Source organism: Methylorubrum thiocyanatum (genome assembly GCA_014138645.1).
Taxonomy (GTDB): Bacteria; Pseudomonadota; Alphaproteobacteria; order Rhizobiales; family Beijerinckiaceae; genus Methylobacterium; species Methylobacterium thiocyanatum.
On record JACJIB010000012.1, the window covers coordinates 56,230 to 111,519 of the forward strand.

The following is a 55,290-nucleotide window of genomic DNA, read 5'->3' on the forward strand; positions in this document are numbered from 1 at the left end:
GGGGCAGGACTGCCACAGGGGAGGGGATGCAGGCCCCCCGGGCGGATGGCGGGGGTCACGGATCGCGGTGGGCGTGCTATGTAAAAGGTGACGGACAGGCCCTGGCCTGTCGCGGCTTTCGGGCTGGCCGCTGTTGACAGACCCGGCCACCCCTCTCCACATCCGCCGGATCATGAGCGCTGACACCATCAACCTCACCGCTGACCCGAACCGGGTCCCGCAGCCGGCCGTGACGGGCGACAAACCGCCCCTCGAGATCCTGCTCTGCGCCCCCCGTGGCTTCTGCGCGGGCGTGGTGCGCGCCATCGACGTGGTGGAGCGGGCGCTGGCGATCTACGGGGCGCCGGTCTACGTCCGCCACGAGATCGTCCACAACAAGTACGTGGTCGAGACGCTGAAGCGGAAGGGCGCCGTGTTCGTACGCGAACTCGACGAGGTGCCCGATAGCGGTGCGCCCGTCATCTTCTCCGCCCACGGCGTCGCCAAGACGGTGCCGCAGAACGCGGATGCCCGCGGGCTGACCACCATCGACGCCACCTGCCCGCTGGTGACGAAGGTCCACCGCGAGGCCGAGATCCACCACAAGCGCGGGCGCCATGTGCTGCTCGTCGGCCATTCCGGCCATCCCGAGGTCGTCGGCACCATGGGCCAGCTGCCCAAGGGCTCGATCACCCTGGTCGAGGACATCGAGCAGATCGATGCGCTCAACCCGCCGGCCGATCAGGCGCTCGCCTGGGTGACGCAGACGACCCTGTCGATCGACGACACCAAGCACATCGTCGAAGCCCTCAAGGCCAAGTTCCCGGCGATCCACGGCCCCCACAAGGACGACATCTGCTACGCGACCACCAACCGCCAGGAAGCGGTCAAGGAAGTCGCGCCGCGCGTCGACGCGCTGATCGTGGTCGGCTCCTCGAACTCGTCGAACTCGCAGCGCCTGCGCGAGGTCGCCGAGCGCGCCGGTTGCCCGATCACCCGCCTCGTCCTGCGGGCGGAAGAGATCGATTGGGACGCGTTCAAGGACGTGCGCCGCCTCGGCCTCACCGCCGGCGCCTCGGCGCCGGAGGTTCTGGTGGAGGAGATTATCGACGCCTTCGCCGCGCGCTTCGACGTGACGGTGGATCAGGTCTCGGTGACCGTCGAGGACATGTCCTTCCCGCTGCCGCGCGAACTGCGCAGCGAAGCCGCCGAGTAGGTCGGCGGCCCCGCCGGCCTCCGACGCGAGGCTGGCCGAACGACCCCAGGGGCGCCCACGGCGCCCCTTTCTCTTGCGCGAACCCGGCAGCGGCACCCGTGGCGGTCTACACCGACGTATCCGACGAGGCGCTGCGCGCCTTCCTGCAGGAATACGAACTCGGCGAATTGCTCTCCTACAAGGGCATCGCGGAGGGCGTCGAGAACTCGAACTTCTACCTGCACACCAGCACGGGCCACTACATCCTCACCCTCTATGAGAAGCGGGTGAGCGAGGCGGACCTGCCGTTCTTCATCAAACTGATGGGCCATCTGGCGCGGGCCGGCCTCGCCTGCCCGCAGCCGGTGCGCAACCGTGCCGGCACGGCCCTGGGGCGTCTCTGCGGCCGTCCGGCGGCCATCGTCACCTTCCTCGAAGGCGTGTCCCTGAGCCGCCCGAATGCGGAACATTGCCGGGCGCTCGGCGCTGCGCTCGCCGGGCTTCACGCGGCGGGCCGCGACTTCCCCATGGTGCGCGAGAACAACCTGTCGGTGGGGGCGTGGCGCCCGCTCTTCGCGCAGGCCGAGGCGCAGGCCGACACGGTGGCCCCCGGGCTCGCCGCCCGCACCCGCGCCGATCTCGATATCCTGGAGGGGGCCTGGCCGAAGGACCTGCCGGGCGGCGTCATCCACGCCGACCTCTTCACCGACAACGTGTTCTTCATCGGCGACGCGGTGTCGGGCCTGATCGACTTCTACTTCGCCTGCACCGACGCCTTCGCCTACGATCTGGCGATCAGCCTCAATGCGTGGTGCTTCGATGCGGACGGCACCTTCCACCGCGACAAGGCCGGCGCGATGCTCGCGGGCTACGATGCGGTTCGGACGCTGGAACCTGCCGAGATCGCGGCGATCCCCGTGCTGGCGCGCGGCGCGGCCATGCGCTTCATGCTGACCCGCCTCGTCGACTGGCTCAACGTGCCGCCGGGCGCCCTGGTGCAGCCGAAGGACCCGCTGGAATACGACCGCCGGCTCGCCTTCCACCGCACCGCCGCGGATGCGCGGGATTACGGCTGGGAAGGATAGGAATCGAACCCTCCCCCGGCGGGGGGAGGGCTCGGGTCGGATGGATCAGAGCACCTTCAGCAGGGCTTCGGCACCCGAGACCTCGGCCTTGGACGGGGTGTCCTCGACGTTGAGGATGCGTACCACGCCGTCCTCGACCACCATCGCGTAGCGCTGCGAGCGCGGGCCGAGGCCGAAGCCCGAACCGTCCATCTCGAGCCCGATTGCCTTGGCGAACTCGGCATTGCCGTCGGCCAGGAACTCGATGCCCTCGGCGCCGCTCTGCTGCTGCCACGCGTTGAGCACGAAGATGTCGTTGACCGAGGTCACGGCGATGGCGTCGATGCCGCGGGCCAGGATCTCCTCGCGCTTGGCGACGAAGCCCGGCAGGTGGTTGCGGTGGCAGGCCGGCGTGAAGGCGCCGGGCACACCGACGAGAACGACGCGCCGTCCCTTGAACACGTCGTCGGTGGTCTTGGCCTGCGGACCGTCCGGCCCATTCACCCGGAAGGTGGCCTGGGGCAGGTGATCGCCAACCTGAATCGTCATCCGCACACTCCTCGGCAAAAGCCACGAACCGTTAGACGCGCTTGGCGCACCTGTCGAGGCACGGCCGGCCCGCCGGCGCGTTTGCCTTATGGATCAATGGCAGCCACCGCATTACGATAGTCCGATGCTGAGCCCCGACCCCGCGCGCAAAGACCCGGCCTATCTCGACGGCCAATTCCTCGTGGCCATGCCGGGGATCGGCGACGAGCGATTCGCGCGCGCGGTGATCTATCTCTGCGCCCACTCGGCGGATGGGGCGATGGGCATCATCGTCAACAAGCCGGTTGCGGATCTCAGCATGCCGGATCTGCTGATCCAGCTCGACATCGCCAGCGAATCCGACGCGATCCGCCTGCGCGAGCAGGTCGGCCACATGCCGGTGCTGATGGGCGGGCCGGTCGATGCCAAGCGCGGCTTCGTACTGCACACCGCCGACTTCCACATCGACCAATCGACGCTGCAGATCGACGAGGGCGTGTGCCTCACGGCGACGGTGGAGATCCTGCGCGCCATCGCCGATGGGCGCGGACCCTCGAATGCGGTGCTGGCGCTCGGCTATGCCGGCTGGCAGGCAGGCCAGCTCGAGAACGAGATCCTGGCCAACGGCTGGCTCAACTGCCCGGCCGATCCCGACCTGATCTTCGATCCGGGACTCGGCACCAAGTACGATCAGGTGCTCCGGGCGATCGGCATCGATCCCGCCATGCTCTCGGCGGACGCGGGACGGGCCTGACGCGCAGGCCCGTTGCCTGTTTCATGCGAGAACGGCCTCACACCCGTCCATGCACGAGATCGTGGATGAAGCCGAGCTTCGCCACCACCGGCGGAGCGAGCACGAAGGGATAGAGGTCGCCCTCGCCCATAGCCCGGCTGACACTGTTCATGGCGAAGACGAAGGGCAGCCACGCATCGATGATCTGCTCGATGCTGTCAGCCTGGTAGGGGTCGAAGTCGACATGCGTGGCCAGATCGCCCTCGACATCGGCCTTGGGCTTCACCTGCAGGCCGAAGGCGCTCGCCATCTCCAGGGTATCGACGATGTGGAGATAATGCGCCCAGGTCTCGGCAAAATCCTCCCAGGGGTGGGTGGTGGCGTAGGCTGAGACGAAGGTCTCCTGCCAGTTCGGCGGCGGACCCTGGTCGTAGTGGCGCTGGAGCGCGGCGCCGTAATCCTGCGAATCGTCGCCGAACACGGCCCGGCACGGCTCGAGCTTGCCGGCGTCGCGCACGAGGATGTCCCAGTAATGGTGACCGACCTCGTGACGGAAATGGCCGAGCAGCGTCCGGTAGGGCTCGCCCATGGCGGTGCGGCGCTTCTCACGCTCGGCCGGGTCGGCCTCGACGAGGGCGATCGTGATGACGCCGTTCTCGTGGCCGGTCATCACCTTGGGACCGCTCGCATCCGGCGGATCGGCCAGGAAGTTGAAGATCAGGCCGTGCTCGGCATCCTCGGCACGGGTCTTCAGCGGCAGGTTCCAGCGCAGCAGGGTGTAGAACAGCCGGTGCTTGGCGTGTTCCATCTCCCGCCAGCGCTCCAGATTCACCTCGTCGCTGACGTCCGGCACGATGCCGTTGTGGCGGCAGGCGAGGCAGAAGGCGTCGGTGGTGCCCGGTGGCACCATCCAGTTGCAGGTGTCGTGCGCCGCGTTGGTGCAGAGGAAGCTCGGTCGCTCCGGCGCGGCCAGCGGCATCCAGGCGTTGTTCTCGCCGGTAGGCTCGAGAGCCGAGATGCGGCCGAGCTGCGGCAGGTAGGCGAGCCGATGGCCGCAGCGCCCGCAGGAGCGATTCTCGAAATAGAGGACGTTGTCGCAGGATTGGCAGCGGAAGAGTTTCATCGGCTCACGGGACGTTGACGCCCCGTGCGGGGTCCGGCGGTGGGGCCGGATCAGGGCGCGGGACGCGCCGGGCTCGGGGCCCGGAGGCGGCGGGGATCGCGGCCAACCAAGCCGCGAACCCGCTCACCGTTCCGTGAGAGGAGAGATTTTTCTTCGTCGGTTTCCGCAGGCTGATCAGGCAGCCGCCAGCGCCTCGGCGATCGCCGCAAGGGCCGCCTCGGCGCCATGGCTGTCCGGGCCGCCGGCCTGGGCCATGTCGCGGCGTCCGCCGCCGCCCTTGCCGCCGAGATGGCCGGCACCGGCGCGCACCAGTCCGACCGCGTCGTAGCGCCCGGTCAGATCCTCGGTGACGCCGACGACGAGTCCGGCCTTTCCGTCGGCGGAGACGCCGACGATGGCGACGATGCCGGAGCCGAGCCGGCTCTTGCCCTCGTCGGCGAGACCCTTCAGGTCGCGCATCTCGACGCCCTCGACCACGCGCGCCATCAGCCGCACGCCGTTGACCTCACGGGCCTCGTCGCCGCCGCCGGACGCTCCGCCCATGGCGATTTTCTTCCGCGCGTCGGCCAGTTCCTTTTCCAGCCGGCGCCGCTCCTCGATCAGGGTGGAGAGCCGCTCCGGCACGTCCGCGACTGGCGCCTTGAGCAGGCCGGCGAGCTGGCTGAGCGTCCGGCTTTCCGTGGCGCGGTGGCGGCGCGCCGCCGTTCCGGTCATCGCCTCGATCCGGCGCACGCCGGCACCCACCGCGCTCTCGCCGATCACGGTGATCTGGCCGATCTCGCCGAGTTGCGACACGTGGGTGCCGCCGCACAGCTCGATCGAGAAGTTCGGCAGGCGACCCTCAACCTCTTGGCCTTCGTCGTCCACGGGGCGGCCCATGGAGACGACGCGCACTTCGTCGCCATACTTCTCGCCGAACAGGGCGCGGGCGCCCGACTCGATCGCCTCGTCCACCGCCATCAGCTTCGTGACCACCGGCGCGTTCTGCAGCAGCACCGCGTTGGCGATTTCCTCGACGCGGGTCAGCTCCGCCTCGTCGATGGGCTTGGGATGGCTGATGTCGAAGCGCAGGCGCTCGGGGGCGACGAGCGAGCCCTTCTGCGCCACGTGGTCGCCGAGCACCTGACGCAGCGCCTCGTGCAGCAGGTGGGTCGCCGAGTGGTTGGCGCGGATCGCGGAGCGGCGGGCGTGATCGACCTTCAGCTCCACCGCGGCGCCGAGGGACAACGTACCCTCCTCGACCGTGACGTGATGCACGAACAGGTCGCCGAGCTTCTTCTCGGTGTTGGTCACGCGCGCCTTGAGACCGGGGCCAGAAATCGTGCCGGTATCACCGACCTGACCGCCGGATTCACCGTAGAACGGAGTCTGGTTGACGACGACGATGCCGCTCTCGCCGGTCTTCAGCGTCTCGACCTCGCCGCCCTCGCGCAGGAGCGCGCCGACCACGGCTTCCGCGGTCTCGGTTTCGTAGCCCAGGAACTCGGTGGCGCCGGTGCGCTCCTTGATGCCGAACCAGACCGTCTCGGTCGCGGCCTCGCCCGAGCCCTGCCAAGCGGCGCGGGCGGCCTGCTTCTGGCGCTGCATCGCGGCGTCGAACGCCTGTGTGTCGACGCCGATGCCGCGGGCCTTCAGGGCGTCCTGGGTCAGGTCGAGGGGGAAGCCGTAGGTGTCGTAGAGGGTGAAGGCGGTCTCGCCCGACAGGTTCTGGCCGGCGCTCAGATCGCGGCTCTCGGCGTCGAGGATGGCAAGCCCCCGCTCCAGGGTCTTGCGGAAGCGGCCTTCCTCGAGCCGCAGGGTCTCGGAGATCAGCGCCTCGCTGCGGACGAGTTCGGGGAAGGCCTGCCCCATCTCGCGCACGAGGGTGGGGACGAGGCGGTACATCACCGGATCGCGGGCGCCGAGCAGTTCGAGGTGGCGCATGGCGCGGCGCATGATCCGGCGCAGCACGTAGCCGCGGCCCTCGTTCGAGGGCAGCACGCCGTCGGCGATCAGGAACGAGGTCGAGCGCAGGTGGTCGGCGATGACCCGGTAGGAGGCGCGGGTCGCGGGCTCGGGCGCCCGGGACACGGCGTGGGCCACCGCGTCGATCAGGGCACGGAACAGGTCGGTGTCGTAGTTCGAGTGGACGCCCTGGAGGATCGCGGCCATCCGCTCCAGGCCCATGCCGGTATCGATCGAGGGGCGGGGCAGGGGATTGCGCACCCCCGGCTCGACCTGCTCGTACTGCATGAAGACGAGGTTCCAGAATTCGAGGAAGCGGTCGCCGTCCTCGTCCGGGGAGCCGGGCGGGCCGCCGGCGAGCGCCGGGCCCTGGTCGATGAAGATCTCCGAGCACGGGCCGCAGGGGCCGGTATCGCCCATCTGCCAAAAGTTGTCGGAGGTGCCGATGCGGATGATCTTGTCGTCACCGAATCCGGCGATCTTCTTCCAAAGGCCCGCCGCCTCGTCGTCGTCGGCATAAACGGTGACGAGCAGCCGCTCCGGCGTGAGCCCGAACTCCTTGGTGATCAGCGTCCAGGCCAGCTCGATCGCATCGGCCTTGAAGTAGTCACCGAAGGAGAAGTTGCCGAGCATCTCGAAGAAGGTGTGATGCCGGGCGGTATAGCCGACATTATCGAGATCGTTGTGCTTGCCGCCGGCGCGAACGCACTTCTGTGACGAGGTCGCCTTGACGTAGGGACGCTTCTCGACACCAGTGAAGACGTTCTTGAACTGCACCATGCCGGCGTTCGTGAACATCAGCGTCGGGTCGTTCTTCGGCACCAGCGAGGACGAGGGCACCACCGCGTGCCCGGCATCCCGGAAGTAGTCCAGGAAGGTCGATCGGATCTCGTTGACGCCGCTCATCGGATAGGCTCGAAAATCATGTCGCGTCGGGAGCCGGCTGATGGGCAGCGCGGCAGCATTGTTGCGCCCTCATACGGGCCTGCGCTGTGCGAGTCACGTCGGCTCGTTGTGCGCAGGTCCGGCTCGGGCCGCGAAACCCCCGCCGGCACGCAATTCGGCGAGGTAACCGCGCAGCAGCGCCGCCCGCCGCGGGCGGAAACTGGTCCCCACCGGGCCCGCCTCGCGGATGCGATCCAGCCGGAACATGCGGAACGCCTCGCGCAGGCAGCACCACGCCAGCAGCGTCATCTTGCTGTCGAGATAGACCACGGAGAGCGGCAGGATCGTCCGCTCGGTGACGGCACCGTCCTTGTCGGCGTAGCGCAGCCGCAGCGCCTCCTCGCGCCAGCAGGCGGTCCGGATCGTCTCCATGTCGGGGATCGCGGGAAAGCGCGGCTCGGCGCGGCGGACCTGCGAAACCGCGTGGAGCAGATGCTGCTCGGCCCGGTCGGGAAGGGTGGCCGCGACCTTGGCCACCACCGAGGCGGCGGCCTGCTCCAGGGCCGGATCGCCCATGTGACGAACCTCGGCGAGGCCGAGCACCAGCGCCTCGATCTCGATCCGGTCGAAGGTTTGCGGCGGCAGGGCGACGTCTTCGATCAGCCGGTAGCCGTAGCCCCGCTCGCCCTCGATGCGGGCGCCCGCCGCGCGCAGGCTGTCGATGTCGCGGTAGAGCGAGCGCAGCGACACCCCGGTCTCCTCCGCGAGCCGCGCGGCGGTGACAGGGGAGGGCAGGATGCGCATCGCGTGCAGCAACCGGAAAAGCCGATCGGTCCGGGCCATCGTTCAACTGACGGAAGTTGGCAGTTGGCCTTGGCTACACCGTCTCCCGTCAACCCGCCAGCAGGAGGCCACCGATGATCACCCTGTTCCACTCGCCCCGCAGCCGTTCGACCCGGATCGTCGCGCTCCTCAAGGAGCTCGATGCCCTGGACGCGGTGCGCATCGAGGTCGTTACCATTCCGCGCATGGACGGATCGGGCGGCCGCGATCCGCGCAACCCCCATCCCGACGGCAAGGTGCCGCTGCTCGATCATGACGGCGTCCTGGTGTGGGAATCGAGTGCGATCATTCAGCACCTCGCCGAGCTGTTCCCGGCGTCCGGCTTGGGCATCCCGGTCGGAGACCCGCAGCGCGGTCCCTACCTGAGCTGGCTGGCATGGTATGCCGGCGTCGTCGAGCCGGTGCTGACGCTCAAGGCCCTCGGGCTCGAACACCCGGCTCTCGGCCGTACCTTCCGCACTGAAGCGGAGGTCGTGGCGCGGCTCGCCAACGCCGTGAGCGACCGCCCGTTCTTGCTCGGCGACCGGTTCACCGCCGCCGATCTCCTGCTGCACTCGCCCTATGCGTGGTTCGGAAAGCCCGGTCTGCCCGAGATCGATGCCTGGGTGGATCGCTGCATGGACCGGCCCGGCGCCCGCTTCGCAGCCGATTTCGATGCGCGGCACGCGGCGATCTAACCTCCGGCGTTCAATCCGAAGAACCAAAGAAAAGGCCCGCCGCGATCGCTCGCGGCGGGCCTTTTCCGTTCCGACGGATCAGGCGGAGCGCTTACGCCTCGCCCTCATCCAGATCCTCGGCCGTCGGCTTCGCGTTCTCGAGGATCCGGTCGGCGACCAGCCCTGAATTCTGACGGATCGACGCCTCGATCTTGTTGGCGATGTCGGGGTTGTCGCGCAGGAAGCCCTTGGAATTCTCGCGGCCCTGGCCAAGGCGCTGGCTGTCGTAGGAGAACCACGCGCCCGACTTCTCGACGATGCCGGCCTTCACGCCGAGGTCGATCAACTCGCCGACCTTCGACACGCCCTCGCCGAACATGATGTCGAACTCGACCTGCTTGAAGGGCGGCGCGACCTTGTTCTTCACCACCTTGACGCGCACCGAGTTGCCGATGGCCTCGTCGCGGTCCTTGAGCGTCGAGACGCGGCGGATGTCGAGGCGCACCGAAGCGTAGAACTTCAGCGCGTTGCCGCCGGTGGTGGTCTCCGGGCTGCCGTACATCACGCCGATCTTCATGCGGATCTGGTTGATGAAGATCACCATGCAGTTCGAGCGCGAGATCGAACCGGTGAGCTTGCGCAGGGCCTGGCTCATCAGGCGCGCCTGGAGGCCCGGCTGGCTTTCGCCCATCTCGCCCTCGATCTCGGCGCGCGGCGTCAGAGCGGCGACCGAATCGACCACGAGCACGTCGATGGCGCCGGAGCGCACCAGCGTGTCGGTGATTTCGAGTGCCTGTTCACCGGTGTCGGGCTGCGAGATCAGCAGGTCGTCGAGGTTGACGCCGAGCTTGCGCGCATAGACCGGGTCGAGGGCGTGCTCCGCGTCGACGAAGGCGCAGACGCCGCCCTTCTTCTGGGCCTCGGCGATCGTGTGGAGCGCCAGCGTCGTCTTGCCCGACGATTCGGGACCGTAGATCTCGATCACCCGGCCGCGCGGCAGGCCGCCGACGCCGAGCGCGATGTCGAGGCCGAGCGAGCCCGTCGAAACGGTCTCGACCTCCTGCACCTTGTCGGTCTTGCCGAGGCGCATGATCGAGCCCTTGCCGAAGGCGCGCTCGATCTGCGTCAGCGCAGCCTCGATCGCCTTGGACTTGTCCTTGTCGGCTGCTGCCATTGTCGAGGAATCCACCATCTTCAGCGCAGGCTGGGCCATCGCGAGGCTTCCTTATGCATGGGAGGGGCACGGCGCTCAATCCGCCGGAGCTGATGCATTTCGTACCTGTTTTGTTCTCATCCCGCAAGAGCTGCGCTGCCGATTTTCCACGCAAGCCGCGTCGTAGTGCCGCGCCTCCTGGCCGAGATCGACGAGACGCACACTTCAGCGACTCGATAATTTAAAATATAAAAGAGAAAAGTGAGAGTTGCCGCGACCGGATCTGAGGGTTTCGGAACGGTATGTGCCGTCCCCATCCATCGCATCATCGACTATAGTCCAATTCATATCGAATGTCCTAGTGCTGTATAGGTCAATCGTATTCCATCAAATATGACATGGTTCAAGTGGAAGGCCTTCGCAATTCAACAGGGCAGTCATGTCGGGCAACGTAAAAAAAGAAACCGGTTCCCGATTTCTGTGCATCCAAATCGAAGCTCGCCTTCGCGGATCGCGTGACGGTGCTCGGAGAGGAACACGGGGGCCCGATCGGCCGGCCCGGCATCGCGCACCCGATCAGGGAGGGCAGGAGGCGGACAATCCGACCGTGCCTACGCCTCCGCTCGGTGAAGGGTAGGGCGGTCCCTATGCCGAACGATGTGGATGAACTCCGGGAGGCCGAGCGCCTTCTGCGCGAAGCGGAAGCGAAACTGCGTCCGGCCGCGACGTTTCGGCAACGAACGCTCCTGCAGATGATCCTGTTCGAGGTGGACCGCAGTCTGCAATCGAGAAACGAAAATGGGCCGATCCAGTCTGCGGTCGAATCCGAGCGCGACGGCGCCGACGACTGACGTCCGGCCGGTCTTGGCGAAAATCAGGGTATGCCGCGGGCAGCACGCCACGTGCGAAGCGCCCGCTGCCGCTCTTCGAAAGCCCGTCGCAAAGCCGTACCGGCCTCACCCTTGAGCGTAATCGGCATCAAGGCCTCCTCATCGGAGGGCCGGCCTGACGCCTGCTTGAGCGCTTGGCGCCATTCCGCGTCGGCGAGGGCAAGTTCCACATCCGTCACGATGGTGCGGTCATCGTCCATGGCAAGGCCCTGGCACCTCGCATCAACGCCGACGGACGATCCGCTCCGCCGCGCTCGGGTGCGTCTTCAAACCTAATCTACATTAAGTCTCGGCCGTGTCCCAGTCATCATCCACGTCATCGTGGCCCGTCAGCTCGGGGACGACGAGCGCGGGGCCCGACAGAGGCGCGACCCGTCGCAGTTTGCGCGCCTCTGCGGGTCACGCTCAGCTCGCCATGGTGCGCTTCACCGTCTCGACGAGCTGCTTCAGGCTGAACGGTTTGGGCAGGAAGTTGAAGGTCTCGCCCTCGGGCAGGTTCTTGCGGAACGCGTCCTCGGCATAGCCCGAGACGAAAATCACCTTGAGGTCGGGGAGATGCTTGCGCAGTTCCCGCAGCAGGGTCGGCCCGTCCATCTCCGGCATCACCACGTCGGAGACCACCACGTCGATGCCGTCGGCATGCTCCTCGATCAGGCGCAGGGCCTCGATGCCGGAGGCCGCCTCCAGCACCGTGTAGCCGCGGGCCGACAGCGCGCGGGAATTGACCGCACGAACCGGATCCTCGTCCTCGACGAGCAGGACGGTGCCCTGACCGGTATGGTCGGTCGCGGGCTTCGGCGGCGGTTCCGGCGCCCGCGGCGCGGGATCCGTGCCGGCCTCGGAAGGCTTCCGTTCGGGTGCCTCGCCGGGGCTGAGCGTCGGCTCCGGGCTCTCTGTATCCGCAGACTTCGCCGAGGCGGGAGCCTCCACCCCGGAGGCGGCCCGCGGCGGGGGCAGCGGCTCGGGCAACGGCTCGGTACCGGGCTCGTGTCGCGGCAGGTAGATGCGGAAGGTGGTGCCTTCCCCCACCGTCGACTGCACATCGATGGCGCCGCCCGACTGGTTGACGATGCCGAACACCGTCGAGAGCCCGAGACCGGTGCCCTTGCCGATCTCCTTCGTCGTGAAGAACGGCTCGAAGATCTTCTGGCGCACCTCCGGCGGGATGCCCTCGCCGGTGTCGGTGACCTCGATCATCACGTGATCGCCGGCCGGAATTCCGACCGGACGCTCGCCGGCGACCGGGCAGTTGGCGGTGCGGATCGTCAGGCTGCCGCCGCCCGGCATGGCGTCGCGGGCGTTGACCGCGAGGTTCACGATCACCTGCTCGAACTGGTTCACGTCGGCCTTGATCGGCCAGATCTCGCGGCCATGGCGGAAATCGAGCTGCACGCGCTCGCCGAGCAGGCGCTTGAGGAGGAGCGTCAGGTCGGAGAGCGCCTCCCCGACATCCATCACCTCCGGCCGCAGGGTCTGGCGGCGGGAGAAGGCCAACAGCTGGCGCACCAGGCTCGCGGCCCGGTTCGCGTTCTGCTTGATCTGCATGATGTCTTGGAAGGCGTGGTCGGTCGGCCGGTGGCTGGCGAGCAGCAGGTCCGAGTAGCCGATGATCGCCTGGAGCACGTTGTTGAAGTCGTGGGCGATGCCGCCGGCAAGCTGGCCCACCGTGTCCATCTTCTGGGTCTGTGCGACCTGCTGTTCGAGCTGGCGCTGGGCCGTCGTGTCGAGGGCGTAGAGGATCACCCGCTCGCGGTCGCCGCCGCCGTCGCGCTCCACCTCCGGACCTTGCGTCCCGTCGGCATCCGCCGGGCTCATCCAGACGCGGGCCGAGCGGTCACCGGGGCCGGACAGGCCGACCTCGATCGGGTCGAGCCCGCCGAAGCCGTTCGCGGCCCGCGCCAGCGCGCCCTCGATGGCGCCGCGGTCGCGCTCCAGCACCGCGTCGCGCATCAGCGGATCGGGGGCGTCGCGTCCGGCCTCCGCGGCGGGCTGGCGCGGCATTCCGGCGAACAGGCGCACGAAGGAGGCGTTGGCGCGGATCACCCGGCCGTCGCGGTCGAGGGTGGCGATGGCGATCGGACTGTTGTTGAGGAAGCGGGCGAGCCGCACCTCCGCCGCGCGCTGCGGCTCGTCGGCATCCGAGCCGGCGGAGCGGTTGAGCACGAAGGTGCGCGAGGGACCCGGCGCCCCGTCCTGCCCGTAGGCGACGCGGTGATAGAGCCGGGTCGGCAGGGGCTGGCCGTTGCGGCGGCGCAGGTCGATGTCGAAGCGGTCGGTGCGTACCTCGCCGGCCAGACCCGGCGAAGCGGTGAGCACGTCGGCGCCGGGGGCGATCTCCAGAAGCTTCAGGCCGCCGGAGCCCACGGTGGCGAGGTCGTAGCCGAGCCAGGAGGCCAGCGTCGCGTTCATGTAGACGATCGAGCCGGCGGCATCGATCGACAGGAAGCCCGCGGGCGCGTGGTCGAGATAGTCGATCGCGTGCTGGAGTTCCTGGAAGACGTTCTCCTGGCGCTCGCGCTCGTGGGTGATGTCGCTCACCGTCCAGAGCGCGGCGGAGCCGCGGTGGCGCGGGATCGGCCGCACCGCGATGCGGTACCATGCGAAGTCGCGATCCGCCGCGCCGCCCGGCGGCGGCGACATCCGGATCTCCTCGGTATAGGCGCGGTCGTCGCGGGCCGCCTGGGCGAGGCGGTAGACGGCCTCGGACACCTCGGGCGCGCCGACGAAGATGCGCTCGATCGAGCGCAGGTTCGAGAAGCTGTCGCCGCCGGCCAGCCGCATATAGGCCTCGTTGGCGTAGATCATCCGGCCGTTGTCCTCGACGACGAGCTTGCCCTCCGGGGCGGCGTCGACGATGGCGCGGGTGATGTCGTCGCGGGAGGCCGGGCCGGCGAGCTGGAGCGCGCCGATGGCGAGCGCGAACAGGAAGAACACGCCGGCCATGGCGAGCAGCGCCAGCAGCGCCAGGATCAGCGGCTGCGCCTGCTCGTTGGCGACGAAGGACAGCCCCACCGCCGCGCCGACGAGGAGCCCCGCCAGCATCAGCAGCAGCCCGACACGGCCGGGCCGTTCCGAACGATCGATCGAACCGGACGCCGGCACCGCTGGTCCGCTGACCTCAGCCATCAGGCCCTACCCATCCCTCGCACATGGACGGCACACGGCCGCATCGGGCCCTGTGGGTCGTCGAATGCCGCGCCTTTTTCCGGAGCATTGCCGGACAATGGTGCATAAACCGTGGCGCCTGAACGACTTCGCCGTCCCATGCGGAAGCGGATCGAGCCTCAGGCGGCCCGGCGGCGCAGGCGAAGCACGAAACCGATGACCTCCGCAACTGCGCGATAGTGCTCGGCGGGAATCTCGGCATCGACCTCGACGGTGGCGTGCAGGGCGCGGGCGAGGGGCGGATTCTCCAGCACCGGCACGTCATGGTCGGCGGCCACCGCGCGGATGCGCAGCGCCAGCGAGTCGACACCCTTGGCGACGCAGACGGGGGCCGCCATGCCGGTCTCGTAGCGCAGAGCCACGGCGTAGTGGGTCGGGTTCGTCACCACCACGGTCGCGGTGGGCACGGCCGCCATCATCCGCTTCTTCACCCGCGCTTGGCGCAATTGCCGGATCCGGGCCTTCACCTCGGGGCTGCCCTCGCTCTCCTTGTGCTCCTGCTTCATCTCCTCCTTGGTCATGCGCAGGCGCGTGTGCCAGCGGTGCCGCTGGTAGAGCGCGTCGCCGAGCGCGATGGCCGCGTAGGCTGCGAGCATGCCGCCCATCATCTTGAGGGCGAGCGTGAGGGTGCCCTGGAGCGCGGCGCCGGGATCGAGCTGGGCGAAGGATTCGGCCCGGTCGTGCTCGTTCCACAGGATCGCGCCCGCGATCGTGCCGACCACGATGATCTTGGCGAGGCCCTTGCCGAAATTCACCCAGGCATCCGTGCCGAGCAGGCGCTTGGCGCCGGCCATCGGCGAGATGCGCGCGAATTTCGGCATCAGGCTCTCGGCGGTGAAGATCGGCCGGTGCTGGATCAGGCCGGCGGCGATGGCGGCCAGCATCGCGATGCCGAGCGGCACGGCGAGCGCCTTGGCGCAGACCCACCCCGCGCGCAGCGCCACGCCGAGATAGGTGCCCGCATCCGAGGGGATCGAACCGGCATGTTCGAGAAAGCCGCGCATGTCGCGGGTCAGCCCCTCGGCCATGGGCTTGGCCGAGAGCATCAGGGCCAGCGTGAAGGCCGCCAGGATGAAGAAGGTGTTGATCTCGGGCGAGTTCGGGACGTCGCCGCGTTCGATCGCCTGCTCGATGCGCCGTGCCGTCGGGTCTTCGGTCTTGTCCTCGTCGTCGCTCTCGTCGGCCACCGGTTCAGGCTCCCCCGTTCCGGATCAGCGCGAGGAGAATCAGCGTCCGAGGAACGCGCCGAGATAGCGGCCGAGATCGTCGAGGAACAGCCCCATGATGAGGCCGAGCGCCCCGACGAAGAGCATCATGCCGATCAGCACCGAGGCGGGCACCGCGAGGAAGAAAACCTGCAATTGCGGCATCAGCCGCGACAGCACGCCGAGACCGAGATTGAACAGGATGCCGAAGACGATGAACGGCCCGGAGATCCGCACCGCCAGGGCGAAGCCGCGGCTGAACGCGTCCAGCGCGAGCTTGGCGGCATCCGCCATCGCCGGCACGCCGCTCGGCGGCAGCAGGACGTAGCTGCGCCCGATCGCTTCGAGGGCGACGTGATGGAGGTCGGTCGCCAGGATGAGGGTGACGCCGAGCAGCGCCAGGAAATTGCCGATCGCCGCCTGCTGCCCGCCCATCGTCGGGTCCACGGTCATGGCGTAGGAGAGGCCGAGCTGCTGCGAGATCACCGTGCCCGCGGTCTGAAGCGCGGCGAGGATCATGCGCACGCATAGGCCGAGCATCAGCCCGATCAGGATCTCTCCGAACAGCAGCCCGATGACCGACGGCGCCGCGAGCGCGCCGCTGCCCGTCGGCAGCATCGGGCGCACGGTCGGCAGCAGGACCAGGGTCACGAGCAGGGCCAGCGCGAGCCGCAGGCGGGCGGCGATGAGCTGCTCGCCCAGACCTGGCATCAGCATCATCAGCGTGCCGACTCGGGCGAAGGTGAGGAGGAAGGCCGCCGCGAGGCCGGGCAGCAGCAGGTCGAGCGGCGTGTTCATGCCGGCTCACCCTACACGCTCCGCCGAGCCCGCGCTGCCGCCCCATCATCCCCCCGCGGCGATCCGGGCGGCGATCCGGGCCATGTAGGCGGCCATGGCATCGCCGATGAAGGGCAGCATCAGAAGCATGACGCCGAACACCGCCACGATCTTCGGCACATAGATCAGCGTCTGCTCCTGGATCTGCGTCAGCGCCTGGAACAGCGACACGATCAGGCCGACGACGAGGGCGACGATCATGAGCGGGCCGGCCACCTTCAGGAAGACGAAGATGCCGTCGCGGGCGATGTCGAGGATGGCGAGGCCGGTCATGGGGCTCTGAGCGTTCTCTTCGGGGCGTCGGCAGCATCGCCCTCTCCGTGTGCGGGGAGAGGAGCAAGCCAGTTTCAGATCGGCATGCGCATGATCTCTTCGTAGGCGGAGATCACGCGGTCGCGCACGGCGACCAGGGTCTGGAGGGCGGTCTCGCTCTCGGCGACGGCGGTGACCACGTCCACGACGTTGGCCTTGCCGGTCGCCGCCGACAGGGCGGCGCGGTCGGCCTGGGCGCCGGACTGGGCCACGCTGTCGAGGCTCTGCTGCAGGAAGCCGGTGAATCCCCCCGGCGCGGTCAGACCCTGCGCGCCCTGCACGGGCTTCGCGGCGCCGGGACGGGCGAGGCTCTGGGCGGCGCCGTAGGCACCGGCGGCGAAGGCGGAGGTCGTCATCGGGGCTACGCCTTCAGGATCTCGAGGGTGCGGGAGATCATCCGCCGGGTGGCGGTCACCATGTTGAGGTTGGCCTCGTAGGAGCGCTGGGCCTCGCGCATGTCCATGTTCTCGATCAGCCCGTTGACGTTGGGCAGGCGCACCTCGCCGCGGGCATCGGCCGCCGGGTTGCCGGGGTCGTACTTGGTGCGGAACGGCGTGGGGTCGCGCCGGACCCGGCCCGCCTCGACGACGCTGGCGTTCAGCTCGCGGTCGAACCGGTTGGTGAAGGTCGGGATCTTGCGCCGGTAGGGATCGCCGCCGGGCGTCTGCGCGGCGGAATCGGCATTGGCGATGTTCTCGGCGATGATGCGCATCCGGCCGGACTGCGCCTTGAGGCCGGAGGCGGCGATGCCGAGGCTCTTCAGGAAATCCATGAGACTCTCCGCTCAGCCGCTCTAGCGCTTGCCGACGGCGATTTTCAGGGCGTCGAGGCTCTTCTGGTAGAGCGAGGCGACGAGCTGGTAGTCGGACTGGTTGTCGCCCGCCTTCATCATCTCCTCCTCCAGATTCACGCCGTTGCCGGAAGGGCGGACCTCGAAACCCTTGAAGCGGCGCGGGTCGGCATTCGGCCCGGCGCTCGCCGTCAGCCCGATATGCGCGGCATCCGTGCGGGCGATGCCGTCGCCGCCGACGGCGGCACCGACCGGCGCGGCAAGTCCCACCGAGGCGGCGGAGGGCTCGGCGAGGTCGCGCGGGCGGAAGCCCGCCATGTCGGCGTTGGCGACGTTCTCGGCGAGGAGGGCCTGACGCGCCTGGTGCCAGTGCATCCGGGTGCGCAGCATGCCGAGCAGGGGCAGGTCGGTGAGCGACATGATGCCTCGGGGCCGGCGCGGCGGGCGACGGGCTTCTGAACGGGCCGCGGATCCGGACCCGGCAGAATCTGCCGTCCTTATGGTTAAGGAGCCGTTAACCGGGCAAATCCTGCCGAGTGTCGGCGGCGATGCCGCGCCGCGCGATGGAAGAAGACAGTCACGCCCGGCCGCACCGAGTTGTTAACGAAGTCTCAAGCCGCGTTGCCCGCGATCAAGGCGCCAGCGATAATCGCGCTCTGTATTGCGTGAGGCCGAGATCGCGTCTCCCGCCGGCTCCGGTCGCCGCCGGCTGTCGCGCGGCGGCGGCGGCCCCTTGAGAAAGACGCGGGTCTTGCAAGCGTTCTTCAGTTCCGAGGGCTCCTACGCCCTGCAGTTCCTGGTGATTTTCCTCGTCATCCTGGTGCTGTTCCTGCTCGCGGCGATGCTGTTCATGCGGCTGTCGGGGCGCGGCCTCACCCTGTCGACCGGCGCGGGCCAACGCGGGCGCCAGCCGCGTCTCGGCATCGTCGACATCTACGAACTCGACCGGCAGCGCCAACTCATCCTGCTGCGCCGGGACAATGTGGAGCACCTGCTCCTCGTCGGCGGTCCCAACGATGTCGTGATCGAGCGCCACATCCAGCGCGGCGCTGGCAGCCGCTACGCGCCGGAGGGAAGCCGGCCGGGCGGCGAGATCGGCGCGGCCGAGACCGGCGCGCTCGAGCCGCCGCGCACCGACCCGTTCCTCGATTCGCCGATGCCCCCGACCTTCGCCATGCCGGAGGTGGTGCCGGCCGCGGTGCCCGGAGCCCACCCTGTGCCGGACCGGGCACCGCCCCTCGATCCGGGCCTGTTCGAGCCCGAGGTGACGCCGGCCGATGCGCCGCCCAGGCCGGCCTCGCCGGTCAGCCGCCTGATCCGACGCACGGCGCCGCCCGTGGTCCATCCACGCTCGGATGTCGCGTCCGAGCGCAGCCCCCGCCTCGAACCCGCCGCCGCCCCCGAACCGGCGCCGGAGCCCGTTTCCGAGCCGCCACCCGTCATGGCGAGCCGCGGACCGCGCTCGGTCGATCCGGCGGTGCTCTCCGACATGGCCCGGCAGCTTCAGGTGGCCCTGAAGCGGCCCTCGTCCGCGGTCACGCTGCCGCCGGGGGGCGTCCCGGACACGCCGGTCCCGAAGCCGGCCGAGGCAGAGGCCCCGCCGCCCGATCCCGTCGCCGCGGCGATGGCCGCGGCCCCCCCGGTGCCTCCGGTCCCGGTCGCGCCGACACCGCAGGCGACGGCACCGCTCCCGCAGGAGACGCCCCCTGCCGCGGCAGCGAGCCCGCCCCGCCCCGAACCGACGCCCCCGGTCACACCCCCGGTCAAACCTCCGGCCAAACCCATCACGCCTCCGACATTCGTCGCGCCGCCTAGACCTGAACCGAAGGCCGAGCCCGTCAAGGCCGAGGTTTCCCAATCCGAATCACCGAGATCCGAACCGTCCGGATCCGAGCCGGGGCGGAAGAGCGAGCCGGCGAAGGCTGAGCCGGCCGAGCCCGCCGCTCAAGGGCAGAACCCGTTCTCCGTGGAGGAGATCGAAGCTGAATTCGCTCGTCTCCTCGGGCGTCCGCTCGAGAGCAAGAACTGAGAGTCGGGATTCTTCCGTGACAGGGCGGCCGGCGCGGGAGCGATTAACGGCCCGCGGAATGTGAGGCAGGCCGTAGGCATGGAGGCGCTCGTCGTCGGAGCGGGAGTGGTTGGGCTCGCGGTCGCGCGGGCTCTTGCCCTGCGCGGCGCCTCCGTCGTCGTGGCGGAGGCCGCCGAGGCGATCGGCACCGGCGTCTCCGCGCGCAGCTCGGAGGTGATCCATGGCGGGATGTACTACCCGCCGGGCTCGCTGCGCGCCCGCCACTGCGTCGAGGGCCGCCGCCGCCTGGTCCGCTTCTGCGAAAGCCACGGCGTGCCCTACCGGCTTTGCGGCAAGCTGATCGTGGCGACCCGCGAGGAAGAGCGCCCCGCGCTCGAGACGATCCTGTCCCGCGGGGTGGCGAACGGGGTCGAGGAGTTGGTCCTGCTCGAAGGCGCCGACGCCATCGCCCTGGAGCCGGCCCTGTCCTGCGTCGCCGCGCTCCACTCGCCGGCAACCGGCATCGTCGACAGCCACGCCCTGATGCTCTCCCTTCTCGGCGACATCGAGGATGCGGGCGGCGTGCTGGCCTTGCGTACCCCGATCGACGCGGCCGAGCGCCGGGACGGAGGCTGGCAGGTCCGCTTCGGCGGGGAGGCGCCGGACGTCCTACGGGTCGATTGTCTCGTCAACGCCGCTGGCCTCGGCGCGCAGAGCCTCGCCCGCCGGATCGATGGGACGGCCCCGGATGGCGTGCCCCGGCAGGTTCTGGCCAAGGGCAGCTATTTCGGCTGCAGCGGCCGGCCAGCCTTCACGCGCCTGATCTACCCGGCGCCGGTCGAGGGCGGGCTCGGCATCCACCTGACGCTGGATCTCGCCGGGCGGATGCGATTCGGGCCCGATGTCGAGTGGGTGGACAGACCCGACTATGGGGTCGACCCGGAGCGCGCCGGCCTCTTCGCGGCGGCGATCCGGCGCTATTGGCCCGGCCTTCCGGACGGTCGCCTTGTGCCGGATTATGCCGGCATCCGTCCGAAACTCAGTGGCCCCGGCGAGCCGGCGGCGGATTTCCGCATCGATGGTCCGGCCGAGCACGGGCTGCCCGGACTGGTCCATCTCTTCGGGATCGAGAGTCCGGGGCTGACCTCCGCACTCTCTCTGGCGGAGGACGTGGCCGACCGGCTGATGGCCGAGATTTAGGCCGCCCGCATCAGGCCGGCCGGCGCATCATCCGCGACTTCGTCGGTGTGGACGTCGAACCGGATCAGCCGCGCCGCACCGAAACTCGTCGAGATCGCGCAGTCGGTCGCGTCGCGGCCTCTCGCCATCACGATCCGACCGATACGCGGCGTGTTGTGGCGCGCATCGAAGGTGTACCAGCGCCCACCGAGATAGACCTCGAACCACGCGGAGAAATCCATCGGATCCGGCACGGGCGGCACGCCGATATCCCCGAGATAGCCGGTGCAGTAGCGTGCCGGGATGTTCATGCAGCGGCAGAAGGCGATGGCGAGATGCGCGAAGTCGCGGCAGACGCCGACCTGCTGATGGTAGCCGTCGAAGGCCGAGCGCGTCGAATCCGCGAGCTGGTAATCGAAGCGGATGCGCCGGTGCACGTAATCGACGATGGCCTGGACCCGCGCCCAGCCTTCAGGGGTCTGGCCGAACAGCTCCCACGCAATCGCCGTCAGCTTGTCCGTGTCGCAGTAGCGGCTCGCCATCAGGTAGACCATCACGTCATCGGGCAAGGCCTCGACCGGGATCTGGCGGGCCTCCGGCGCGACTTCGTCCGGCCGTCCCGAATCGGCGACCAGGAGATCCGCCGAGATCGTGAGACGGCCGGGCGGGGCGACGATCCGGGTGCAGACGTTGCCGAAGGCGTCGATGGTTTGCCGCTGGGGGATCGGCGGATCGAAGGTGATGGTCTCAGGGCTGCGCAGGTCGCCCTGGCGCGAGGGATGGACGCTGAGGAGCAGCGCCATCGGCGTCGCGGCATCAGTCTCGAACGTGATATCGTATCCGGTCTTGATCAGCATGGAGCGGCTCGTGACTATGCTCTTCAATCCCGGAAAGTAGAGGCGCCACCGGGATGAGCCTTCAATTGGCGAGAGTACGAGTCGTTCCAACCTCAAGCTGCACAAATGTTTCGCAGGGTGCCGGCCTGCGCGCCAACCGACGGCCGGGACGCTGGCGCGCATTGCCGCTGCGCCGCACTCAGCGGTATGGAGGCCTCCATGTGGACCGCTCTCTGGAACCGCCTTGCCCATCCGGGCCACTTCCTGCGCTGGTCGGGCGCGACCCTTCCCTGGCTCGCCGCGGTGTCGGCGCTGCTGGTGGCCGTCGGGCTGTACCTGACCTTCTTCGTCGTGCCGCCCGACTACCAGCAGGGCGATACGGTGCGGATCATGTACGTGCATGTCCCCGCCGCGATCCTCGGCATGGGCTTCTACGGCGCGATGACGCTGTCCGCGATCGGCACCCTGGTCTGGCGCCATCCCCTCGCCGACGTCTCGCAGCGCGCCGCTGCGCCGATCGGCGCCGCCTTCACCCTGATCTGCCTCGTCACCGGTTCGCTCTGGGGCAAGCCGATGTGGGGCACCTACTGGGTCTGGGACGCGCGCCTGACCTCGATGCTGGTGCTGTTCCTGATCTATTGCGGCATCATCGCCCTGTGGCGCACCATCGAGGATCCGAGCCGAGCGGCGCGGGCGGTCTCGATCCTGACCCTGGTCGGCGCGGTGAACCTGCCGATCATCAAGTTCTCGGTGAACTGGTGGTCCACCCTCCACCAGCCGGCCTCGATCCTGCGCATGGGCGGCTCCTCCATCGATTCCTCAATGCTCTACCCGCTGCTCGAGATGGTCGTGGCGATGACGCTGCTGGGCATCACCCTGCACCTCCAGGCGATGCGCACGGAGATCTACCGCCGGCGGGTGCGGACCCTGCTGATCCGGCAGGCCGAGCGACTCGATGCCGGCGCGGAGGGCGCCGTGCCGGTCGCCCGCGTGGCCGCCTCCCTTCCCGTGGGTCAAGCGATCTGAGCAGAACCATGGATTTCGGACCCTACACCGCCTTCATTGCCGGCTCCTACGGCTTCGCGGCCCTGGTGCTCGGCGGCCTGATCGTCAATGGCTGGTGGGACGGGCGGGCGCAGCGCCGCGCCCTCGCCGAGCTTCAGGATGAGCGGGGAGGGCGCCCGTGAGCGCGCAAGCCCCCGGTTCGCTTCCGCCCGGCACCGGCGATCGGCCCCGGCGCTCGCTCCTCGTGCTGCTGCCGGTCGTCGTCTTCGCCGTGCTGGCAGTGACCTTCTTCGTCAGGCTGCGCTCGGGCGCCGATCCGCAGGCGCTGCCCTCGGCGCTGATCGGAAAGCCGGCGCCTGCCTTCGCGCTGGGTCCGGTGCCGGGCCTGGAGGCCGACGGCAAGCCGGTGCCCGGCCTGTCGAGCGCCGACCTCAAGGGGCAGGTCACCGTCCTGAACGTCTTCGCCTCGTGGTGCGCTCCCTGTCAGGTCGAGCACCCGATGCTGATGCGGCTGGCGCAGGAGCCCGGCATCCGCCTCGTCGGCATCGACTATAAGGATCCGGGCGATGCCGGGCGGCGCTGGCTCGAGCGGCACGGTCTGCCCTTCGCGGCGGTCGGCGCCGACCCGAGCGGCCGGGCCGGCATCGATCTCGGCGTCTACGGGGTGCCCGAGACCTTCATCATCGGCCCGGACGGCGTGATCCGCGACAAGCTCGTCGGCATCCTGACGCCGGAGAACTATGCCAGCGTGCTGGGCCGCATCCGCGCCGCCGGCCGGACCACTCCCGTGACGAACTGACCGACGCGTCGGCCCGCGCTTGGAAACCCGGGATCGGGGGCGTATGCAGCCTTGCCGGCTTGAAAGCGTTCCAAGGTGGACCAGCCGGCCCTTCGGCTGAGACCACGATCAAAGAGTGCCATGCGGATCGGGCTGTTCGTCCCCTGCTACGTCGATGCCTTCGAACCGGAGGTCGGCATCGCGACGCTGGAGCTGCTGGAGCGCTTCGGCCTGACGGTCGAGTATCCCTACGACCAGACCTGCTGCGGCCAGCCGATGACCAATACCGGCTGCCATCAGGAGGCTGCCGCGACCGAGGCGCTGTTCGTCAAGAATTTTTCCGGGTTCGACTACGTCGTCGCCCCGTCCGGCTCCTGCGTGCATCAGGTACGCGAGCATCTCACCGCCATCCCGCAGACCGATGAGGTCAAGGCGGTGCGGGCCAAGACCTTCGAGCTGGTCGAGTTCCTGCACGACGTCCTCAAGATCGAGGATCTGCCCTGGGCGGCGTTCCCCCACAAGGTCGCCTACCACTCGAACTGCAACGCCCTGCGCGGCATCGGCCACGCCCGGCCGACGGAGCTGAACCGGCCGTTCTTCTCGAAGCCCCTCAACCTGCTGAAGAAGGTGAAGGGGCTGGAGGTCGTCGATCTCACTCGGCCCGACGAGTGCTGCGGCTTCGGCGGCACCTTCTCGGTGTTCGAGCCCGCGGTCTCGGCCAAGATGGGCTACGACAAGGTGACGGATCAGGCCCGCGCCGGTGCCGAATACGTCGTCTCGGCCGATTCCTCCTGCCTGATGCATCAGAAGGGCTGCGCCGAGCGCCTCGGCGTCCCGCTGAAATACATCCACATCGCCCAGGTGCTGAACGGAGCTGCCGCATGAGCGCCGACGACCTGACCCCGCGCCAGACCGAGGATGTGCTCCATCCGGAGGTGCGCGCCCCCTCCGACGAAAGCGAGCGCGGCCCCGGCGGCGACCGGCTCCAGCACGCGGAGGCCGCCTCGAAGCCGATCCGCGCCGACGCCCCCCGCGAGCCGCAGCCCCGCGGCGCCAAGGTGCGCGGAAATCGGCCGATCGATCAGGCGGAGGCCGCCGAGCGCTTCCTCGCGGCGCCGCTGCATCAGAAGGCTCATGACGAGCGCCTTTGGGACGTGCGCCGCAAGCGCGATGTCGCCGCCCACGGCATCCCCGAATGGGAGGAGCTTCGCGAACTCGCCTCGCAGATCAAGACGCACACGCTGACCCATCTCGACCACTACCTCGAACAGTTCGAGGCGGCGGCGCGGGCCAACGGCGTCCATGTCCACTGGGCCGAGGATGGGGCGGACCACAACCGCATCGTCCTCGACATCCTGCGGAAGCACGGCGCCAAGTCGCTGGTGAAGTCGAAGTCGATGCTCACCGAGGAATGCGGCTTCCGCCACTTCATGGCCGCCCACGACATCGACGTGATCGAGACCGATCTCGGCGAGCGCATCCAGCAGCTCGACGAGGAGGAGCCGAGCCACGTGGTGATGCCGGCGGTCCACAAGACCCGCCTCGACGTCGCCGACGTGTTCGCGCGGACGCTCGGCACCGATCCCGACAACGACGACGCCCACTACCTCGCCGAGAGCCAGCGCGAGACGACCCGTCCGCTGATCCTCAAGGCCGATGCGGGGCTGACCGGCTGCAACTTCGCCATCGCCGAGACCGGCACGGTCGTCACCTGCACCAACGAGGGCAATGCCGACCTCTCCGGCAACGTGCCGCCGCTGCAGATCCACTCCATCGGCATCGAGAAGATCATCCCCAAGGTCGAGCATCTCGGCGTGTTCATCCGCCTGCTGTCGCGCTCGGCTCTCGGTTCGCCGATCACCCAGTACACCTCGCATTTCCGCGGGCCGCGGCCCGGCACCGAGATGCACATGGTGCTGGTCGATAACGGCCGCTCCGAGCGGCTGGCGATGGAGGAGTTCTGGACCTCGCTCAAATGCATCCGCTGCGGCGCCTGCATGAACACCTGCCCGGTCTACCGGCGCTCGGGCGGCCTCTCCTACGGCGCCACCTATTCCGGTCCGATCGGGCTCATCATCGACCCGACCTTCAACAAGCGGAAATACTCGACCCTGCCGTTCTCCTCGACCATGAACGGCTCCTGCACCAATGTCTGCCCGGTGAAGATCAACATTCACGAGCAGATCTTCGCATGGCGCAAGGTGCTGGCCGAGGAGCACCAGATCCCACTGCTGAAGCAGGGCATGATGAAGGCGGCCGGCGCCGTGCTGAGCCGGCCCGCCGCCTACCGCGCGGCGATCCAGACCGCCGATTCGGCCCTGCGCGTGCTGCCGCGCTTTGCCGTCTACAACCCGGCCAACACCTGGGGGAAGAAGCGTGAGATGCCCCAGGCGCCGCGCCAGAGCTTCCACGCGTGGTATCGCCAGAACCGGATGAAGAAGGGGACGGAGGCGTGAGCGCCCGCGACGCCATCCTCGCCCGGCTCAAGGCCAACCGCCCGGCCGGCGAGTTCCCGCTGCCCGACGTGCCGACCTTCGCGCCGCTCGTCGGCGAGGACTGGGTCACCGAGTTCGCAGAGCGCCTGGGCAAGATGGGCGGGCGCGTCGAGCGCGCCGGCAGCCCGGCGGATCCCTTCGCGCCGGTGCGGTCGCGCCTCAGCGGCGCAGCGGTGATCGCGTCCGCCGTGCCGGAATTCGCAGGCAACCGCGACCTGGCCGCGATCACCGGACCGACCGAGGTCAACGACGTCGATGTGGCGATCGTCCGTGCGCGCTTCGGCGTAGCCGAGACCGGCTCGGTTCTGTTCACGCAGGACGACCTGATCGTGAACGCGGTGGCCTATCTCGCACAGCACCTAATCGTCCTGCTCGACCCCGCCGACATCGTCGTGAACATCCAGGCCGCCTATCAACGGCCGGAGTTCGGTCAGGCGTCCTATGCGGTGCTCCATACCGGCCCGTCCGCCACGGCCGACATCGAAGGTGTGCTGATCCACGGCGCACAGGGCGTGCGATCGCTGACCGTGCTCATGCTGCCGCGCAAAAAACGAGCAGCCTGAAAGCGGAGCCGGACGGCGATTGGCGCGTTTGCGGCGAAATGCCCCGCTCGACCGGGGCGATATCCCCGCAAAATCCGGAGTTTCCCCCGTGCGCTTCAAGCTCGGTTGCAGCCTTGCCTATGAGGTCAAGGAGCCCACCACCTTCATCTTCAACGTCGAGGTCGCGCAGCTGCGGAGTCTCGACATCGCCAGCGAGTCCCTGACGCTGGCCCCGGACCTCGCGCGCCGCGTCTACGTCACGCCCGACCTCAAGAACCGCTATCTCGGGGTCAACGTGCAGCCGGGCCCGTTCTCGCTCGAGTACAAGGCCGAGGTGGAACTGACCGTCGTGCGGGCCGATCCCGAGACGATCTCGGAAACGCCCGTTTCGGAACTGCCGCTCGATATCCTGCCCTTCCTGCTGCCGAGCCGCTTCGTCTCCTCCGACCGGCTCGCTGCTTTCGCCGAGGCCGAATTCGGACATCTGCCGAAGGGACATCGGCGGGTGAATGCGATCTGCAACTGGATCCACGACAACATCGCCTACCAGCGCGGCGCCAGCGACGGCGAGACGACGGCGGATGAGAGCCTGCTGAAGCGGGCGGGCGTGTGCCGCGACTTCGCCCATCTCGGCGCGGCCTTCTGCCGGGCGCTCGGCATCCCGGCCCGCTTCGTGAGCTGCTATGCCTACGGCTTGGTGCCGAGCGACTTCCATGCCGTGTTCGAGGCCTATCTCGACGGGCGCTGGTGGCTGTTCGACGCGACGCGCCAAGCCCATCTCGACGGACTCGTGCGCATCGGCATCGGCCGCGATGCGGCGGAGATCGCTTTCGCCACTCCCTATGGCGAGATGCAGTCGACCGGCATGGAGATCCGCATCGACCGCGCCGACGGTGGTCCGGAGCCGGCCGAGCGCACCGTCGATGCGATCTCGACCGAGGAGCCGGCGCCCCATGCGGGCGCCGTGTGAGCGCAACCCGAACCGGCATTCGCCTCCTGGCATCCGGCCCAAGGGTCACTGCTTCGGCGCTTAATGAAATTTTTTTCATGGCGGGCGGATTAAACGGCATTATCGCTCGTCAATCCTATGTTCCAGGTGAGCCTGGACGAATCTCCAAAACTTCGCCCGCCCGGCTTCCGCCGCGGCGGGCTTTTTTCGTTCGATCGCGCCGTGAGAGTGGGAACGACGTCGCGCCATATGTGTCGATGTATGCGGTATCAAAATACCGCATCGGCAAACGCCTTCAGAAGATTGCAGTTTTCTCGATACTGGGTGTCCAGCGCGCCTTGACGCTGCCGCGAATCCCCCGTAGTGACCCTCCCGCACGCCGCTGCGTCCTCACCGACGCGGCGGCGCCTTGTTTCCAACGTCACCGGCACGGGAATCGGCCATGAAGACCACTTCGCTGAAGCCCGCCGACGTCGACAAGAAGTGGGTCGTGATCGACGCCGAGGGCCTCGTCGTGGGCCGTCTCGCTTCGATCGTGGCGATGCGCCTGCGCGGCAAGCACAAGGCCGCCTACACGCCCCACGTCGATTGCGGCGACCACGTCATCGTCATCAACGCGGACAAGGTGAAGTTCACCGGCCGCAAGTACGACCAGAAGGTCTACTACCACCACACGGGCTATCCGGGCGGCATCAAGGAGCGCTCGGCCAAGTTCATCCTCGAGGGTCGGTTCCCCGAGCGTGTGGTCGAGAAGGCTGTCGAGCGCATGCTGCCCCGCGGCCCGCTCTTCCGCCAGATCCTCGGCCACCTGCGCGTCTACAAGGGCTCCGAGCACCCCCACGAGGCCCAGCAGCCGCAGGCGCTCGACGTCGGCTCCCTCAACCGTAAGAACGTGAGCGCTTGATCATGGCGACCCTTCAGTCCCTCGCCGATCTCAATCGGGCGAACACCCAGACGAGCAACCCCGAGAACGAGGCGCCCGTCCACGTCCAGAAGCTGGACGCCCAGGGCCGTGCCTACGCCACCGGCAAGCGCAAGGACGCGGTCGCCCGTGTCTGGATCAAGCCCGGCAACGGCACCGTGGTCGTCAACGGCCGCGCGGTCGAGACCTACTTCGCCCGTCCGGTGCTGCGCATGATCCTGCGCCAGCCGCTGGAGATCGTCGGCCGCGTCGACCAGTACGACATCACCGTCACGGTGAAGGGCGGCGGTCTCTCCGGTCAGGCCGGCGCCGTGCGCCACGGCCTGTCCAAGGCCCTGACCTACTACGAGCCGGAGCTGCGCTCGCCGCTCAAGCGCGAAGGCTTCCTGACCCGCGACCCGCGCGTCGTGGAGCGCAAGAAGTACGGCCGCAAGAAGGCTCGCCGCAGCTTCCAGTTCTCGAAGCGCTAAGGCGTTTCACGCATCACCGCTTATCAAGGGGCGGGGCCGCGAGGCTCCGCCCTTTCTCGTTGTCCGGATATCGCGAGGCTGCCGCATGAAGAGGGGAGGGAGCCCGGACCGGCCGCGCGACGGCCTGCCGCTGGACCGCCGCGCCGTCATCGCCGAAGCGCTGGCCCGGCTCGCCCCGCGCCTGCCGGATTTCGAGGCGGAGGCGGTGCTGGACCGGGCCCTGCGCAGCCCCGGCCTGCGCGGTGCGGTGCCGGAAACCGCCGCATGGCTCGCGCTGACCGCCTTCGCCCGGCACGCCTTCACCGAGTACGACAACCTGCTCGACGAAGGCTACGACCGCGACAGTGCCCGCCACTTCGTACTCGACGACATGAACGCCATGCTGGCCGAATGGGGCTGCCGCCGACGCGTCTCCGAAGAGGCCGAGATCGAGGCCGGCGAGGACGATCTCCCGGAAGCGTGAGGGGGAAGTGTGCGGCCTCCGCTTGCCGGTTCGCCGTCGCTGGGGCACGGAGCCCCATCCTAACGGCAGAGGAAGTCACCCATGAAGCTCAGCGCGCGCAACGTCCTCAAGGGCAAGGTCGTCTCGGTCGAGAAGGGCGCGACCGCGGCGCATGTGAAGATCGAGATCGCCACCGGTCAGGTCGTCACCTCGGCGATCACCAACGAGTCGGTCGATGCCCTCGGGCTGAAGATCGGCGGCGAGGCTTATGCCGTGATCAAGAGCTCCGACGTCATCATCGCCGTCGACTGATTGCGGTCGCGAGCGGGGCTCAGCCCTCGATCGCCAATTCGATTCCGTGCCGGGCGGTCGCGCCCGGCGCGAGCCGGCGCTGCGAGTCCCGCTCCGCCAACTCGCCCTCGAAGCCGGCCCAGTCGGCGTGCCCGCTCCAGGCTTCCAGCGACAGGAACGGTGCCGTCGGCTTCGTCCAGACCGCGAGATGGGGAAAATCCTCCATCCGCATGGCGATGGTCCGGCCGCTCGGCGCGACGAACCGCATCATGCGGCTCTTCGCGTTAAGGAAGACCAGGGCCTCGGTGAACAGGTCCGGATCGAGGTCGAGGCGCGCGCCGTCGAGGGGCAGGGGCCGCTCGCTGCGCACCAGCAACCCGCCAGCGCCGACCTCGGGCACGAAGGGCCGCTCCGCTGCCTCGAACAGAACCGCGTAGCCGCCTCCGGCGCGCCGCTCGCCCCCGGCGAAGGGCCAGGGAAAGGCCGGGTGGAAACCGAGGGCGTAGGGCAGAGGAACCTCGCCCGGATTCTCGACCTCGATCGCGAAAGCGAGCCCGTTCGGTGTGATGCGGGCCTCGATCGTCAGCCGGAACGCGAAGGGGAAATGCGCCCGCGTCGCCTCGCTGTCGCTCAGGCGCAGGGACACCGCGTCCTCGCGCCGCGAGACAAGTGTGAACGGCAGGTCGCGGGCAAAGCCGTGCTGCGCCATCGGATAGCGCCGGCCCTCCACCTGCACATGGCCGCCGGAGGAGGCGCCGACGACGGGAAAGAGCCAGGGCGCGCTGCGATTCCAGTGCTCCGGATCGCCGTTCCAGAGATAGTCGCGGCCGTCCACCTGCCAGGAAACCGGCTCGGCCCCGCGCAATGCGATCCGCGCCGTGCTGCCGTCGCCCGCCCGGATCTCGACCGTCTCGTCCATCGCCACCCCCGTGCGCCCACTGCTCCGCTTGGAAGCGATAGCCGGGCTGGGGCGAGACCGCTACCGGGCCGGTGCCGCGAGGGAGGCGTCGGGCAAAAGAGAATTCGCCGGATCCGCGATCACCTGCGCGGGCGGACCCGAGGCGACGATCCGGCCCTCCTCGACGACGTGGACCATGTCGGCGTGGCGCAGCGAGGTGAGGCGGTGGGCGATCATGATGATCGTGCGCGTGCCGCCGAGCGCGCCGAGCGCGGCCATCACCGCCGCCTCGGTCTCGCCGTCGAGGGCGCTGGTCGCCTCGTCGAACACGATCACGTCAGGGTTGTGGTAGAGCGCGCGGGCGATACCGATCCGCTGGCGCTGGCCGCCGCTGAGCCGCGCCCCGCGCTCGCCCACGCCGGTCTCGTAGCCTTGGGACAGGGCCGCAATGAAGTCGTGCGCTCCGGCGAGCCGCGCGGCACGCTCCACCGCCGCCCGGTCGAGCCGCTCCGGGGTGATGCCCAGGGCGATGTTCTGAGCAATGCTGCCGTCGATCAGGAACACGTCTTGCGGCACGTAGCCGATCCGGTTCTGCCACGCGGGCAGGCTGTCGGGATCGAGCGGACGGCCATCGATCAGGATGCGGCCTCGCGTCGGTGTCAGGATGCCGAGGATCAGCCCGACCAGGGTCGATTTGCCCGAGCCAGTGCGGCCGACGAGGCCGACCGTGGTGTGGGCGGGGATCGTCAGATCGATCCCGCGCAGGGTCGGGCGGCCGGGCTCGTAGTCGAAGGCGACCGCCTCCAGGCGAATGTCTTGCGCAAAGGGCAGGCGCTCGGCTGTGCGGGACTGCTTCTGGCGCTCCCCCGCCAGCGCATCGACGATCAGGCGTACGCCCGGCAGGTGGAAGCGCAACTGCGAGACGGAGGTGAAGATGTTCTGGAAGGCCGGCAGCATGCGGTAGCCGGCAAAGGCGAACAGGCCGAGCAGCGGCAGCATGCCGGCGGTGTCGATCCCTTGCGTCAGCGCGAACAGCACCACGGCGATCACGCCGCCGAAGGCGAGCGATTCGATGACGAAGCGCGGCAATTGCCCGGTGACGAGGCTGGAGGCGAGCGCCTGGGCATAGGAGCGGGCCGGCGCATCGAAGCCGGCGGTGAAGGTCTCCGCCCGGCCGTAGAGCTTGAGTTCGGTCAGCGCGCCGAAGGTCTCCTGGACCACCCGGTAGCGGCCCTCGTTGCCCGCGACGGCCCGCGTGCCCAGCCGGGCGAGCCGGGCGCGCATCACCAGATAGATCCCGACATAGAGCCCACCGAAGCCGCCGCCGAGGATCAGTGCGAGCCGCGGCTGGTAGGCGATCAGGAAGATCACGACGGCCAGGGCCGAGGCGCCGCGCGAGGCGATCACCATGGCCGGTGTGAGCACGCCGACCACGAGGCGGTCGGTCTCGCTCAGAACGTTCTTGGCGAGTTCCGCGCTGTTGGCATGGGCGAAGAACAGACGCTCGCGATCGACGTAGCGGGCGAGCAGGCGCCGGGCGAAGCCGTAGCCCACGAGATGGGCGAACAGGAGCTGCGCATAGGCGAAGACGGCGTTGACCGTGCTGGTGAGCAGGATCGCGGCGAGCGCGGCAAAGCCTGTGGCCAGCAGAAAGGCCCGGTCGTCGGCGAGGCCCAGGCCGTCGCGCAGGCTGCCGAGGAACGGGATCCGGGCCGCCGCGCCGGGATCGCCGACGAGCGTCAGGAAGGGCAGCACCGAGGCAACGCCGACCACTTCGAGCAGGGCCGCGACCCCGAGCCCGAGACCGAGCAGCGTCAGCCTCCGCCGGTCGCGCCGTCGCATCACCCGCAGGAGATCGAGGAGGGTCCTCACACGGTCACCGGGCGAGAGAGGGGCTCAGGTCCGAGGGAAACGACGGGAAACCCGCCGCGTCGCTGGAACACGCATCGCGCCGCGGACCTGACGGCACCGGAGCGCTGCTTAAGTGGTTGATAGGAAACGGACCCTTGGGCCCGCCTGTATCTGGGTCCGGTCTCTAACACGGGGGGGCGAGGGGGCGTCAAGCGTAGCCGTGGCGCGAGGCCGCCGAGAGAGCGAACCGAATCCGGGTCGGCCGGGTTGAAGAGGCCGGACTTGCGACGGAGGCGTCTGCCGGGGGAGCCACGCCGGGCGGGGGCTGTCCGCGGACATCGCAGGCTGCAAGAATTCGCGATGGCAGATTCGGACCGCTGGAACCGGAAGCTTGGCGTTACGTTCTGCAAGTATGGAACACTATAGATCCGTCTTCGCGACTACCGCCATCATGGTTGTCGGCCTCGTTGCAGCCTCTCCGATCCTGAGGGCCGAGAATTCGGCTCCGGCAACGAAGGTGTCGGGCGCTTTCTCCAGCGCTGCCGTGAGTGACAGCGATCAGACTTGGGCGGATCCGCCCCGGCATACGGCGAGAACCGCTTCGATCTCCGCAGCGCAGGCGGGCCCGGCCGGTCCCGACGTCGCGGCGATCCCGAGGCCTGCCTCCTTCACCCTGCTTCCCCAGGAGACGACGGCCCTTCTGGCCGCGGCCGATTTCGGGAAGCCGGAGGCGGCGCAGAGGGTGCAGGCCGTGCGGCGCCACCGCGCCGCGAAGGTCGCGACCCGCGCCCGTTCCGCTCCGACCGCGGAAACGCCCGCCAGCGAGGCGCCGGCTTCCGCTGGGCAGGCTACCGCGACGCCGCCGCAGAAGGATGCGCGGATTGATCCGATCGGTGATCTGCTGCGCGGGCTCGGGATCGGCCTGGACAGCTGAGGCGTCGCGAGAGCGCGCGACGGCCGGCCAATCTGCCGCACGGCACGCGCCACGGTTTCGGCTCGTTGGTCTTCAGGACGTCCCTGGACCCGTGCCGTGGAGCAACCGTCATGATTCTCGCTGCCGCCATCATGCTGATCGGCGCCCTCGGCGCGATCGCCATCACCATCGCCGCACGGCCGAGTGCCGACCGGTTCCTCAAATGGTGATCAGGCGGAGAAGGCGTTCGCGCGTTTCGCGCGCCCCGGATTGAAACTTGCTTAGCTCGGCTCGCGTTATGGCTGCGAAGAGATGACGCGGAGGCCGTTCAGTGGCTGCGATGGTGATGATGGCGGGAGTGGTCGGCGCGGCGGGCACGCTGATCTGCCTGATGCCGCGGCTCGATTCCTTCTTCGAATGGTGAAGCGGCCATTCCGCGAGGATGCGGGAGGCAGGCCGGAGACCCATCGCCCACGCGTTTGATCGCTCGTGCCTGTTCCGACTGCCACCGAATTGTTCCTTCTACGGGAAGCTTCGTCCCGCCGGACGATGGGTCGTCAGGCAGTATGATCCTCGATCCACTTGAGTGTCAGCCCACGACATCGGATGATCGCACGGCCTGATGGCGTGCGAGGCAGATCATGTCCGGTGGTCCGACTTGGTACTCGTGGTTCACCTTCCCCTTTTTCGCGCCCCTGAGCGGAGGCGTGAACCAGGACATTTCCACCGGCCTCTATCAGGGCGTGCCGGAGATCGAGATCGCGATCATCAAGGAGGTCGGCAGCTTCGGCCTACAACTCGGGATCATCTCCGAAGCCGTGAAGGAGTTGGCTGAGAAGGTCGGTGCGATGCCACCCGAACGCAGCCCTCAGGACCGGGCGGAGCTGGACGAGGCCTCCCGGGATCCGACCCCGCTGGAAAAGCTCGACGACCTGATCCGCGACGTGAACCGGGTGAAGGAGGCCTACAAGGAGGCGGTCGAGCGCGATGCCGAGCGGTCGCTGAAGCGGCTGAACCGCGTCGATCCCCAGGCCTCGACCAAGCTCACAGAGCGCTTCCGCTGATCCGCCGAGTGCATACGACCCTGAGGGTCGGGCGAAAGCGAACGGATGTCCACGAACGTCGTTGACCCGGCGGAGGTCGCACCGTGAAGAACCCTGCGCTCAGCCTGTGGCTTTCCTCGTTCAACTGGCGGATGGGCCACGCCACACATGCGGTTCGCCGACAGCAGCGCGTCGCCCTCAACGAGATGACGACGTCGATGAAGGCCGTTCCGGGCAAGCCGAAGCGCAAGCGCTGGCGAACAGCCAGACGTAAGACCGTTTGACGACAGCCAAGCGGACGCTCTGGATCGTCTGACGTTGCGATGGTCTAGCTTGAAAAGGTCGACTTCCGAGGCTCGGGAGCGCTTCAGAAGGATGGTGCCCAGGGGCGGAATCGCCCGTATGCCTCCTAAGCCATTGATTTCATTGGATCCGCATCGCCGCTGAACCGCCATTTGTGTACCGGTGTTGGGCTACGGAGTCGATACCTTGAGGGGGACGAGCAATCCCCTAGGCCGGTCGATCTCAGACCGGCGCACTGCGCAGCTTCATAGGGCATACCGTTAAGCTTTCTCGGATTAGCCTCTCCGTGGTTTGATGGGCAATGCGCGCGTAAAGACATCATGAACGAATCACCGTCAGCGATGTTCTACGAGCGGGCCGAACCGCACGGATCGGATTGCGAGATGATCGCATCGTCCCACGTTCATCACCCCGATCACCCCGTGGCAAAGGCTAGCGAACCAAGCGCTGATGAGCCGACGCTCATCCGCAAGGATCTTGCTCTGGTTGCGCTGGCAGAACACGGCAATGTCGCTCAGTTCGTTAGCTTCACGCCCGATAACGGCGTCTTGCGGCCGACATTCTCACGGATCGAAGGGCTAGAACCAGACTATCCCTTCGCCGATCTTCGTTCGGCCCTCGCGTGCCTCTTGTCCCGCAGCCCCGCTCGCAGCATCAACCTTCGCAGCTACGCGCCCGACAGCCCGCGAAGCCGGACATTCGTCTATGGCCTCAAGAGTCTGGACGCGGCCATGGAAGCCGCTGCGGGTTTGATCGATGAAGGCCTTCACGTCATCGCGAATGAAACCGTTGATATCAGCGACGGCGGCGTTTCCGGCGTGATCATGGGTGACCTGATCGAGTTCGCTCCGGACGACACACCTCGATGCGTCGAAAAACCCGGCGTGGCCTCGTTGCCGCTCGATCTTGGACGGTCAATCCTTGCGACGGTGTACGGGTTCGAACCAGCCGTAGACGCTCGCGGCGGCCGACTCGAATTCAGCGTCCATCCGGCTCGATGTGGTTGGCGGAAGAGCCACACGCTGACTTGGGAGTTCGAAGCGACAGACACCTCCGGCTTGAAGCCGAAGTTGGTGTGGCCGAATCGCTTCAGCCGGATGATCGGCGATAAGGCATTCGGTCTCTTGATGGCCGATGGAATCGGCTTGCCGGTGCCATGGACCACCGTGATCGGAAGACGTGTTGCACCGTTCTCGTTCGGGAAGCGGACGGGCGAAACCGAAGTCTGGATTCGTACCTGCCCATATGAACCCGATCCCGGCCGCTACTCCACCTTCAAGGGCTGGCGCGATCCGTTCAAGCTGATGGGAGATGAAGATCCAGCCGGGGATCGAATCGCTTCGGTTCTCAGGCAGGACGCCGTCCCAGCACTTTTCTCAGGCGCGGCGATCGTGGCTGCGGATGGCACTCTGGTCTTGGAGGGACTGGCCGGAGAGGGGGATCTCTTCATGCTCGGCGAGCGGCAGTCTGAGAAGTTGCCGAATCATGTCTGTGAGGCTGTCATCGACACATACGCGGCAGCCGCACGTGCGCTTGGACCTGTTCGCTTCGAATGGGTCTTTGACGGCTCAGTCGTCTGGATCGTTCAGATGCATCTTGGAGCAACCGTCTCCCTGCCGGACGCGATCGTGCCCGGCGACGCCGACGACTGGTTCGAACTGGATGCACGCGTGCCTCTGGCTGAACTCAGAAAAATTGTTGCTGGATTACCTAAACGCACCGGGCTTCGGTTCGTCGGCGAAGTGAACTCCACGAGCCACATCGCCGATTTCCTCCGTAAGGCTGGTGTGCCGACTCGGATTGTTCCTCACGGATTGGCCTGAGCCATTCATGGACCATCATCGGCGCTCGCCCGAGGGTTCCGCCAGATCTCCTGAAGAATCGTGTCACCCCGCATACGATGAACCGTAAGGACATGATCAGTCATTGAGGTGACGCGATCCGGCACCACGACCTCAGCAACCGGCGGGTCGCTGCGCGGCCTCTTACGTTTGTCCTCAAGCGGAAAATCAGCGATATGAGCAAATGTCAGCTTGCCACGCCGAGCCGGGTTCATGATCGTTGAGCCGCTGTTGATCGGACTGAGCTGGATCTTGTCAGCGTAAGCATCCACCAAACTTCTAGTGTCGATCGTGAGGACGGTCTGAGGATCGTTTCTGTACGTATCCGCGTTGAGTAGCGTACTGAGTCGTGCGCGTGTAGGCCAGAAGAATACACGGCCGTTTAAGATCGCATACCAGTCGGCCGGTGTGAGTCCATCGTCAAGACACTTCACGAGCGCATTGTCTGACATCGGGATCTGATCACGAACGACCGCGCCGGGAAGGCCAGGACGACGTATCGGCACTGAGACCGGCCGATGCCGACGCTCCAAAGCCACACGAGCTTCCCCCTCAACCCTATAAAGATCGAGAAGGGATGAGGTACAGCGGAGTCCATGCTCCACTATAGAGGGCCAGCTTCCATCGTGCGCCATATGCCAAAGGCGTGGATACTTGGCGACAAGTTTATCTGGCGTCATGGATTCGGCACATCTCTGATAAGGGACTGATCCTCCCCGAAGCCAACCGATACATAAGTGACGGCAGCGTTTGCGACGCGAGCAACCGTCTTTATGAAGTTCTTCGTGTCGGGTGTTAGATCATTGTAGGATTTCGCGTCAGCATTTCGCGAGTCCAGATAATCGACGAACGTCAGAGCGATGTCCGTTGCCCCGTTGAGGATCGCAGCACGACGCAACTGCTCCCAATCGAACTCGCCGATCCGTCGAGATTTGCCAGATACCGTCCCTACTTCAGTCTTCTGGATAGCTTCGACTGGAATCCCCGATCGTGCAGCGATCGTTTGCGCGTCGATCTCTTTCATCATCGGGCCCGAAGTTCCACCGACGCGAATCGGATAAGTCCGGGTTACCATGATTACTCTTCGTACCCTGTTCGGTGCAATTCCCGCATCTGCGAGGCAACCCGAGACAGTGGCGTCTCTCGATGTCACGAACGGATAAGGGCCGTGATGAAGACTGAGATCAGTTCCCTGGGTGCCCTCGAGCATAATGCGCTTGTTAGATGCATATGCCTTTTCAAGTTCTCTCTTGGTGCATCGAACGTACTCTTTCAACTCAGATACATCACGCGCCAAGCGGACAGGAGCACCATAGTCTGTGCCGCTCCCTCGTCCCAGTATCTTTCGAGCTGTTGCAACACCGACGCCTTGCTTGGTAGAGCCGATAACCTCAAGACTCTGCTCTTCCATCTCCCGATCGCGCTGCTCAATGATCATAGCCTGCGGATCGATAGACAGCCGCTTCCTACCTTTATCGTCGTCCAATTTGCAATCTGAAATTTCTTTCAACAACTGTGGCAACCATAATGTTGCTCCTGCGCCGATGATGATTTGAGCCTTATCGTTCCCCTGTGTACCCGATGGAAGCTGCACATACTTATACCGTGGCTTGGCGACCAGATGGCCCGCGTTAGGGCCACCAACGCGAATTAGCACATCGTATTCTTCGGCAAGCTGACCGCAGATATTCCCCTTGCCCTCGCTGCCATACTGAGCGCCGATGACCACATCAACGAGTGGGATGGGCTTACCAGGAACGACTTCAAGACCGGCGAAAGTTTGGGCGAATACACTGGAAGCATCAGCTATTTCTGTGCGAATCACAACGTCCGCGTCATTCGCAAGGGTAACTGTGCCCTCTTCGGTGGCGTTCTTAGATGCGTCCTCGAACGACGTTTCATCAAACGTGCGCTGCTGCCGCTCGATGTACCGTTGCCTCCGCACAAAAGCGGGAGCTTTGAGGTGCACATGCCTAACAACGACGTCAGGCGGGAGCGCATTCCTCAATGCATCTAGCTGTATCTTCTTGCGAACCGAGTCGAGTATTACTACGTCGCGATCGCCCTTTTCAAGCTCATCTTTCAGAGCCTCATAAACCCATGTCCCGCCTTTTTCATCCAACTCATCCCCCTTTGCCTGCAACTCGGATCGGGGGACAGTGGGGCCTAGATATGCCTCTAGCAGCTTACGAGTACGGACGACCTTCGCATCTAATCGCCTCCTGGCTTCATCACAAAGGCTACTTTTGCCCGACGCGATCGGGCCGGACAGCACGATAAGCACTTTCATGCCACTTATTATGAGGGGTAACGCTAAGTTGCCAAGGGGCGGGGCGCTGCTACTCGTCCGGATTACGAGGGTCTTGGGGATAAGATTTTGGTGGCTGAGGTGGCCGTTGCATGACGCGAGCCGATTCGTGCCAACAGATGAGTACGTTGCGGTATGTCGGTGCGTTGTCGCACACGTCAAATGATTGTTCCTGCGCGTCACAGAAGATGGTACAGTCGCTGCCTGTTTTACTGAGGCTTGAGATATGTCCCCATTGGCGAAAACTGCCCCGATGGAGGCGAAGATTATGCTTCAGAGCGGGTCTGAGTTTGATATTCTCGACCCTCACAGCAGCAATTTCAATATAGAAGATATAGCGCACGGCCTATCGCTCCTCTGCCGGTACGTTGGGCAGTGCCGTGAGTTTTACTCCATCGCCGAGCACTCCGTTCACGTGAGCGAGACCTGCGAGGACCATGCCTTGGCCGCTTTGCTGCACGATGCGGCAGAGGCCTTCATCGGGGATGTGTCAGGCCCCCTCAAAGCATTATTGCCAGAATATAAAAGGATCGAGAAAACGATCGAAACGGCGATATTCGCCAAGTTTGGAATCCCGTATCCTCTACCTAAGGCAGTGAAAGCGGCGGACCTTTCCGTGCTTGCGGCTGAGCAGGATCAGATCATGCCTCCGGGTACGAGCAACTGGATGGCCGGCTCTGGCGTGAAGCCGGCAGAAGTTGAGATAAAGTGCCTTACCCCCAGCGAAGCCAAGGCAGCGTTCCTCAAGCGTTTTGAGGATCTATGCACTCAGAGGCAGCCGAAGTGTGCGGTGCTTGTGAGATAGAGGATTCAGAGGGTGGGTAGTTCCCGATCTTAGCCAGCGTCGCGAGTGAGCAGTCGGGAGTGCGTCCATCGGGTGGTGTAGGATGGCGTCATCATATCAACCTTCGTCGTCCAAGTGGTCCGCTGTCGTTCCAATCCGGCTCTGGCTGGTACTACAGAGCCACGTCCCCAACGCACATTGCTGGCATCCAGCGCCGCCATGAGCCGCATCGAGCGCTCACGTCGAGTCGGTCGATCAATGCCCTCTGTGAAGCCGCCAGAGGGATAAGATCGGTTGTCACTACCACGGCCTTCGAACAGCGCTGGGGTCGATCTCACTGCTCTCGCTACGTGCGAGCTACGCCTTAGGCGGTCGCAGGGATCAGGGCCAACGTGTCTTCGTCGCCTCGGCCACTACCGTTGGGACGGAACGCACCGGCTGTTCGATCATGATCATCAAAAGGCTCGATAGAGGAGGGTGCTGATACGCACCTCAGGCTCTGAACCGCCGACCCATATCCTGGTTTGTTCCTCGTCACGGCCCCTGATGGTCAGAGACCGCGCCTTATCCAAGGGTGCAACCATGTCGCTTCATATCGCCTCCGTCACCGCCGCGCTGATCGTTACCGCGCTCGGATTGAGCCTCCTGACGAGTGCCGCTCACATGCCGAGGCAGATGTCCTCGGTCGCACTGCCGCCCGCACTGTCCGTGCATCTCGCCGGCTGATGGCTTGAGCCTCAAACAGCGAAGCTGGCTTGGATTCGGGTTCCCGAGCTGTGAGGGACATCGATCAGGGCCTGGATCAACCTCTTCGTCTCCGTCGTTGTATCGGACAAGCCCGATCCAGTGACAGTTGGCGTGGGTGCTGACGATGGCCTGCACGATGCCGGGTCGTGTCAATGGGCGTCAGAAGGAGTTCCCCCCATGCTGTCGAGCGTTGCCTACTTCCTCGCCAGCACCCTGATCCTACAGCCCGTGCAAGCCGAAGTGGCTGACCGTCTCCGCCAAGCCAAGGTTGCACCAGAGGTCATTTCCCAGGCGCAAGCTTGTGTGTCCTCTGCCCTGCCGACCTTGGTTCAGCGGGTCGGCGACGACTACTGGTGGGCCGCCACGACTGCGGCTGGGGTCTGGCTCGGCCTGACGCCTCTGGAGCGGGTTGTCGCCGATGTTGCACCGTCTTGCCGTGGCACCGTCGATACGCTCAGAGCCACCTGAATAGGTGCCGTCGAGTGCGATGCAGTTGGCTTCGCCTCTCGATGGTCTGCAAACGACCTGTTGTAGCCCTTCCGAGTGTCCGCTGTGCGGCAAGTCTGAGCCGTTTGAGAGCTACTGCGCGGTATAGCCCCCATCCACGGCCAGCACCGCACCCGTGATGTAGGTTGCGGCAGGGGAGGCCAGGAATACGAACGGCGCGGCGATCTCTTCGACTGTGGCTCTCCGACCAAGCGGCGTGAATGTCCGGATGCGCTCCTCGGTCGCCGGATCGGCATGGACCGTGACCCCGGCCATGACATTGGCCACGTAGCCGGGCGCGACAGCGTTCACCCGGATGCCGTGCGGAGCCCACTCCACCGCGAGGTTCCGCACGAGCTGATCGACGCCGCCCTTACTCGCTCCGTAGGGCGCGAGGCCGCCCACACCCGCCCGTGCCGCGATAGATGAGGTCAGGGTGATCGAGCCACCTCGCTGGCCGCGTTCGATCCAAGCCTGCGCCGCCTGTTGAGCGGGGAGGAAGGCTCCCCGTAGGTTTACCCCGAGGATGCGATCCCACTCCTCAACGCCGTAGTCGATCGCGGGTTTGATGACGTCGATACCCGCGTTGCAGATCACCGCGTCGAGGCGTCCGAACCGTTCGTATGCCAAGGCAACCAGAGCCCTGGAGGTATCAGGCAGGCTGACATCGCCCGCATATGAGACGACGCGCTCAACACCAGCTTGGTCGGTGAGGGCACGCGTGGCGGCGTCCGTCTCTGCGGGATCGAAGCCGTTGATGACCACCCGCGCGCCATGGGCAAGAAAGTGCTGCGCGATTGCCAGACCGATCCCACGGCTGCTGCCGGTGATGATCGAGACCCCATCGACGACATCGGTGCGCAGGATCATGTTGCACGCTCCTCATAGGCATTCGCGGCCCTGGATATAGCGCGGAGATCGCACGCGTGCCTCAAGGTCTGCTTTGCGCCGATCGTCTGGGGGCCGCTCCCCACCCTCTGCGGACCCAAGCTCTGCCGCGGAGGCGGTCGTGTGCACGGGGATCACTATGCCGAAAGAAAAACGGCTCTTAGACTGCGCCTTGAAACGCCTAGCAGCCGATGCAGATATCGCGCACGACACGCTCACGCTTCGGTCCTGTCGCTTGGTTGGGCAGTCGGCCACCAGCGTCTCTGATCGCGCCATGGCTGGTGAGCGCCCACGGTCGTTGAATTAAAGGTTCCGCAGCGTGCAATGGCCCCGGTTCCTGAGGCATCGTGTAGGCCATTCCCTGTGCCGTCGCCCCCCCCGTCATAAGAGCGCAAAACAGCAAAGCCCAAGAAGGTAGGTATCGCGCGGCCATCGGCGCCTCCTATCCAGGCCTAACGCCGGAGCCGGAAGCTGGGTTCAGCCTGCTCCGGCTAAGGGATGCCGTCCGTCGCTAACTCGCCCAATTCGCCGTCGCTTGTCCTCACTTCTGCATCGCCCGTTCCTGGCGCACGAGGTGAACAAGGTGGTGGGACACGCCTGCCAGTGCCGCCGCTTGCCTGTTCGAAAGCCTGTCGCCTCCCGGTCCGTCCAGCACCGACTCGACCCGTTTCCGCTTCTGCGCGTTCGTCATCGCTTTCTCCTCCGCGGCTATATGGTTCCGCGTCGCTTCCGAAGCAATCGTCTGGATCTTTGCGTGAATGCAAACGTCTGTCGCGGATGTGTACTTATCTAACATCCATGTTTTGTCGTTGACACCTTTGTCCGGTGACACCATCTAGTTCCGAAGCGGGAACGGATGGCTCAGGTGACAAACGAAGACTTCCTCGACTTCATTGCTTTCGTCCTCACGGATGGTTCACCTGAGGCCGTCGCGGCTTTGAATCGTGCGATCGACCGCATTCGCGGATTTGATCGGGAGGACTCGTCTTCCTTTGTGCATCCCAAACCGACATCGGAATCAGGGTATGCAGTGTATCGCGAGTTTCCAAGTTGACAAAACGATAGATCCGTGGTAAAACTCTGTCACACTGCCAAATCAACATCTGAAGCCGCTCAGGAAACCCTTGGGCGGCTTTTGTCGTCTGGAGACGAAATGCATCAGATCTCCCTGCGGATGCCTGTCAGCCTGTTTCGAGAACTCGCCCGACAGGCCGCCGAACGCGGCTTGCCGGTTGCTGCCTACGTTCGCTCACAGCTAGCGCACAGTATCAAGAGCCCTGTAAACATTCACAAGACAAACAAGGAAACCAATGTCTCGACCGAAGTTGTTTGACGGCGCCCCTACGCGCACAGTCGATGTCGCCCTGCCTGAAGATCTCATCGATGTCCTTCGTGCAGTCGCCAAGCGACACGCCCTTACGCCCGCCGCCTACCTCAGAAGCCTCGCTGTTACTCATCTCAACAAGGTCGCGGCCTCAAAGGCGACATGCAATGAATAACCAAGACAATCCCGCGATGGCGTCTCTCGCTCGCCGCCTTATCGTTGCAGAACTCGCTTCCAAGGGCGCAAAAGACCCCGAAACAATCGAGATGCTTGTTACCGCTCGCCTTCGGATCACGGAGTCGGGCGATCTCGTCGCTCTGAACCGGGGCGGCTCCGTCATGCCGGGCGATGCCCTCGCGAACGCCGTTGAGGACATCAGGAAGACTAACCCTTCGCTTTTCGGTGACACGGCAAAGCCTGAGGGCGATGCGGGCAACCCCTTCGCAGATGGTCCGTCGAAGAACGTCACGGCCCAAATGCTGCTCTGGCGATCCGATCCCGAGCGAGCGGAACACCTTGCCGCCGAAGCCGGCATCAAACTCAGCCGAAACCGCTGATTTTTCGAGGATTTTCTAGTGAATTATTCAAGCCCTGGCGGGTGGCGCGAACGCACGAAGCGCACCGACGCAAAGAACGCCGAACGTGCGTCGAAGGCCGATATCCGGGCCGAACGCGCAAGGCTGGCCGTCGAGCATGCCGAACGTTCCGCCGCCGAAGTGGCAGCCCTTGAAGCCGCTAACCGTGCCGAAAAGCTGGCCTGCCCGTGCTGTCGTGGCGAGGGCAAAGTGACGGTCGAGATGGTGGAACTGGTCTTCAGAGCACTTGAACGCCTACCCTCAGAGAGCCGGCCAGATGCGACGGTTCTGGCGACACTCGGCCAGATCGCGCGGGGAGAACAGGTTCACCAGCACGGCCCGAAGGTCTCGCACGGCCTGTCCCACCCGGCTCCTGTCGCTCATGTCGAGACTGCGACAAAGACGCCTGCGAGAATGAAAAAGCCCAACGATATCAGTCGTTTCACCGAAGACGGTGCTCTCATTGAGTTGGACGACTGAGCCTTCAGAGATCGCGGCGTGGGGCACCCGGTTCGCCATCCGGTCGAGCCCGCTGCGGGTGGTGCTGGTCGGTGACTGTCTCGGTAAGACCGGGCATCGCCGGCCGGCATCACGTTAGAAGTGGGATGGGACAGGACCGCCGATCACCATCCATCACCACTGGATCGATCCCTACTAGGAGAAAGAGCCAACCAAGGGGGGGAATGACAGTCGGTCTCAGGAGCGTTCAGAGAGACAGCGTGGCACAGATGAGCGATGCTCAATAGACCGGCTCAAGTTTGAGCCGGTCTCAGTTATGTCGCTGACACCATACGCTGATTCGGGTTGATGACGATAACTCTGTCGAGTCGATCCCTTCCGAAGGCAAAAAGAGATATAAAGAAATCTTTATGTCTCCATCCCTCAGCCTGATCCATCTGGTTTGATCCAGACGTGCCAAAGCACCCCACCCCCGTGAGAGGGCAGGGTGTGGCTAGCCTTTGACGGCTAGGGGTGTCCCGACAGGAGTTTTCCGGGCATCAAAGGGGATATGGTCGGGACGGGTCGGCGAACCGACAGAAACGTGATGTCGTGTCTATCAGTGAGGGTTTCAAGCCTTCGGAGCACTCAGAGCCCGATGCACCGATCCCTTCCCGATGCCAAGCTTCGCCGCGATGGCGCCCATGCTCATGCCCTGCCCGGCCAGCGCCTTGATCTCCTCCGAGCGCGCCCGAACGGTCGGCTTCCGTCCCTTGTAGGCTCCATCGGCCTTGGCTTTGGCGATGCCCTCCCGCTGGCGTTCCAGCATCATCTCCCGTTCAAACTGAGCCACACCGCCGAGCACGTTCAACATGAGCCGTCCGGTCGGAGTAGTGCTGTCGACTCCCATGTCGAGAATGCGAAGCGATACGCCTTTCGCGTCCAGGGTCTCGATGATCTTACCCATGTGGACCACACTGCGGGCAAGTCGGTCGAGCTTGGTCACGACAAGCACGTCACCATGCCGGGCGAACTCAAGAGCGGCCTCAAGCTGGGCGCGCGGTGCCACAGATGACACCTGTTCCCGGAACAGCCGCTCACACCCAAGAGCAGTCAGTTCACGAACCTGAGCTTCGAACCCCGCTTCCTGCTCCAGGGTCGAAGTGCGGGCGTATCCGATGAGCATGGCTGCGGTCCTGTCGAGTCGTTCCACTAGGTTCCTTGACATAGAAGCCTGAGCTGTTCCAAAACGCAAGGCAATTCTTGTGGAACGGACTCGCCAGGGTTGTGGAACGTTCCGCAGGGGCATGCCCTAATGGAACGGTCGGGTGCCGGACCGACTGTCAGACACAGCCTCACAAGCGCGCAGAGATGAGCAGTGCAGCACGGTCACGCTGTCGTCTGTCGGTGCTGACTGGTTGTCGTGTTCTCCGACTGCCGGGTTGTCGTGCCCCGGCTCGATGCCGTGCCGGTGACGCGAGCGGCTGTGATGCTCAGGGCGACGTGAACAGACCCCCCACGGTCTTTTTTTGTGAGCGACACGCCCCCTGGTCGGCGAACCCCTCCATATAGCACACCATTTTTCGTTCGAATTTCAATCTAGACGCCTGTCTTTTTCTGACAGATCTTCCGAACGTTTCAGGTCGCTCTAGTGCGTAACCTATTTTTCGTTCGGATTTACCCTCCCTCAGACCAAGAAGAACCCTATGGATGTCCGATGACAAGATGAACGTCGCGATTGGCCTCAGCGTCAACACTCACGGCGAGGAACTGGTTGACCGGCTCAACCGCAGGGTGAAGGCTCTCGAAGCCTCACTCAAGGCGATAAGCCGACAGATGCAGGCCACAGCGAAGGCCGCGTCATTCCCTGGATCGAAGCAATCCCAGGCGACAACAGCGAACCAAGGAAAGGGATCGTCGGCCGACAAGCGCGCCGCGTCCGATCTCTACACCTTCAAGAGCCGCCTCGAAGCCCAACGGCAGCGTGAAGCGGCCCGGAATGAGGCGTTTCTGCATCGGCTCCGGCAGAGCAGCTACAGGCAAACCGAACGCGACCAAGCGAGAGCAATCCGTGATCGTCTGGCCGGTGAAGCCCGTGCCGCCCGTGAGGCCAGGACCGCCCAGGCCGCCGCCGCCCGTGCCGCCTCAGCCGAGACGCGAGCGATCCGCGATAAGATCCAGTTCGCCATCAGAACCAGCGCCCAACGGGTCCGCGAACAAGCCGCAACAGAGCGAGCCCGTGCCGCCCAGGCCGCCGCCGTGGAGCGCGATCAGAAGCGCGCTGCGCGAGAGGAAGCCCGATCCCTCAAGGAGCGGATGAGCTTTGCCACCCGTATGGCCGCTCAGCGCCAGCGTGAGGAAGCCGAGATTGCCCGCACTCAGGATCGTGCCACCCGCGAGTCTATCCGCCTAGATCGATACCGACTCGGCCTTCGTGATCGCGAGGAACGTCGCCTTTCCCGACAGGCCGCCCGAGAGGATCGGGATCGTTCCCGCGACTACCGCTCCGGCCTTGGAAATGCCCATTCAGCCGCCTCTCACGGCCGGGACAGCTACAACACCCTCACGCGAACCGGCGCCGCTGCCGCCATCGTCGGAACCGCTGCGACTGCCTCACTCGCCCGCCGCGCTCTGACAGCCGAGAGCGATATCGACTCGGCCGAGATCAACAGCCGGATCTACGGTGGACTCTCTCAGGATGCCGCTCGGCAACTTCGTGACCAATGGGCGGCACCACTCGCCGAACAGCTCGGAGTCGGGACGGCTAAGCTCCTGTCGAGCTATACCGATGCGTTGAAGGTCGGTATCCCGGCCGAAGGCGCGCGTCAGTTCGCCGGTCTCGCGACACAGACCTCGGAAGCTTGGGGCGTGCCGTTCGAAGGCGTCGTTGACACGCTCGGCACCATCAACTCGTTGCTCACTTCGACGGGCGAGGCATTCTCCTTCGACAAGCTCAAGAGCGTTGCGAACAGCCTGCAATACCTCGCGGCCAAGCAGAGCACGACCCCTGAGAAGCTGATTTCGTTCCTGCAACGCGGTGCCGGTGGCGCCCAGGTGCTCGGGATGAGCCAAGAGGCGGGTCTGGCCTTCGGTTCGGCCTCAACCTCGCTCGGCAATCAGGCCAGTGAGTCGGGAAGACTCTTCGACTACATCGCCGGCAGGCTCGTGAAGATGCCGGATCTGGTTCGGAAGAAGGGGCTCGAAGGAGATCGGGCGAAGCTCTTGGTTCGTGAGCTTGGCTACGGGTCGGTTGGCGAGTTGGATCGGCAGCGCCGTGCAAGTCCCGATGAGTTCTTGCCCGACTTCATGCAGCGTTTTGCCAAGATCAAGGACGCGAAGAAGCAAGAACAGTTGATTCAGTTCTTCGCCGGTCAGGAATGGCTTGGCGAGTTCGGCCGTATGGTCAAGGGCATCGATACCTACCGGGAAGCCGCCAAGCTTGCCAAGGAAGCCAAGGGCCTCGACGCCATCGGCGACGTGTGGAACCTCCACAAGCTCAAGCTCGCCTTCGTGTTCAAGCAGATCACGGCAGGCTTCCTCAACATCATGGGCGAGATCGGCAAAGTTCTCTCTCCCCTAGCGCGTCAGGTCGGCGACTACTTCCTCGATTGGTCGCGAAAGCTTCAGGGTGGTGGGCTCCGTCTCCGTGTTCAGGCAGCGATTGAGGGTTTCATCAACGGGCTCGGCTTCAAGGATCTGCCCGACCTGTTGAAGGGAATCTTCGGAGAGCCGGGGCAGGGCGATGCGGGAGCCGTGGAGACGTGGCGGAACACGGCCAAAGCGTTCGCCGAAGGCATCCGTGACACGATCAACGCTCTGAAGTCTCTGTTCTCGGTCTTCACGGGATCGAACGCCACACCCGAGACCATCGCCCGATGGACGGGCCGCCTCGTCACCTTTGCCGCTGCATGCCTCGTTGCAGCGCCGGCCATTGCGGTGCTCGGCGGTCTGGCCTCTGGCATCACGGCTCTTGCGGTGGCGGCTCTCGGGGCTTGGAAGATCCTCAAGGCTGCCGGTCTGGTCGGTGGTGCTTCGGCCGCTGCCGGCGCTGGTGCTGCGGGATCATCGGCCGGTGCCGGTGCCGCCGCTGGTGCTGCGACCGGTGCGGGTCTCCTGTCGAGCCTGATGCGGATCTTCGGCGGTGCCGCGATCAACACCGTCCCGGCCTATTCAAAGGAGGAAGCCGACAATCTGATGCTCCGCTTCGGGCGGTACGCTCAGGAGCGAAACAAGGCACGGGAAGGCGCTGCCCCTGCATGGGTCGATCCTCCGTCCGTGAACGACAACCTTCGGAAGCCTGCCGACGACCTGAAGAAGGCCATCGAAGACAACACCCTCATCCACAAGCAGAGTTATGAGGCCAACGATAACTTCGCGGGACTGATCCGCAAGGCGAACTTCACAAGCTCGGATACTGGGCGCATCGCGAAGGCGACTATCCAGGGTCAAGGCGCTGATCTTCGGGCGGCGGTTCTCTCGGGCAGCACCGGTTCTGTCGGCTCTGTCGGCACCGGTAGCGGCGGTCCTCTCTCAGGTTCCACTCCTGGTTCGTCTCTCGGCAATGTCGGGATCGGTGGTCGGGGGATCATCGGCGGCGGTCAGACCTCTCCCGGCTTCAACGCCGGTGCCGGATCGTCGGGTTCGGATGCGGCTTCGTCTGGTCCTTCCGTCCCTGGTGACAAGCGCATGGGCGGCTCCCGTTCGTGGCGAAATAATAATCCGGGGAATATCGAGTACGGTCCATTTGCCCGATCAATGGGCGCAACTGGTACGGATGGGCGTTTCGCAGTCTTTCCAGACTACAAGTCGGGACGAAACGCTCAGGAGAAGTTGCTTTTCGAGGGACAAAACTACAAGAACTTGACCCTTGCGCAGGCCATTCGCCGGTGGGCGCCTGCCTCCGAAAACAATGTGCCTGCATACATTAAGGCGATGGGCGCCGATCCCAACACGCGAATGCAAGACTTCACGCCCTCGCAGCGCTCGACGCTTCTCGATGCGACGCAGAAACATGAAGGCTGGAAGGTCGGTCGCACAGTTGCCGGCACGTCTCAGCCGGTTGGCGGCGCGAATGGAGCCGTGATGGGCGGGACGGTCGATTCTGCAAACAAGCTCGTCAACGTCGCTGAGAAATATATCGGGCTCGGGGAAGGTCGAGGCCGCGACACTCTCGAAACGTTTATGGGCGGTGGATCAATCGTCGGTGAGGCGAATGCTTGGTGCGCTCGCTTCGTCAACGCCTCGCTCAAGGCGGTGGGAGACTCTGGAACGGGATCTGGCATCGCGAATAGCTTCCTCCGTTGGGGTAATGCTGTAGAAGCCGAAGCCGTGAAGGCCGGAGACATAGCGGTAGAGCATCGCGGACGCGGTGTTGATGGTCGCGGCGGACACGTCGGGATAGCAACCGGCAAGACCCGAATCGGACGCAACGGTCAGTTGCAGCTTGAGTTGATCGAAGGGAATTCCTCGAATCAGGTCAAGCGTGATTGGACCGACGCTTCCAAGCTCGTCGTGCGCCGCTCCACGAACCCCGCGATGCAGGCGGCCGAACAGGTTGCAGCCGAGACGAAGGATAACGCCCAGGCTATCAAAGAACTCGGCAAGTCCAATGTCGGAACCGGACGGCAGGCCGTGAACATCGATGCTCTTACATCGATGCAGGGAGCCGGCGATGGATACGGGCTCAAGGATCTTCCGCGCTTTCTAGACTACAAGCAGCTAAAAGCCCGCGAGCGGATGCAGAAACTGATGTGGAGCAATGGAAACCGCGATCAGATGAACTCCCTCAGGGAGCGCATCAACGATCCTTCCGCCTACATGAAGGCAAAGTCTAATGCCGAAACTCTGATCAACCCTAAGTGGAACGGCGCGGGAGCCGGTGAATCTGGTCTCGGTCAGAACATGGGAAGCAAGGCGCCTCTGGGAACCAGCGCTCCTGTTTCGCCAGTCAAGGCCGGAACGGCAGGTGGCGGGTCGAGCACGACTTCGGTCTCGGCGCCGATCACGATTAACGGAGCGAATCAGAGCCCCGAACAGATCGCGGCGGCCGTCGAGCGCAAGTTGTCGCAAAACATGAACCGACGCACGCATGATCTAGACCCCGGCTCGATCTCCGGTATCGGCTAGCACAACAAGCAAAACAGTCGGCATCTATCCTCGCAAGGGGAGGGTGCCGGCTGTTCATCCTCCATCTATCTTCAGAGAACAAGAAAATGCCCTCAGGCTACAAACCCACTTTTGCGATCTACAAGGGTGGCGAAGACCTCACCGCGCGGTTCCGTGATCGAACCACCTCTATCGTGGTCGAATTGACGGCCGGTGGCGGTGCTCAAGACTCGGTGACCATCACCCTCGATGATCGGGATTTCAAGATCGCAAGTCCGCAGGTTAAGGACAGACTCGAGGTTCATCTTGGGTATGAAGGCGTCGGCCTTGCCTTTATGGGATCGTTTGAGATCAACAAGGTGACATATAGCCTTCCACCTCGTTCAATCACCGTATGCGGCACGACAGCATCTTCACTCAACGATCTGAAAACGCAACGCATTAACAACTTCTCCGACAAGACTGTTGAGCAGATACTTGCGGAAGTTGGAAATCCTCTCGGGTTCAAGATCGACATACATCCCTCGATTGCAGATGAGAAGATTCCGTCGTTGAGTAACATCACAAGTTTCGGCGGCCTCATTAACAGGTTAGAGCGTCAGTACGACGCTGTCGCGAAGATCACTGATGGCCGCGTTAGTCTCGTTCCTCGCGCGGGCGGGTCGAGCGTGTCTGACTTCGCACAACCTACGTATGTGCTCAGGGACTACAGCTTTGCAGACCTTGAGGTGACGAAGGAAAGCCGAGGGGACTTCGCCAAGGCGGTCGCAGACTACCGCGACGAGAACGGCAACCGCACTCCCGCAGAAGCCGCTATGTCGGCCGTGACCGGACTCGATAGCGAGGCGATCTTCAAACTGCCTCACGTCTTCGCTTCCAAAGACGAGGCTACGGCGGCGGCAAAATCGACCATGGCTCAGCTAGACAGATCGGGAGATCGGATCGGCGCGACCCTTGCGGAAGGTGACCCGTGGGTCCGTGACTTGCAGCGTATCGTCGTCGCCGGCATCCGGCCGGGGATCGACGGATCGTATACCCTCGACGCCGTCAGGCACTCGTATGAGAAGGGAAGCGGGCTCCGCACAACCTTCAGTGGACAGGGTGGCGTGAACGGCCTAGCTGCCGAGTTCGCTTCCTCCACGACAGGCCAGATCGCCGGCAACACGCCGTCTACAACGTTCTTGACGGTCGGCCCTGGGGAGGTGTTTGGAATGGTGCTGCCGCCCGCTGCCAATGTCCTTCCCGGCGTGAACACTTCCATGCCGCGTCTCGTCGGATCGCCGATTCCGACCCAGGGGTGACCGCCGGTCGACTCGGGTCCGATTAGAAGGGTACGAGTTGAACTCGCACCCTTTGCATTTCGGATTTCGCAACAGAGAGAGGCGCTTAGCATGGGGTGGTGTTTCACCACCCCCTCATATCGGTTTAAGCGATACGTCTTATTGCAGATCGACTTTTTCACGCTCCTCTTCAAGGAAGCGCCAGCGCTTGATCACTGCCATCCGAAGCGGCGCCGAGTACCCCGTGATCAGGGCCATCGTCTCGTCGTAGGGGAGGAGGTAGCAGGGACGATCCTCCCCATTGGCTCCCTTGTAGACGCGCTCAAACTTGAGCCCGTCGACTCCAAGCTGTTGAAAAAGAACACGAATATCCCTTACGACGTTCTTGTGTTCCTTCCCCGTCAGCTCGGCGATCTCCACGCTCGACATCGTGAGATTTCCGTCCTTCCTCGACAGATCTAGCCTTTCCGATTCACCGGGTCGAAGGGGAGCCGCGCATCCTCGATACCGATCTGGCGAAGGCTCTTGGCATGTCCAAGCCGGAGGACATCCGCCGGACTATTGCCTCGTATCGTGAGGAGTTAGAACGGTTTGGAGTTATCGCGTTCAGCGCGATAACCTCTGGACCTAAGGGGGGAGCGACCGGAACCGCCTACTACCTCAACGACGACCAGGCCACCTACGTCGCGATGCACTCGGCTGCAACGCCTGGATTGCCAAGTCAAGCACAAAATCCCCACCCGTTGCTTAACGGGCAGAGTTGTGGTAACACGAAAACACCCGCACTGAAGCGGACAAACATTGTGATTCGGTCTTAGGCCTCCCGGCGAAGGAGATCAAGACCGTAAGAGAAAGAAAGGGGCACCCCTCCCGCCGAATGCTCGGAAGGCGAAGCGGAAGGGGCGCGAAACAGTTGACGAGATGATCGATACCACGTCCCACCTCAACGCGCAACCTATCGATTTTGTTCCCGACGATAGGCTCTATCTATCGTCGCCGACGCGTCCGGTCGTTGCCGAACATCTCCGGTTTCGCGCCGCTCGGCTGTCGTGGGCGATCCCGGCCGTCGAGAAGATCGTCCGACATCATCGTCGTTGGGGGCTTGTGATCCCTGATGCGGTTTGGCCGCTCTACGCCAACGCCATGGTCGAGCTTTCCCAGATTCGCGGCGAGCTTGGCGTCACCGACGATACGTGGATTGAACGTCTCGCCGACACGCTCGAAAGCTCCGATCCGGTCGCCCGCGCGCTGTGGGATGAGAAGAAGGCCACGGCCGAGGCGAACGCATCCCGTCAGAACGTCATCGCCCATCATCGGCTCGAAACCACGGGAACCGCCAAGATCTGGCACGTCCCTCTGGTCGAACTGATGGACATCGCCGTGGCGCTCAACCTCAGCGTCTCCAAGAAGCAGGAGATCTTTGCCAAGGGCGTGAAGACCGGCCTCCCGACCGTCAATCCGGCTACCGGTCCGTCCTTTCGAGGCGACTGGGCGAGGGTGCCCTACACGCTGGCGCAACTGAAGGACTGGTGCCGGCGCCTAGGGTTTGCGCCCGACACGATCTCCGGCAACGCCCGCAAGCTGAGCGCTGAGGAGTTCCATGCGCGCATCGCCAAGCGCGAGGCCGCCCTTCTTCCTCCGAGCCGGCTTGAAGGGAGGAAGCTCGCTGGTGAATCCGACTGGCACGCGTCCAAGCGCATCGCGAAGGAAGGCCCGAAGACGAGGAAGCGGGCCTTCTGCGTGACGGCTGCGAGGCGGGAATATGCAAAGGCGTTCGGCTGTTCGGAGCGGACGTCAATCACGCGGACGAACGGGCTCGATGCCGCCCAGGTCGTCGCCTTGGTCGATGAGCGTTTGTCCCTTAAGGGGCCGATTTGCACCGATAAGGATGTCCGGGTTTGCACCGATAAGAGCCAGAAAATCGGCCATTTCCCGCTAACGGATGTATCCGGGAACGTCTCCCAGGGGGTCGAGACCGAAGCCTGTTCCGAGGGGTCGTCTACTGCCCGGAAGGTCACTCGCCACAAGCGTGAGCGCTACGGGTACGTCTACGCCTACGGGGGAGAGGAAGGCTTGATCATCCACCGTTGGCATGAAGCCAAGCGTGGCCGTGAACTGACGGAAGAAGCCGCCCGCAAGTGGCATGAGCGTGGCACCTTCGAGAAGAAGTTCTTCGAGGCGTGTGAGTGGATCGTCGCACAGGACATCCCGGACGACGAGGACGGGAACAATCCTGAGAAGGACTGCGCAGCGTTCTGGTTGGATGCCTACCGTACACAGGACCGGAAGCGTCGAGCGAGCAAGCGCAGTTCGAAGCTGATGCCAGCCTGGATGCGAGCCTACGCCAAGGCCTGCGAGGAAGGTGCTGAGACCATGTTCGAGATCACTCCGGCGCCGGCTGTTGCTGAAGCGGCGTGATCCGATCCAGGGGATTGGCTGAAGTTTAGGGCGGTGGCCTACCAGTCACCGCCCGAGCCGTCTCCATCGGTAGAAGTAGAGACGCGACGCCGGGAGCCGCCACACCCTGTTCCTGGTTCGAAACCCCTCCGATCAACATCCAAAGATCAAGCAAAAGGAGACGTGAAGTCCAAGACATCGCTTTGTGCGGACCCTCTCCTGTGATATACATCTTACAGAAAGAGATCCACATGACCGCAAAGACTTCCGCCCAGGTGATCGACTTCCTTCCCTACCTCCGAAAGGGTTTGCCGCCCCTGCCGGAGAAACGATACGGCTATCCGCAGCGACGCCACTGGAAATGGACGCTGGGCTTCTCTGACGTGGAGATCGACACGTTCCTCGCGGTCCTCACGATCGAGGAGTTCAACGCCCGGATGGCCGAGCGTGAAGCCGATCTGCTCCCGCCCGAGCGCTTGTCCGGAAAGAAGGAAGCCGGCGAGAGTGATTGGCACGCTTCGATCCGCATCAGTGCCGAACCGAAGAAGACGAGAAGGCGGGCGTTCGGGGTGACCGCTGCCCGTCGCGCCTATGCCGACGCCTTTGGTTGCAGCATCAAGACCGCCTTGAAGCACACGGCCGGGATGGATGCCGCCCAGGTGATGAGCGTGGTCGAAACACGTCTTGCGCCGGCACGGGCCGCTCAGACCGATCTGTTCGCCGATGGGGACGAGAGCGCTCCTCAGAGGCCGAGCGGTGCCAGGGCATGATTGCTTTGAATCAAAGCAAACCCTGCCGGGCCGCCTGAACCCCCTTGGTTCGCCCCCTTCCATTCAATCGAAAGCCGATATGTCGAACAAACGCTTTAGCTGGGCCGTGAAGCCTCTCACTCGCCGTCAGTCAGTACCGCGCGCCCTGTTGCTCGCACGTCCGTCTCACTCGAAGACGATCACGATGCCCGTAAGGAACATGACGGTGTTGACGGACGAGGACGTTGGCCTCACGCCCGATCCCATCGCCCAGGAACGAGCCGAAGAATACATCCGCGCCGCGATCTCCTACCGGCTAAAGGCGCAGGCCAAGGCCACCCCGATCCAGGCGGTTGAGATCCCCGTCGCGGACGAGTCGATCTCCATCCTCGACGTCCCGGCCGATGTGCTCGACGGCATCGCAGCCGAGCTTCGACGTATCGCTAGCCTTCCCGCTCGCCTCTGAAGTTCGGGGCATCCCCCCGGAAATCCCTAGATCAAGACGCGTCTCATCGATCCGGCGATGACCCTGGCCGGTGCATCACGGGCATCCCGCGAATATACGATGTGAGGACGAGGCAAAGCGCCGGTCACGGCCGGTACTTCAAGCCCTCAACGGCCGAGCCTTAGCTTGGTTCCACCACTCCAAATGAAAATGTTGCCGAGGATCACTCGGGATGCCCGATAACGGCACCGAGGCGACCTCGTGCGCCCAAATGCACGAACGCCCGCCTACGGGCTTCCTGCGCCATCCTATGGGCCGTCCGAGCCCGCCACCCTAACAGGACACATGCAAGTGACACAAATTTCAACGAACTACGCTACCGATCCCGAGGTGTATCATCACCCGAGCGGCGACCTGATTCTTCCCGTTGTGCTCGACCCCGCCGTGGCGGCCCAGGTCCGCGTCATTGCCGACAGATGGAAGTCCGAAAGCCTGTCTGAGGCCGTCGCCGACGTTCTCCTGGTTGGCCTTATGTCGATCAACTCGACGGCGAGGCTGACATGAGCGGGCGCAATCACATGTTGTTCAGGCCAACTGACACCCTCAAGGATATCAGCGTGGTCCTTCGTGAGGATCAGGTCGATTGGCTGAACGGCCTCACGGATTGCGATGAGGAACACGACAGCCGCTCCGAAA

At 65.3% G+C, this 55,290-nt stretch carries 58 protein-coding genes (1 of these 58 only partly in view); 35 read left to right on the top strand and 23 right to left on the bottom strand.

Annotated elements, in window-relative coordinates; all coding sequences use genetic code 11:
- Positions 1–172 precede the first annotated feature (172 nt).
- Both ispH and thrB read left to right on the top strand, forming a co-directional pair.
- Positions 173–1,195 carry a 4-hydroxy-3-methylbut-2-enyl diphosphate reductase gene (ispH, locus tag HNR51_RS24920; RefSeq protein ID WP_012454500.1) on the top strand — a complete coding sequence of 341 codons (1,023 nt, stop codon included), beginning with the start codon at positions 173–175 and terminating at the stop codon, positions 1,193–1,195.
- Positions 1,196–1,293: 98 nt separating this feature from the next.
- Positions 1,294–2,259, top strand: coding sequence for a homoserine kinase (thrB, locus tag HNR51_RS24925; RefSeq protein WP_182556714.1), 966 nt, complete (start codon positions 1,294–1,296; stop codon positions 2,257–2,259).
- Positions 2,260–2,304: 45 nt separating this feature from the next.
- Here thrB and HNR51_RS24930 read toward each other — a convergent pair whose 3' ends face one another.
- A complete protein-coding gene (locus tag HNR51_RS24930) occupies positions 2,305–2,787 on the bottom strand; it encodes a peroxiredoxin (RefSeq protein ID WP_012454502.1) in 483 nt (160 codons plus the stop codon).
- A gap of 124 nt (positions 2,788–2,911) precedes the next feature.
- On the opposite strand from HNR51_RS24930, the gene HNR51_RS24935 reads away from it, so the two are divergent.
- A complete protein-coding gene (locus HNR51_RS24935; protein ID WP_182556715.1) occupies positions 2,912–3,520 on the top strand; it encodes a YqgE/AlgH family protein in 609 nt (202 codons plus the stop codon).
- A 37-nt stretch (positions 3,521–3,557) separates the two neighbouring features.
- Here HNR51_RS24935 and HNR51_RS24940 read toward each other — a convergent pair whose 3' ends face one another.
- The 3 genes from HNR51_RS24940 to HNR51_RS24950 form a co-directional block, all read right to left on the bottom strand.
- Positions 3,558–4,622 carry a zinc-binding metallopeptidase family protein gene (locus HNR51_RS24940; RefSeq protein WP_182556716.1) on the bottom strand — a complete coding sequence of 355 codons (1,065 nt, stop codon included), beginning with the start codon at positions 4,620–4,622 and terminating at the stop codon, positions 3,558–3,560.
- Positions 4,623–4,796: 174 nt separating this feature from the next.
- Positions 4,797–7,472, bottom strand: a complete 2,676-nt coding sequence (gene alaS, locus HNR51_RS24945) for an alanine--tRNA ligase (protein WP_182556717.1) — start codon at positions 7,470–7,472, stop codon at positions 4,797–4,799.
- 93 nt (positions 7,473–7,565) lie between these two features.
- Entirely contained in the window at positions 7,566–8,294 is a 729-nt protein-coding gene (locus HNR51_RS24950; protein ID WP_182556718.1) for a helix-turn-helix transcriptional regulator, read from the bottom strand.
- 74 nt (positions 8,295–8,368) lie between these two features.
- On the opposite strand from HNR51_RS24950, the gene HNR51_RS24955 reads away from it, so the two are divergent.
- Positions 8,369–8,971: a glutathione S-transferase family protein gene (locus tag HNR51_RS24955; RefSeq protein ID WP_182556719.1), complete on the top strand. Its 603-nt coding sequence runs from the start codon at positions 8,369–8,371 to the stop codon at positions 8,969–8,971.
- Positions 8,972–9,062: 91 nt separating this feature from the next.
- Here the strand turns inward: HNR51_RS24955 and recA are convergent, their stop codons facing one another.
- Positions 9,063–10,163, bottom strand: a complete 1,101-nt coding sequence (recA, locus tag HNR51_RS24960) for a recombinase RecA (protein WP_012454508.1) — start codon at positions 10,161–10,163, stop codon at positions 9,063–9,065.
- A gap of 587 nt (positions 10,164–10,750) precedes the next feature.
- Between recA and HNR51_RS24965 the strand changes: the two genes are divergently transcribed.
- Positions 10,751–10,954: a hypothetical protein gene (locus HNR51_RS24965; protein WP_182556720.1), complete on the top strand. Its 204-nt coding sequence runs from the start codon at positions 10,751–10,753 to the stop codon at positions 10,952–10,954.
- Positions 10,955–10,977: 23 nt separating this feature from the next.
- Here HNR51_RS24965 and HNR51_RS24970 read toward each other — a convergent pair whose 3' ends face one another.
- From HNR51_RS24970 to flgB, 8 genes are all read right to left on the bottom strand, one after another.
- Complete coding sequence (locus tag HNR51_RS24970; protein WP_012454510.1) at positions 10,978–11,193, bottom strand: hypothetical protein; 216 nt, start codon at positions 11,191–11,193, stop codon at positions 10,978–10,980.
- A 205-nt stretch (positions 11,194–11,398) separates the two neighbouring features.
- The gene (gene cckA, locus HNR51_RS24975; RefSeq protein WP_182556721.1) at positions 11,399–14,119 is read right to left on the bottom strand and encodes a cell cycle histidine kinase CckA; all 2,721 of its coding nucleotides are present in this window, start codon (positions 14,117–14,119) and stop codon (positions 11,399–11,401) included.
- 158 nt (positions 14,120–14,277) lie between these two features.
- Positions 14,278–15,345 (bottom strand): flagellar biosynthesis protein FlhB, encoded by a 1,068-nt coding sequence (gene flhB / locus HNR51_RS24980; protein WP_182556722.1) that lies wholly within the window; start codon positions 15,343–15,345, stop codon positions 14,278–14,280.
- A gap of 39 nt (positions 15,346–15,384) precedes the next feature.
- Positions 15,385–16,161 (bottom strand): flagellar biosynthetic protein FliR, encoded by a 777-nt coding sequence (gene fliR, locus HNR51_RS24985; RefSeq protein ID WP_182556723.1) that lies wholly within the window; start codon positions 16,159–16,161, stop codon positions 15,385–15,387.
- Between the two features lie 45 nt (positions 16,162–16,206).
- A complete protein-coding gene (fliQ, locus tag HNR51_RS24990; protein WP_012454514.1) occupies positions 16,207–16,473 on the bottom strand; it encodes a flagellar biosynthesis protein FliQ in 267 nt (88 codons plus the stop codon).
- A 74-nt stretch (positions 16,474–16,547) separates the two neighbouring features.
- Entirely contained in the window at positions 16,548–16,868 is a 321-nt protein-coding gene (gene fliE / locus HNR51_RS24995) for a flagellar hook-basal body complex protein FliE (protein WP_012454515.1), read from the bottom strand.
- 5 nt (positions 16,869–16,873) lie between these two features.
- Positions 16,874–17,284 (bottom strand): flagellar basal body rod protein FlgC, encoded by a 411-nt coding sequence (gene flgC / locus HNR51_RS25000; protein WP_012454516.1) that lies wholly within the window; start codon positions 17,282–17,284, stop codon positions 16,874–16,876.
- Positions 17,285–17,305: 21 nt separating this feature from the next.
- Positions 17,306–17,722: a flagellar basal body rod protein FlgB gene (flgB, locus tag HNR51_RS25005; protein ID WP_141951586.1), complete on the bottom strand. Its 417-nt coding sequence runs from the start codon at positions 17,720–17,722 to the stop codon at positions 17,306–17,308.
- Positions 17,723–18,053: 331 nt separating this feature from the next.
- Here flgB and HNR51_RS25010 point away from each other — a divergent pair, with 331 nt between their 5' ends.
- Together HNR51_RS25010 and HNR51_RS25015 are read left to right on the top strand one after the other, a co-directional pair.
- Positions 18,054–19,331 (top strand): hypothetical protein, encoded by a 1,278-nt coding sequence (locus HNR51_RS25010; RefSeq protein WP_182556724.1) that lies wholly within the window; start codon positions 18,054–18,056, stop codon positions 19,329–19,331.
- A gap of 78 nt (positions 19,332–19,409) precedes the next feature.
- Complete coding sequence (locus HNR51_RS25015; protein ID WP_182556759.1) at positions 19,410–20,510, top strand: NAD(P)/FAD-dependent oxidoreductase; 1,101 nt, start codon at positions 19,410–19,412, stop codon at positions 20,508–20,510.
- On the opposite strand, the gene HNR51_RS25020 is transcribed toward HNR51_RS25015, so the two are convergent.
- Entirely contained in the window at positions 20,507–21,346 is an 840-nt protein-coding gene (locus tag HNR51_RS25020) for a transglutaminase-like domain-containing protein (RefSeq protein ID WP_182556725.1), read from the bottom strand. The two genes, HNR51_RS25015 and HNR51_RS25020, sit on opposite strands and share 4 nt — an antisense overlap.
- A 198-nt stretch (positions 21,347–21,544) precedes the next feature.
- Between HNR51_RS25020 and HNR51_RS25025 the strand changes: the two genes are divergently transcribed.
- From HNR51_RS25025 to HNR51_RS25075, 11 genes are all read left to right on the top strand, one after another.
- Positions 21,545–22,351: a heme ABC transporter permease gene (locus tag HNR51_RS25025; protein ID WP_182556726.1), complete on the top strand. Its 807-nt coding sequence runs from the start codon at positions 21,545–21,547 to the stop codon at positions 22,349–22,351.
- 8 nt (positions 22,352–22,359) lie between these two features.
- Complete coding sequence (ccmD, locus tag HNR51_RS25030) at positions 22,360–22,512, top strand: heme exporter protein CcmD (RefSeq protein WP_012454522.1); 153 nt, start codon at positions 22,360–22,362, stop codon at positions 22,510–22,512.
- Positions 22,509–23,129 carry a DsbE family thiol:disulfide interchange protein gene (locus tag HNR51_RS25035; protein WP_012454523.1) on the top strand — a complete coding sequence of 207 codons (621 nt, stop codon included), beginning with the start codon at positions 22,509–22,511 and terminating at the stop codon, positions 23,127–23,129. Before ccmD ends, HNR51_RS25035 begins: the two co-directional genes overlap by 4 nt.
- 120 nt (positions 23,130–23,249) lie before the next feature.
- Positions 23,250–23,993 (top strand): (Fe-S)-binding protein, encoded by a 744-nt coding sequence (locus HNR51_RS25040; RefSeq protein WP_141951591.1) that lies wholly within the window; start codon positions 23,250–23,252, stop codon positions 23,991–23,993.
- Positions 23,990–25,564, top strand: coding sequence for a lactate utilization protein B (locus HNR51_RS25045; RefSeq protein WP_182556727.1), 1,575 nt, complete (start codon positions 23,990–23,992; stop codon positions 25,562–25,564). The genes HNR51_RS25040 and HNR51_RS25045 overlap by 4 nt, the downstream gene beginning before the upstream one ends.
- On the top strand, positions 25,561–26,166 hold the full coding sequence (locus HNR51_RS25050; protein ID WP_182556728.1) for a LutC/YkgG family protein: 606 nt from the start codon (positions 25,561–25,563) through the stop codon (positions 26,164–26,166). The genes HNR51_RS25045 and HNR51_RS25050 overlap by 4 nt, the downstream gene beginning before the upstream one ends.
- A gap of 88 nt (positions 26,167–26,254) precedes the next feature.
- Positions 26,255–27,115: a transglutaminase-like domain-containing protein gene (locus HNR51_RS25055; RefSeq protein WP_182556729.1), complete on the top strand. Its 861-nt coding sequence runs from the start codon at positions 26,255–26,257 to the stop codon at positions 27,113–27,115.
- A 421-nt stretch (positions 27,116–27,536) separates the two neighbouring features.
- On the top strand, positions 27,537–27,998 hold the full coding sequence (gene rplM / locus HNR51_RS25060; RefSeq protein ID WP_012454528.1) for a 50S ribosomal protein L13: 462 nt from the start codon (positions 27,537–27,539) through the stop codon (positions 27,996–27,998).
- 2 nt (positions 27,999–28,000) lie between these two features.
- Positions 28,001–28,486 carry a 30S ribosomal protein S9 gene (gene rpsI, locus HNR51_RS25065; protein ID WP_012454529.1) on the top strand — a complete coding sequence of 162 codons (486 nt, stop codon included), beginning with the start codon at positions 28,001–28,003 and terminating at the stop codon, positions 28,484–28,486.
- 85 nt (positions 28,487–28,571) lie between these two features.
- Positions 28,572–28,949 (top strand): DUF2293 domain-containing protein, encoded by a 378-nt coding sequence (locus tag HNR51_RS25070; protein ID WP_182556730.1) that lies wholly within the window; start codon positions 28,572–28,574, stop codon positions 28,947–28,949.
- A gap of 81 nt (positions 28,950–29,030) precedes the next feature.
- Positions 29,031–29,240, top strand: a complete 210-nt coding sequence (locus tag HNR51_RS25075; RefSeq protein ID WP_182556731.1) for a TOBE domain-containing protein — start codon at positions 29,031–29,033, stop codon at positions 29,238–29,240.
- Positions 29,241–29,259: 19 nt separating this feature from the next.
- On the opposite strand, the gene HNR51_RS25080 is transcribed toward HNR51_RS25075, so the two are convergent.
- Together HNR51_RS25080 and HNR51_RS25085 are read right to left on the bottom strand one after the other, a co-directional pair.
- Positions 29,260–30,138 carry an aldose 1-epimerase family protein gene (locus tag HNR51_RS25080; protein ID WP_182556732.1) on the bottom strand — a complete coding sequence of 293 codons (879 nt, stop codon included), beginning with the start codon at positions 30,136–30,138 and terminating at the stop codon, positions 29,260–29,262.
- Between the two features lie 60 nt (positions 30,139–30,198).
- On the bottom strand, positions 30,199–31,989 hold the full coding sequence (locus tag HNR51_RS25085; RefSeq protein WP_182556733.1) for an ABC transporter ATP-binding protein: 1,791 nt from the start codon (positions 31,987–31,989) through the stop codon (positions 30,199–30,201).
- Between the two features lie 430 nt (positions 31,990–32,419).
- On the opposite strand from HNR51_RS25085, the gene HNR51_RS25090 reads away from it, so the two are divergent.
- The 4 genes from HNR51_RS25090 (at position 32,420) to HNR51_RS25105 (ending at position 36,050) form a co-directional block, all read left to right on the top strand.
- Positions 32,420–32,902, top strand: coding sequence for a hypothetical protein (locus tag HNR51_RS25090; RefSeq protein WP_239681523.1), 483 nt, complete (start codon positions 32,420–32,422; stop codon positions 32,900–32,902).
- A gap of 620 nt (positions 32,903–33,522) precedes the next feature.
- Positions 33,523–33,945 carry a hypothetical protein gene (locus tag HNR51_RS25095; RefSeq protein ID WP_182556734.1) on the top strand — a complete coding sequence of 141 codons (423 nt, stop codon included), beginning with the start codon at positions 33,523–33,525 and terminating at the stop codon, positions 33,943–33,945.
- 83 nt (positions 33,946–34,028) lie between these two features.
- Entirely contained in the window at positions 34,029–34,208 is a 180-nt protein-coding gene (locus HNR51_RS25100; protein WP_182556735.1) for a hypothetical protein, read from the top strand.
- A gap of 360 nt (positions 34,209–34,568) precedes the next feature.
- Positions 34,569–36,050, top strand: coding sequence for a hypothetical protein (locus HNR51_RS25105; protein WP_239681522.1), 1,482 nt, complete (start codon positions 34,569–34,571; stop codon positions 36,048–36,050).
- Between the two features lie 5 nt (positions 36,051–36,055).
- On the opposite strand, the gene HNR51_RS25110 is transcribed toward HNR51_RS25105, so the two are convergent.
- The gene (locus HNR51_RS25110) at positions 36,056–36,748 is read right to left on the bottom strand and encodes a DUF7002 family protein (protein ID WP_182556736.1); all 693 of its coding nucleotides are present in this window, start codon (positions 36,746–36,748) and stop codon (positions 36,056–36,058) included.
- Complete coding sequence (locus HNR51_RS25115) at positions 36,745–38,358, bottom strand: adenylosuccinate synthetase (protein WP_182556737.1); 1,614 nt, start codon at positions 38,356–38,358, stop codon at positions 36,745–36,747. The genes HNR51_RS25110 and HNR51_RS25115 overlap by 4 nt, the downstream gene beginning before the upstream one ends.
- Before the next feature lie 271 nt (positions 38,359–38,629).
- Between HNR51_RS25115 and HNR51_RS25120 the strand changes: the two genes are divergently transcribed.
- Positions 38,630–39,181 (top strand): YfbR-like 5'-deoxynucleotidase, encoded by a 552-nt coding sequence (locus tag HNR51_RS25120; protein WP_182556738.1) that lies wholly within the window; start codon positions 38,630–38,632, stop codon positions 39,179–39,181.
- Positions 39,182–39,210: 29 nt separating this feature from the next.
- On the opposite strand, the gene HNR51_RS27035 is transcribed toward HNR51_RS25120, so the two are convergent.
- Positions 39,211–39,390, bottom strand: a complete 180-nt coding sequence (locus HNR51_RS27035; RefSeq protein WP_436629354.1) for a DUF4113 domain-containing protein — start codon at positions 39,388–39,390, stop codon at positions 39,211–39,213.
- Positions 39,391–39,742: 352 nt separating this feature from the next.
- Between HNR51_RS27035 and HNR51_RS25130 the strand changes: the two genes are divergently transcribed.
- Complete coding sequence (locus HNR51_RS25130) at positions 39,743–39,886, top strand: hypothetical protein (RefSeq protein WP_182556739.1); 144 nt, start codon at positions 39,743–39,745, stop codon at positions 39,884–39,886.
- Between the two features lie 198 nt (positions 39,887–40,084).
- Entirely contained in the window at positions 40,085–40,375 is a 291-nt protein-coding gene (locus tag HNR51_RS25135; RefSeq protein WP_182556740.1) for a hypothetical protein, read from the top strand.
- 111 nt (positions 40,376–40,486) lie between these two features.
- Here the strand turns inward: HNR51_RS25135 and HNR51_RS25140 are convergent, their stop codons facing one another.
- Both HNR51_RS25140 and HNR51_RS25145 read right to left on the bottom strand, forming a co-directional pair.
- Positions 40,487–41,263, bottom strand: coding sequence for an SDR family NAD(P)-dependent oxidoreductase (locus HNR51_RS25140; protein ID WP_182556741.1), 777 nt, complete (start codon positions 41,261–41,263; stop codon positions 40,487–40,489).
- Between the two features lie 559 nt (positions 41,264–41,822).
- Entirely contained in the window at positions 41,823–41,972 is a 150-nt protein-coding gene (locus tag HNR51_RS25145) for a hypothetical protein (RefSeq protein WP_182556742.1), read from the bottom strand.
- Positions 41,973–42,146: 174 nt separating this feature from the next.
- On the opposite strand from HNR51_RS25145, the gene HNR51_RS25150 reads away from it, so the two are divergent.
- From HNR51_RS25150 to HNR51_RS25165, 4 genes are all read left to right on the top strand, one after another.
- Positions 42,147–42,335, top strand: a complete 189-nt coding sequence (locus HNR51_RS25150) for a hypothetical protein (RefSeq protein ID WP_182556743.1) — start codon at positions 42,147–42,149, stop codon at positions 42,333–42,335.
- A gap of 99 nt (positions 42,336–42,434) precedes the next feature.
- On the top strand, positions 42,435–42,614 hold the full coding sequence (locus HNR51_RS25155) for a hypothetical protein (protein ID WP_182556744.1): 180 nt from the start codon (positions 42,435–42,437) through the stop codon (positions 42,612–42,614).
- A gap of 158 nt (positions 42,615–42,772) precedes the next feature.
- Positions 42,773–43,162: a hypothetical protein gene (locus HNR51_RS25160; RefSeq protein WP_182556745.1), complete on the top strand. Its 390-nt coding sequence runs from the start codon at positions 42,773–42,775 to the stop codon at positions 43,160–43,162.
- Between the two features lie 18 nt (positions 43,163–43,180).
- The gene (locus HNR51_RS25165; RefSeq protein ID WP_182556746.1) at positions 43,181–43,660 is read left to right on the top strand and encodes a hypothetical protein; all 480 of its coding nucleotides are present in this window, start codon (positions 43,181–43,183) and stop codon (positions 43,658–43,660) included.
- Positions 43,661–44,249: 589 nt separating this feature from the next.
- Here the strand turns inward: HNR51_RS25165 and HNR51_RS25170 are convergent.
- The gene (locus HNR51_RS25170; RefSeq protein ID WP_182556747.1) at positions 44,250–44,804 is read right to left on the bottom strand and encodes a recombinase family protein; all 555 of its coding nucleotides are present in this window, start codon (positions 44,802–44,804) and stop codon (positions 44,250–44,252) included.
- Between the two features lie 524 nt (positions 44,805–45,328).
- Here HNR51_RS25170 and HNR51_RS25175 point away from each other — a divergent pair.
- Both HNR51_RS25175 and HNR51_RS25180 read left to right on the top strand, forming a co-directional pair.
- Positions 45,329–49,744: a phage tail tape measure protein gene (locus HNR51_RS25175; RefSeq protein ID WP_182556748.1), complete on the top strand. Its 4,416-nt coding sequence runs from the start codon at positions 45,329–45,331 to the stop codon at positions 49,742–49,744.
- An 86-nt stretch (positions 49,745–49,830) separates the two neighbouring features.
- On the top strand, positions 49,831–51,024 hold the full coding sequence (locus HNR51_RS25180; RefSeq protein ID WP_182556749.1) for a phage late control D family protein: 1,194 nt from the start codon (positions 49,831–49,833) through the stop codon (positions 51,022–51,024).
- 138 nt (positions 51,025–51,162) lie between these two features.
- Here HNR51_RS25180 and HNR51_RS25185 read toward each other — a convergent pair whose 3' ends face one another.
- Entirely contained in the window at positions 51,163–51,432 is a 270-nt protein-coding gene (locus HNR51_RS25185; RefSeq protein WP_182556750.1) for a Rha family transcriptional regulator, read from the bottom strand.
- A 492-nt stretch (positions 51,433–51,924) separates the two neighbouring features.
- Between HNR51_RS25185 and HNR51_RS25190 the strand changes: the two genes are divergently transcribed.
- The 4 genes from HNR51_RS25190 to HNR51_RS25205 all read left to right on the top strand — a co-directional run.
- The gene (locus HNR51_RS25190) at positions 51,925–53,421 is read left to right on the top strand and encodes a hypothetical protein (RefSeq protein ID WP_182556751.1); all 1,497 of its coding nucleotides are present in this window, start codon (positions 51,925–51,927) and stop codon (positions 53,419–53,421) included.
- A 230-nt stretch (positions 53,422–53,651) separates the two neighbouring features.
- The gene (locus tag HNR51_RS25195; RefSeq protein WP_182556752.1) at positions 53,652–54,170 is read left to right on the top strand and encodes a hypothetical protein; all 519 of its coding nucleotides are present in this window, start codon (positions 53,652–53,654) and stop codon (positions 54,168–54,170) included.
- Between the two features lie 208 nt (positions 54,171–54,378).
- Positions 54,379–54,615 carry a hypothetical protein gene (locus HNR51_RS25200; protein WP_182556753.1) on the top strand — a complete coding sequence of 79 codons (237 nt, stop codon included), beginning with the start codon at positions 54,379–54,381 and terminating at the stop codon, positions 54,613–54,615.
- A gap of 539 nt (positions 54,616–55,154) precedes the next feature.
- A protein-coding gene (locus HNR51_RS25205; RefSeq protein ID WP_182556754.1) for a hypothetical protein crosses the window boundary here: on the top strand, positions 55,155–55,290 show its 5' portion. Its footprint extends 116 nt past the window's final position; the window shows 136 of its 252 coding nt (coding positions 1–136); the start codon lies at positions 55,155–55,157; the stop codon falls past the right edge of the window.

Coding starts and splice junctions, on each gene's coding strand:
- ispH (WP_012454500.1), top strand. CDS start 173: ATGAGCGCTGACACCATCAACCTCACCGCTGACCCGAACCGGGTCCCG.
- HNR51_RS24930 (WP_012454502.1), bottom strand. CDS start 2,787: ATGACGATTCAGGTTGGCGATCACCTGCCCCAGGCCACCTTCCGGGTG.
- HNR51_RS24935 (WP_182556715.1), top strand. CDS start 2,912: ATGCTGAGCCCCGACCCCGCGCGCAAAGACCCGGCCTATCTCGACGGC.
- HNR51_RS24940 (WP_182556716.1), bottom strand. CDS start 4,622: ATGAAACTCTTCCGCTGCCAATCCTGCGACAACGTCCTCTATTTCGAG.
- alaS (WP_182556717.1), bottom strand. CDS start 7,472: ATGAGCGGCGTCAACGAGATCCGATCGACCTTCCTGGACTACTTCCGG.
- HNR51_RS24950 (WP_182556718.1), bottom strand. CDS start 8,294: ATGGCCCGGACCGATCGGCTTTTCCGGTTGCTGCACGCGATGCGCATC.
- HNR51_RS24955 (WP_182556719.1), top strand. CDS start 8,369: ATGATCACCCTGTTCCACTCGCCCCGCAGCCGTTCGACCCGGATCGTC.
- recA (WP_012454508.1), bottom strand. CDS start 10,163: ATGGCCCAGCCTGCGCTGAAGATGGTGGATTCCTCGACAATGGCAGCA.
- HNR51_RS24965 (WP_182556720.1), top strand. CDS start 10,751: ATGCCGAACGATGTGGATGAACTCCGGGAGGCCGAGCGCCTTCTGCGC.
- HNR51_RS24970 (WP_012454510.1), bottom strand. CDS start 11,193: ATGGACGATGACCGCACCATCGTGACGGATGTGGAACTTGCCCTCGCC.
- cckA (WP_182556721.1), bottom strand. CDS start 14,119: ATGGCTGAGGTCAGCGGACCAGCGGTGCCGGCGTCCGGTTCGATCGAT.
- fliR (WP_182556723.1), bottom strand. CDS start 16,161: ATGAACACGCCGCTCGACCTGCTGCTGCCCGGCCTCGCGGCGGCCTTC.
- fliQ (WP_012454514.1), bottom strand. CDS start 16,473: ATGACCGGCCTCGCCATCCTCGACATCGCCCGCGACGGCATCTTCGTC.
- fliE (WP_012454515.1), bottom strand. CDS start 16,868: ATGACGACCTCCGCCTTCGCCGCCGGTGCCTACGGCGCCGCCCAGAGC.
- flgC (WP_012454516.1), bottom strand. CDS start 17,284: ATGGATTTCCTGAAGAGCCTCGGCATCGCCGCCTCCGGCCTCAAGGCG.
- flgB (WP_141951586.1), bottom strand. CDS start 17,722: ATGTCGCTCACCGACCTGCCCCTGCTCGGCATGCTGCGCACCCGGATG.
- HNR51_RS25015 (WP_182556759.1), top strand. CDS start 19,410: ATGGAGGCGCTCGTCGTCGGAGCGGGAGTGGTTGGGCTCGCGGTCGCG.
- HNR51_RS25020 (WP_182556725.1), bottom strand. CDS start 21,346: ATGCTGATCAAGACCGGATACGATATCACGTTCGAGACTGATGCCGCG.
- HNR51_RS25025 (WP_182556726.1), top strand. CDS start 21,545: ATGTGGACCGCTCTCTGGAACCGCCTTGCCCATCCGGGCCACTTCCTG.
- ccmD (WP_012454522.1), top strand. CDS start 22,360: ATGGATTTCGGACCCTACACCGCCTTCATTGCCGGCTCCTACGGCTTC.
- HNR51_RS25040 (WP_141951591.1), top strand. CDS start 23,250: ATGCGGATCGGGCTGTTCGTCCCCTGCTACGTCGATGCCTTCGAACCG.
- HNR51_RS25045 (WP_182556727.1), top strand. CDS start 23,990: ATGAGCGCCGACGACCTGACCCCGCGCCAGACCGAGGATGTGCTCCAT.
- rplM (WP_012454528.1), top strand. CDS start 27,537: ATGAAGACCACTTCGCTGAAGCCCGCCGACGTCGACAAGAAGTGGGTC.
- rpsI (WP_012454529.1), top strand. CDS start 28,001: ATGGCGACCCTTCAGTCCCTCGCCGATCTCAATCGGGCGAACACCCAG.
- HNR51_RS25070 (WP_182556730.1), top strand. CDS start 28,572: ATGAAGAGGGGAGGGAGCCCGGACCGGCCGCGCGACGGCCTGCCGCTG.
- HNR51_RS25075 (WP_182556731.1), top strand. CDS start 29,031: ATGAAGCTCAGCGCGCGCAACGTCCTCAAGGGCAAGGTCGTCTCGGTC.
- HNR51_RS25080 (WP_182556732.1), bottom strand. CDS start 30,138: ATGGACGAGACGGTCGAGATCCGGGCGGGCGACGGCAGCACGGCGCGG.
- HNR51_RS25090 (WP_239681523.1), top strand. CDS start 32,420: ATGGTTGTCGGCCTCGTTGCAGCCTCTCCGATCCTGAGGGCCGAGAAT.
- HNR51_RS25095 (WP_182556734.1), top strand. CDS start 33,523: ATGTCCGGTGGTCCGACTTGGTACTCGTGGTTCACCTTCCCCTTTTTC.
- HNR51_RS25105 (WP_239681522.1), top strand. CDS start 34,569: ATGTTCTACGAGCGGGCCGAACCGCACGGATCGGATTGCGAGATGATC.
- HNR51_RS25110 (WP_182556736.1), bottom strand. CDS start 36,748: ATGACGCCAGATAAACTTGTCGCCAAGTATCCACGCCTTTGGCATATG.
- HNR51_RS25115 (WP_182556737.1), bottom strand. CDS start 38,358: ATGAAAGTGCTTATCGTGCTGTCCGGCCCGATCGCGTCGGGCAAAAGT.
- HNR51_RS25120 (WP_182556738.1), top strand. CDS start 38,630: ATGGAGGCGAAGATTATGCTTCAGAGCGGGTCTGAGTTTGATATTCTC.
- HNR51_RS27035 (WP_436629354.1), bottom strand. CDS start 39,390: ATGCGGCTCATGGCGGCGCTGGATGCCAGCAATGTGCGTTGGGGACGT.
- HNR51_RS25130 (WP_182556739.1), top strand. CDS start 39,743: ATGTCGCTTCATATCGCCTCCGTCACCGCCGCGCTGATCGTTACCGCG.
- HNR51_RS25135 (WP_182556740.1), top strand. CDS start 40,085: ATGCTGTCGAGCGTTGCCTACTTCCTCGCCAGCACCCTGATCCTACAG.
- HNR51_RS25140 (WP_182556741.1), bottom strand. CDS start 41,263: ATGATCCTGCGCACCGATGTCGTCGATGGGGTCTCGATCATCACCGGC.
- HNR51_RS25145 (WP_182556742.1), bottom strand. CDS start 41,972: ATGACGAACGCGCAGAAGCGGAAACGGGTCGAGTCGGTGCTGGACGGA.
- HNR51_RS25155 (WP_182556744.1), top strand. CDS start 42,435: ATGCATCAGATCTCCCTGCGGATGCCTGTCAGCCTGTTTCGAGAACTC.
- HNR51_RS25160 (WP_182556745.1), top strand. CDS start 42,773: ATGAATAACCAAGACAATCCCGCGATGGCGTCTCTCGCTCGCCGCCTT.
- HNR51_RS25170 (WP_182556747.1), bottom strand. CDS start 44,804: ATGCTCATCGGATACGCCCGCACTTCGACCCTGGAGCAGGAAGCGGGG.
- HNR51_RS25175 (WP_182556748.1), top strand. CDS start 45,329: ATGTCCGATGACAAGATGAACGTCGCGATTGGCCTCAGCGTCAACACT.
- HNR51_RS25180 (WP_182556749.1), top strand. CDS start 49,831: ATGCCCTCAGGCTACAAACCCACTTTTGCGATCTACAAGGGTGGCGAA.
- HNR51_RS25185 (WP_182556750.1), bottom strand. CDS start 51,432: ATGTCGAGCGTGGAGATCGCCGAGCTGACGGGGAAGGAACACAAGAAC.
- HNR51_RS25190 (WP_182556751.1), top strand. CDS start 51,925: ATGATCGATACCACGTCCCACCTCAACGCGCAACCTATCGATTTTGTT.
- HNR51_RS25195 (WP_182556752.1), top strand. CDS start 53,652: ATGACCGCAAAGACTTCCGCCCAGGTGATCGACTTCCTTCCCTACCTC.